Below are 56,128 nucleotides of genomic sequence, written 5' to 3'. Positions count from 1 at the left end.
CTACCGCAAGGTTGAAGTGGGCGACCGCATTGATGGCGGGCGTGTCTCGGCCATTGGTGATTCCGAGCTGCGCTATCAGAAAAGCGGTCGTGCGATCGTGCTCAAGATGCCCCGAGGCTGATCGCAAGCTATTCGGCTGCGATCTCTCCATTGGCAATCTGCTCTTGCTCGATACTTTCAAAAAGTGCTTTGAAATTCCCCTCGCCAAAGCCATCATCGCCTTTGCGCTGAATGAACTCAAAAAAGATCGGCCCGATCACGGTCTTTGAGAAGATCTGGAGCAGAATTTTTGTCTCGCCGCCATCAACGACACCTTCGCCATCAATCAAGATGCCATGTCGCTTCATTCGGTCCAGAGGCTCTTGATGACCCGGGACACGATTCTGGCTGAGCGCGTAGTAGCTTTCCGGCGGACCCGGCATGAATTTCAAGCCCCGGGCGGCGATGTCGTCAGTGCTGTCGTAGATATCGTTTGATCCAACCGCGATATGCTGAATGCCCTCGCCGTTGTATCTCTTGAGATAGGATACAATCTGGCCTGTCTCGCCCCGGTCTTCGTTGATCGGGATGCGAATGCGCCCACAGGGCGAGGTCAGCGCCCGGCTAAAGAGGCCGGTGTATTTGCCTTCGATATCAAAAAACCGGATTTCGCGGAAATTGAACAAATCGCTGTAGAAGGCGAACCATTTGTCCATGTTCCCCTTGTGCACATTGTGCGTCAGGTGATCGAGGTAGTAGAACCCGACACCCGCAGGCTTGGATGGCGCGATCCAGCTGTATTCCTCGTTATAAGGGCTGGTCTCATAATACTGATCCACGAAGTAAAGCAGCGATCCACCGATCCCCACAATCGCAGGCACATCGAGGGCCTTGCCGGTTCCCAGATAAGGCTCCGCCCCTTTGGAGACGGCGTGTTCAAATGCACGCTTTGCATCTGCGACGCGCCACCCCATTGAAGGCGCGCAGGGGCCATGTTTGTCCGTGAACGCTGCGGCATAGCTTTCAGGGTCGGCGTTCAGGATGTAGGTAATGTCGCCCTGTTGCCAAAGCTCGATCCGCTTGGTTTTGTGGGTTGCAACATGGGCGTATCCCATCTGCGCAAAAACGGCGCGCAGTTTCTCGGGCTCGGGATGCGCAAATTCGACAAATTCGAATCCATCGGTCCCCGCCGGATTTTCCGAGGTGATCGCTGATTTCGGAGCGTTATGCGGGAAAGGACCCATTGGCATTCCTCCTGACAGAACATAAGCGCCACGGCGCTGCTTCAGGAAGCACATACAAGAAAAAACGCGCCGAAGGTGCGCGAATTAAAGACGAACGCTGGAAAAATTTGCGGAAATCTCGCACCATAGAGACTAAATCGGACAAGGTTACGCATCTTGCTGGATCAAATTGATACTAAGCTGCTTGCAGCCCTTCAAAAGAACGCACAGCTGACCGCACAGCAACTGGGCGAATTGCTGCATATGTCCCCCAGCCAAGCTGGCAGGCGCCGACAGCGGCTGGAGGCGGAGGGTCATATAAAATGCTATGTTGCCAGGCTGGATGCGCATAAACTGGGCCTGCGCATTCAGGGGTTCGTTCAGGTGCACCTTGCAACGCATGGGGCCGAACACTCGCAAGGCTTTGCACAGCTTGTGGACATCACGCCCGAGATCACGGATGCGTGGACAATGACCGGTGATGCGGATTATCTGTTGCGGGTGTATTGCGCTGACCTGCCCGACCTCAACCGCCTGATCCAGGACGTGCTGCTGAAGCATCCGGCAGTGGCGCGGGTCCACAGTCAGATCGTGATGGACCAGCTCAAGACAGACGGCCCCCTGCCAACGTGACCGGGATGGAGTAAAACACCCTATGGAAGGCTTCCTGTATCAGGCATCCATCTACCTGGCCGCTGCGGTCATCGCTGTGCCCATTGCCGCGCGTCTGGGGCTGGGCTCGGTTCTGGGCTATCTCGCGGCGGGGATCATCATCGGCCCGGTTCTGGGGTTCGTAGGGTCCGAGACCCAGGACCTGCAGCACTTTGCCGAGTTTGGTGTCGTCATGATGCTGTTTCTGATCGGGCTGGAGCTTGAGCCCCGCGCCTTGTGGGATATGCGGCACCGGCTGTTGGGGCTCGGCGGGTTGCAGATCGCCCTCAGCACGCTGGCCCTGATGGCCATTGCGATGGCCTACGACCAGCCCTGGGGGATCGCGCTTGCCATTGGGCTGACGCTGTCGCTGAGCTCGACTGCGATCGTGCTGCAAACCCTGTCTGAGAAAGGTCTGATGCAGACCAACGGGGGGCGAAACATCTTTTCGGTGCTGCTGACGCAGGACATCGCCGTCATCCCGATCCTAGCCTTCTTACCGCTGCTTGTGGTGACCCTTCCGGCGCGGATCACTGAAAACGGCGCCATCGAACGGACCTCTGCCGAGGGGGATCACGGACATGGTCAGCATTCGCTCTCTCTGGTCGAAGGGCTGCCCGCCTGGGGGGTAACACTGGTCACCATCGGCGCGGTGGCCGCGGTGATCATCGCAGGTGTGTTTTTCACCAGACCGGTCTTTCGCTACATCCACGCCGCCCACCTGCGCGAGATGTATACCGCACTTGCGCTGCTGATCGTGGTCGGCATTTCCTTTCTGATGATGCTTGTAGGGCTTTCGCCCGCGCTTGGGGCCTTTCTGGCGGGCGTGGTTCTGGCGAACTCGGAATTCCGGCACGAGTTGGAAACCGACCTGGAACCTTTCAAAGGGTTGTTGCTGGGGTTGTTTTTCATCACTGTCGGGGCAGGTATCAACTTTGCGCTGCTCTTTGAAAACCTGTTCGGTATCGTCGCGATGGCGCTTTTGGTGATCATCGTCAAAGGTTTGATCCTGTTCCTGCTGGGCCGGATGTTCCGGCTCAAGGGGCGCGATCTGTGGCTCTTTTCCCTGGGGCTGGCACAGGCGGGTGAATTCGGTTTTGTTCTGGCCTCCTTTTCGGTGCAGCAAAACGTGATCCCGGTAGATGTTGCTCAAACGCTGTTGCTGGTGATTGCACTGTCGATGCTGATCACCCCGCTGCTGTTCATCATCTACGATGTGGTCTCGCGCCGGACGGAGGAGAACGTGGACGAAATCCCCGACGATGAGATCGACGAAGTCGGCCCGGTGATTATTGCCGGCATCGGTCGTTTCGGGCAGATCGTGAACCGTCTCGTGCAGGCCAGCGGTTTCAAAACCGTGGTGCTGGACCATGATATGGAGACCATCGCGGTCATGCGGCGCTTTGGCTACAAGGGCTTTCTGGGGGACCCCACACGCCCCGATATCCTGCGCGCCGCCGGGATCGAGAAAGCGCAGGTGCTGGTGGTCGCGCTGGACGATCCCGAAGCGGCGATCAAGCTGGTCAAATACGCCCGCAGCCTGCGATCCGATCTGCATATCATCGCCCGCGCCCGTGACCGGACATTTGTCTATCGTCTGTTTCAGGCCGGGGCCAATGACATCGTGCGCGAAATGTTTGACAGTTCGCTGCGGGCAGGCCGTTATGTGCTCGAAAATATTGGCCTGAGCGAGTATGAGGCGGCCGAAGCGGAACGGGTCTTTTACCAACACGACCGTGAGACGGTGCGCCAACTGGCGGAGCTTTGGGATCCGAGCAAACCCGTGAGCGAGAACCCCGAATATGTGGCACGGGCAAAGGAGCTGCAAAAGGAGCTGGAAACAGCCATCCTCAGCCGCCCCTCTGATGGCAAGGACGCGCCACGCAAGATCTGATCTGTGCGGGTCCGACAGCAGAGGTCAGCTGTCGGACACCCCGGCTTCGGCAAAGGTTGCCATACCGCTCAGGCAGGCCACGGCAGCTTTGAGAACCCCGAGAGACAGCACCGCGCCGGAGGCCTCACCAAGCCGCAGGCCCAGCGACAACAGGGGCGTCTTGCCCAATGCGTCGAGCAATCTGGCATGAGCGCCTTCTGCGCTCAGATGACCTGCGACACAATGATCCAGAGCACCCGGAGAGGTCCGCGCAAGGCAACCGGCCGCAGCACAGCAGATGAACCCGTCGAGCATCACAGGGATGCGCAGGCTGCGCGCCCGTACAATTGCCCCCACCATGGCGGCCAGTTCGCGGCCCCCAAGGCAACGCATCATCTCCAGACCGTCGCCCTGCTCGGCATGACGCTCCAGCCCCTCGCGCACAACCCGCGCCTTGTTCTGCAGGCCAGCATCATCCACACCGGTGCCCCGGCCCACCCAGTCTTCGGCAGCGCCCCCGAAACAGGCCGCCGCCAGGGCCGCCGCAGAGGTGGTGTTGCCGATCCCCATCTCTCCGACGACGACGACATCTGCGGCGTCATCAACTGCATTCCATCCGATCCGCAACGCCTCGACCAGCTCGTCTTCGGACATCGCCGGCGTTTTGGTGAAGTCAGCCGTTGGCCGGTCGAGCGAAATGGCATGCACATCCAGCTGTGCCCCGAAGGTTCTGGAAAGCTGATTGATGGCGGCCCCCCCATGCTCGAAGTTCAGCACCATCTGCGCCGTAACTTCCGGCGGGAAGGCGGAAACCCCCTGCGCTGCGACACCGTGATTGCCCGCAAAGACAATCACCTGTGGTGCCTCAACGGTGGGTTTTTCAACACCGCGCCAGCCTGCGTACCAGATCGCCAGCGGTTCCAACTCTCCCAATGCGCCGGGTGGTTTGGTCAACTGGCCGTTCCGGGCCGTAGCACCCGCAACCGCCTCCGCCACAGGACCAACCGGGGTTCTGAGTATTGAACGAAACCCGTCCAGAGTGGAAAAAGCCGCCGTCATCGGAGAACCTCATTGCATGATCTTAGCCTCCTCTTTACCCAAAGCCGAAGCACCAGCAAGACGCGAAAAGGCAACAGGCGCATGAAAACCGACACTTGGCCCCGATTTGTGACGGATATTGTCATCGCATGCCTTCTGCTCACCCGGCTGCCGATGCCCCACCTGCCAAACAGCGCGTTTGATGTCTCCGCGCGCGCGGTTTGGGCCTATCCGATTGCCGGTGCCCTGGTGGGGAGCATTGCCTGCCTGGCCGGGGGTCTCGCGCTCATGGCAGGGCTGCAAAGCACGGTGGCTGCGGTCTTGGTTGTCGGTCTGCTGGTCCTGTCCACCGGTGCCATGCACGAGGACGGGCTTGCAGATACGGCAGATGGCTTCTGGGGCGGCTTTACGGTGCAAAGACGTCTGGAGATCATGAAAGACAGCCAGATCGGCACCTATGGCACCCTCGCCCTGATCCTGGCGCTCGGGCTGCGGTGGAGCTGTTATGCGGCCCTGATCCCCTCGGGGCTTGGGCCGGTCATCGCGGCGGCGGCGCTGTCGCGTGCCATCATGCCGGTGCTGATGCTGGGGTTACCCAACGCCCGGCAAAGCGGTGTCTCACATGGTGTCGGGCAACCTTCCCTGCCTGCGGTGCTCGGCGGTCTTGGTCTCGCCGTGAGCGGATCTTTGATCCTGGCCGGTCCACCTGCGCTGGCCGCTTCGGTGATTGCCGGAGCGACCGGCCTCGGCATGGGGGCACTTGCAAGGCACAAGATCGGCGGCCAGACCGGCGATGTGCTGGGAGCCACGCAGCAACTGACCGAAATCAGCGTGCTTTGCGTCTTTCTGATCGCAACCGCACAGTAAGAACCGCGCCGGTGAAAGGCGCGGTTCTTACGTTCGGCTTCGACAAAGCCTCAGGCTGCGACGCGGCTTTCAAGGACATCGCCAACCTGTTTGGCGGCAGCCAATTCATCGCCCCCGCCCACGGCGGCCACTTCGCGGGTCAGCCGCTCAAGCGCCGCCTCGTAAAGCTGACGTTCGGAATAGCTCTGCTCGCGCTGATCGTCTGTGCGGTGCAGGTCGCGAACCACCTCGGCGATGGCGATGAGATCACCGGAGTTGATCTTTTGCTCGTATTCCTGCGCCCGGCGCGACCACATGGCCCGTTTGACCTTGGCCTTGCCTTTCAGCGTTTTCATCGCGTGCGAGATAACATCCGGGCTGCTGAGCGCCCGCATCCCGATTTCCGTCGCCTTATGCGTCGGCACCCGCAAGGTCATCTTGTCCTTCTCGAAGGAGATCACGAAAAGCTCCAGCGAGATGCCGGCCACTTCCTGTTCTTCGATCGACAGGATCTGCCCGACGCCGTGCGCGGGATAGACCACAAATTCATTGGGGCGGAAATCAAGTTTCTTCGATTTGGTCATTCAGTCTTCCTCGGCTGGCAAAAGTATTCCAAAGTGTTTCACAGTCAAAAAAACACCGAAGCGTGGCGAGAAGACCGCGCAACCAGTGCATTATTGCCGAATTGTCAGAGCTGATGCCCGTCATGAGCACAGCGGAGAGCTTTTTTTTCGATCATTTACCGAAGTAGCGTATCACAAAAATGCATCTTATAAAAGATGCCGTGGCGAAAGCTGCGACTCCGCCTTTGAAATCCGACATTTAAGCAGGGTTTTGAGGGATGACCGCGCCGAATTGCAGCGCGGCGACCTCAACCGCCCTCGCCCGGCGATTCAGAGAAGTACTTTTCCAGTTTGCCTTTTTCCCCATCGCGTTCGTCTGCGTTGGGAAGCGGGTCTTTTTTGGTGATGATAACCGGCCAAAGCTCCGAATACTTGCGGTTGAACTCGACCCATTTCTCCATGTCCGGCTCGGTGTCTGGCCGGATCGCATCGGCCGGGCATTCCGGTTCGCAGACCCCACAATCGATGCATTCGTCGGGATGAATGACCAGCATGTTTTCACCTTCGTAAAAACAGTCGACCGGGCAAACTTCCACACAATCTGTAAACTTGCATTCGATGCAGGCGTCGTTGACGATATAGGTCATGGGACCCTCTTTTCGGAAAATCTCTAAGGGGTAGCTAATTCAGCCGCTTCGATCAATCAAGAGAGCGGGCCCGAGAAAGATCAAGGGTACGGCGATCTCGTTTGGTTGGACGACCTTTTCCCTCGTAAGCCGGGTTTTCCGGAGCAGGTTTCCGGCTTTTGGGCTCAGGCGGGGCAAGATCCGTGTAGAGGCTCTGCGCCTCGGTCGCCGGGCCACGCCGAACGCCCAACCGGTCCACCCGAATGACACGCACCGCATCGCCCTGAGCAAAGGTCAGAACATCCCCGGAAGTGACCAGGGTGCTGCGTTTCTGGGTCGGCGTCCCGTTCACGCGAACGCCGGATGTTGCCACGACAGCTGCGGCCAGTGACCGGGTTTTGAAGAACCGCCCGTGCCAAAGCCATTTGTCCAGACGCAGCTTATCGGCCATTTACTTGTTGTCCTTCAGCCCCATCAGCGCTGCGGCAAACGGGTTGTCAGGGTCGATCTTTTTCTCGGGCCTTGGCGGTTTGGCGGAGAATTTCTGCGTGCCCTTGCCCTTGTCGCCGCGGGGACCGCCCCATTTGCCCTTGGGGCCGGCTTTGCCCTTGCCCGAGGCGTGTTCCTTACCGCGCCGATTCTGAGCGCCGCCCGACCGGGCGGAGCGCCCCCAGGTAAAGGTATAAAAGACCTCTGTTTCTGGCTCTGCGGAGGTCTCAGGCTCTGGTATCTTCGGGGTTTCCGCTTCGGGCTCGGACGGGACATCCGTCGCCGCAGGTGGTGAGGCAACCGCTTCGGCGGGCGCAGCGGATTGATCTTCGACCGGGGCGGACGCGTCATCCGGTGTTTCCACGGCTTTATCAGACGGCGCGGGCGTGGCAGCCTCCTTTGCCGGTGTGCCCCCCGGGACGGCCGTGGCGGGATCGACCGCCTTGACCTTGGGCCGCTCGGCCTTTTGCGCGTTATAGCCCAGCCCCTGCATCAGATCCGCGAATTGGTCGAGCGTCATGCCGGTGATCGACAGCATGTCCGCCTTGGCTTCGAACCCTGCGCGCGAGTTTTCTGCTCGCAACATGTCGGCCAGTCGTTCAAGCATATCGATGCGGATCGCGCGTTCGCCGGAGATACGGTAGCCCGACATCGTATCTGCCCCCGCAGGGGCGTCCGGGTCCCGCGGGATCGTGACCAAACCGGGCGGGGGTGCTTCGGGGAAACGATCAAGCCCCTGCGACAGCGACCACAAAACCAACCGCAAACGCGTTGGCGCCGGTTTCAGCAACAGCGGCAGAAAGATCGTAAACTGACCAAATCTGATCCCATGTTTGCGCAACGCGCCCCGCGCGTCCTGATCGAGCGCTTTGACATCCTCGGCCACCGCCGCACGGGGCAGCACACCCAGGGCTTCGACCATCTGGAACGCAAATCCCCGCGCCAGCCCCGTCAGCGCATCGTCACGGCTGAGGTTCAGCAAGGGCTCGAACAAGGCCGCGATCTTGCGATCGATGAAATGCTGTAGGCGGCGCTGGACCTTCTGCGCCACCTCGGGGCCGGCCACATCATCGACAAAGACTTCGACCTGCGGCTTGAGCGCATCCGCCCCGGCCACAAGCTTGCCCACCGCATCCTTGCCCCAGATGAGCCCGCCCTGTTCGGTGAAATCGATCTCGGTGTCCGGGGCATTGTAAAACCGATCCGCCCGCAGGTGGAACTGCGGGGCAAGCGCCTGCAACGCGGCTGTCTTTATGGTTTTCGCTTCCGCGCCGCCGGCGCCCTTGTCCTGGCTAAAGCGGAACCCTTCCAGCTTGCCTACATATTCGCCTTCGACGGTCACTTCGCCGGTATTGGATACTTCTGCCACCATGGCTTCCTTCTGGCCGAGCCGGCGCAAGAGCACGGATGTGCGCCGGTCTACAAATCTTTGGGTCAGACGCTCGTGCAGCGCATCCGACAACCTGTCTTCTACAGAACGCGCCTCGTCACGCCAATGGCTTTCGTCACCTGTCCAGCCCTTGCGCTGCGCGACATAGGTCCATGTGCGGATAAACGCCAGCCTTTTGGACAGCGCATCGATATCCCCATCGGTGCGGTCGATCCGGTTGATCTGGCGCGCCATCCAGTCGTCCGGAATCTTGCCCAGCTGATGAAGATGGTTGAAAATCTCTTCCAAGAGATTTGCATGTTCGGCATGGCTGATGCCGCGAAAATCAGGGATCCGGCACACATCCCACAACAACCGGACGGACGGCCCGTCGGTGCATCTGGCGGCCACCTCCGTAACATCGCCCAGCGCCTTCAGCGCACTCAGATCGTCTGCCTGCCGCGCGCGGATCAGCATCTCGTTATCGGGCGCTGCCTCAAGGGTCGAAATCAACCGGTCGATGGAACCATATTGCAAGGCATTATTACGCCAGTTCAGCTTTTTCAGCGGCGTAAAGCGGTGCTCCGTGATGGCTTGTGCCACCCCCTCCTCAAGGGGCGAAGCTTCGCCCGTCACGCCGAAGGTTCCGTTTTTCATGCCCCGACCGGCGCGCCCGGCGATCTGGGCCAGTTCATTGGGGGCCAGCGGTCGCATCCTGCGTCCGTCAAATTTACTCAGCGCTGAAAACGCCACGTGATCCACATCGAGGTTGAGCCCCATCCCGATGGCATCCGTGGCCACCAGATAGTCGACCTCGCCGTTCTGGTACATATCGACCTGTGCATTGCGCGTGCGCGGGCTGAGCGCCCCCATCACGACCGCCGCCCCGCCCTTTTGCCGGCGAATGAGCTCGGCAATCGCATAAACGTTCTCAACCGAAAACCCGACAACGGCGCTGCGCGGCTTCATCCTGCTGATCTTTTTGGGACCGATATAGGTTAACGTGGACATCCGGTCACGCTGAACAAATTGCGCCTCGGGCACCAGTGCGCGAATGGACCCGCGCATGGTATCCGCCCCCAGAAACAACGTCTCGTGCAGCCCGCGGGCGCGCAGCAACCTGTCAGTAAAAACATGGCCGCGTTCAGGATCGGCGCAGAGCTGAATTTCGTCCACCGCCAGAAAATCACACCCCATCCCCTCGGGCATCGCCTCGACCGTGCAGACCCAGTATTGCGTGCGCGGGGGCACGATCCGCTCCTCTCCGGTCACCAGCGCCACGACGGAAGGGCCGCGTGCCGCGACGATCCGGTCATAGACCTCGCGCGCAAGCAGCCGCAGCGGCAGACCGATCACGCCGGTGCGATGCCCCAGCATCCGTTCGATTGCATAGGTGGTTTTACCCGTATTGGTCGGGCCCAAAACGGCCACGACCCTCTTTTCACCTGTCACGGAGTGTTCCTTGCTAACGCCAGGTCAGAGCGTCTGACCGATCCCTTCGCCCACCAGTTGTTCCTTGGCCGCCTTGGCGGCTTCGTGATTGGGGTTCAACGCAAGGGCACGATCAAACGCCTCGGCGGCAAGGGGCAGATCGCCGAATTCACGCAGCATCACCCCGAGCCCAAAAATCGCGTTGTAGTTGTTGGGGTTCAGCGCCAGCGCGCGTTCGAGGTCATCGAGGGCCGGGCCATAGAGACCCGCCCGAAAAAACGCCGTTGCCCGCGCATGCCAGCCTTCTGCAAACTCTGGCGCGTGATCCGTCAGGGCCGAAAGATGTTCGATGGCACGGGTGTTGTCTTCTTCCTCCAGCGCCTCGCGGCCCCGCTTGAGCAGCAAATCCATCGCGGCGGAGCCTGACCTGTCCCAGATCAGGCTCAGCTCGCGCTCAAGCCGTTTCGCCTCAACCTCCGGAGCCAACCGCAACTGCTCCAGCAACTCCTCTTCAGAGGTCTGCGCCTGCAACGGTCCCCCAAAAAACGACACAATCAAAAGTGCCGTAACGATCAGTTTGAGAATCTGTGCTTTGATGGTCATAACGTGGTTGAATGTAACAGTCATGTCGGGCAATTCCAGAGCCTGCGTGCAGATCAACCTAAAAGGGTCCGAAATGAGCGAAATTGTGAACGGCGCAGTCGTGGCATTGAACGAAAAACTGGCAGGCGCGGATTTTGGCGGATCGGCCAAATTCGACATCACCGGTGAAGGAACGGTTGTACTTGATGCCGATGGCGCCCGCGCAAGCGACGAGACCACGGATGTCACGCTGACCGCAGATGCGGAAACCTTTCAGGCCATCCTCGCAGGCGAAACCGACCCCACCGCAGCCTTCATGTCCGGCAAGCTGGCAGTAGATGGGGATATGGCGATGGCAATGCAACTCGCCGCCGCCCTGTCCTGATGCCCCTCGGCCCCGCCCCGTATTTTCACGAGATCGCCTACGGTCCGGATGACGGGGCGGCGCATTGGACCACAACCTCAGATGGTATCCGCCTGCGGGTGGGTCACTGGCCGCTTGCTGACGCGAAAGGCACCGTGCTGATCTTTCCGGGTCGCACGGAATTCGTTGAAAAATATGGCCAGATCGCGACAGGCCTGGCGGCACGGGGACTGGCCAGCGCCGCAATCGACTGGCGCGGTCAGGGGCTCGCGCAACGGCTGCTCGACAATCCGCTTGTCGGGCATGTGGAGCATTTTTCGGACTACCAGAAGGACGTGGCCGCGATGATGCGCACAGCGCGCGATCTGGAACTGCCGCGGCCCTACTTCCTGCTGGCCCATTCGATGGGCGGGGCGATCGGGCTGCGCGCTGTGATGGAAGGGCTTGCGGTACGGGCCGTGGTCTTCAGCGGGCCGATGTGGGGGATCAGGCTCGCCCCGCATGTCAAGCCCGCGGCCTGGTTTTTAAGCCATGCTATGCCCCGCGTTGGCCGTGGCCACAGCCTGCCGCCCGGCACACGGCTGGAACATCACGTGCTGACCGACGGGTTTGAGGACAACCTGCTGACCCGCGACCCGCGCCAATTCGAAATCATGCAGGAACAGCTCATCGCGCATCCGGAGCTTTCACTTGGCGGGCCCAGCTTCATTTGGCTGCGCGAGGCACTTTTGGAAACACGGCATCTGATGGGGCGTCCCTCGCCCAACCTGCCGTGCATCACCTTCCTTGGCAGCAATGAACGGATCGTTGATCTGCCGGCAATCCACACCCGCATGAGTGCGTGGAACGGCGGTCATCTTGAGATTGTCCCCGAGGGCGAGCATGAAGTGCTGATGGAAGGCGATGCGGTGACTGCACCGCTCTTTGCGCAGATGGCGCAGCTCTTTCTGCGAGACAGCCGCAGCTAGGCTCTGGGCAATCCCGGCACGCTCGCTAAGTTAGACCGCATGGCGCACACACCGGTTCTGAGCTTCACAGATCATGGCATCTATTGCGCGGCGGGCGATTTCTACATCGATCCGTGGCGACCGGTGGCGCGCGCGCTCATCACCCATGGCCACGCCGATCATGCGCGCTGGGGTCATGGCAGCTATCTGGCGACCCATCAGGCGTTGCCCGTGATACAGCACCGGTTGGGCGAGATCGCCTGCCAGGGCATCTCTTACGGTGAGGTGCTGCGCATCGGCACGGCGGAAGTGTCCTTTCACCCCGCAGGTCATGTGCCCGGCTCGGCGCAGATCAAGGTGGTGGTGGAGGGAGAGATCTGGGTCGCCTCCGGTGACTACAAGATCGAGGACGACGGGTTGTCGGACCCGTTCGAACCTCAAAAGTGTCACCACTTCATCACCGAATCCACCTTTGGCCTGCCAGTGTTCCGCTGGCGACCGCAGGACGCGGTGGCCGATGACCTCAACAACTGGTGGCGCAAATGCGCGGGCGAGGGCAAGACCGCCTTTCTGGGCGCCTATTCTCTTGGCAAGGCACAACGGCTGCTGCGGATGCTCGATCCCGGCATCGGGCCAATCCTGACCCATGGCGCGGTGGAGGCCACAAATGCCGTCCTACGCGGACAAGGCATCGACCTGCCGACAACGGTTCAGCTCACCAAGGACACCGACCCCAAGGCCAACAAAGGGGCGCTGGTTCTGGCCCCGCCCTCGGCTCTCGGCAGCGCTTGGGCCAAACGTTTTGGCCCTGGCGAAAGCGCCTTTGCCAGCGGCTGGATGCAATTGCGCGGGGTACGCAGGCGGCGCGCCGGCGACCGGGGTTTCGTGATCTCAGACCACGCCGACTGGCCGGGCCTGTTGTCGGCCATTCGCGAAACCGGTGCGGAGAACATCTATGTCACGCACGGCTACACCGATGTCTTCAGCCGCTACCTGACCGAAAACGGCTGGCGGGCGGAGGTGGTCCCGACCGAGTTTGGCGGTGAAGACGCGGAAGGCGAGGCGTCATGAAGGACTTCGCAGCGCTCTTTAACGCCATCGACCAGAACACCAAGACAACCGTGAAAACCAACGCGCTGACCGCTTATTTCCAGACGGCCCCAAAGCGGGACCGGCTTTGGACGATCGCGCTTTTCTCCGGTCGCAGACCCAAACGCGCCGTGACCACGACCCGGCTGCGGGAATGGGCCGCCGAGATGGCCGACATCCCGCTATGGCTTTTCGAGGAAAGCTACCCCATCGTCGGGGACCTTGCGGAAACCATCGCGCTTGTCCTGCCCGAGGCGCAGACCACCAGCGACATTGAACTGACGCAATGGATCAACGACCTGCGCGGCCTGGCGCAGGTCGAGGAGCCCGCGCGAAAGGCCTTTGTCCGCAACGCGTGGCAGGTGTTGGGCGGCACGGAACGCTTTGTCTTCAACAAGCTCATCACCGGCGGCTTTCGCATGGGGGTCAGCCAAAAGCTTATGACCCGCGCGCTGGCCAAAGCGACCGACAAACCCGAAGCTGAACTGGCGCACCGGCTGATGGGCAACTGGCATCCTGACCAGACCTCCTGGGATGCTCTCATCAACGCCGAAGACCCGATGGCCGATGCGTCGCGCCCCTACCCCTTTTATCTGTGCCACAGTCTGGAGGGGGAGCCCGCGCGCCTCGGTGCGACCCCTGAGTGGGCCGCAGAATGGAAATGGGACGGCATTCGCGGGCAGCTCATCCTGCGCGACGGGCAGTATTTTGTCTGGTCGCGGGGCGAAGAACTGATGACCGACCGGTTTCCCGAACTGGCGCGGGCGGTTGATTTCCTGCCCCCCGGCACCGTTCTCGACGGCGAGTTGCTGGTCTGGCAGGCGGGGGCTGAAACCCCGTCCAGTTTCAACGCATTGCAAAAACGGATCGGGCGCAAGACCGTCCCCAAAAAGCTGCTGGCAGAGGCCCCGGTCGTCCTGCAGGCCTATGACCTTCTGGAGTGGGAAGGCCAGGATATCCGCACTCACCCTTTTGCAGCGCGCCGCACCCTGCTGGAGCAGGCCTGCGGGCTGCTGCCCGACGACGCGCCTGTTAAACTTGCGCCGGCTTTGCCATTTGACACCTGGGACGCGCTTGCAGCGCACCGCTCCGCCGCGCGGGCCGCCCAGGCCGAGGGCGTGATGGTAAAGCGCACTGACAGCCCCTATCTGGTCGGGCGCAAAAAGGGCGACTGGTGGAAATGGAAGCTCGACCCGCTGACCATCGACGCGGTGATGATCTATGCCCAGGCCGGGCACGGGCGACGGGCCAATCTTTTTACCGATTTCACCTTTGCGGTCTGGAACGGCAATGATCTGGTGCCCTTCACCAAGGCCTATTCCGGGCTGACGGATGCGGAATTCCGCGAGATCACAGCCTGGGTACGCAAGAATACGTTGCAGCGTTTTGGCCCGGTGCGTCAGGTCACCCCGCACCACGTCTTTGAAATCGCTTTCGAAGGCATTCAGGCGAGCCCGCGCCACAAATCGGGTGTTGCCCTGCGGTTCCCGCGCATGTCGCGCTGGCGTCAGGACAAACCGCTGCAAGAAGCCAACACGCTCGACGATCTCAATGAAATGCTCAGGATTTATGGATAGTACCGCCAAACCCGATGCCCAGATGCCCCCCGCCGCCGCCACACCGCGACAACGCGCGCCGGACAGGGCCTGCGACACCCATGTGCATCTGCTGGCGGGCGCGGGTGAGTTTCCGCTCTGGGACGGGCGGGTGGAGAACCCGGCCCCCGGGCCTGATCTGGCGGGCTGGCTGGCGAAGTATCGCGCGCATCTGGAGGGGCTCGGGTGTACGCGCGGGGTCATCGTGCATTCGATCCTCTATGGCAGCGGCAATGCCGTCACGGTTGAGGCCGTGCGCCGCATGGGGACTGGCTTTCGCGGGGTCGGCTTGCTGCCCGATGGGGCCACCGGGGCCGATCTTGACCAATTCGCCGCCTGGAACATGGCGGCGGTGCGGCTCAACTACGTGCACGGCGGTGTGTTAAGCTGGGAAGGGGCCAAGACGATGGCCCCTGCCCTCGCCGCGCGGGGCCTGCATATCCAGATGCTGGCCCACGCGGACCGGCACCTCGCAGATCTTTATGACGACGTGCACAGCCTGCCCGTGGATGTGGTCTTTGACCATATCGGCTGGCCGGCGGAGGATCTGTCGCCCGAGAGCGCGGGGTTTCAGGCGCTCTGCGCCCTGCTTGCAGAGGGCAAGGCCTGGGTCAAGCTCTCGGCCCTCTACCGCATGTGCGATGCCCCCTACAGGCAGACGGATGCACTGGTGGCAAAGCTGGTTGAGGCAAACCCGGAACGATGCCTTTGGGGGTCCGACTGGCCGCACCTGATGCTGGCGGGCGCGCAGATGCCCGTGGCAGCAAGGCTGCTGGATGCCTTCGACCGCGTGGTCAGCGACGCTCCCACCCGCCAGCGCATTCTGGTGGACAATCCTGCCCGGCTCTTTGGCTTTTGAGCGGTTTCGCCGCTTGTACCCTGCACGCCAGCGTCCTAGGTAATGACAGCATTCAAAGCGAGGAACCCCATGTTGACCCTTCCCTTTCCGGTACGTGACGCAAACACACCAGGCGCGGGTGCGCCTTTGGGCGATCTGCCCGAATGGAACCTCGATGATCTCTATACCTCGCAGGACGCCCCGGAACTGAAACGCGATCTGGACTGGCTGGAGCAGGCCTGCGCCAGCTTCGCCAGCGATTTCGAGGGCCAGCTTGCCAGCCTCGACGCGCCCGGATTTCTCGATTGCGTGCTGCGCAACGAAAAGATCAACCAGGTGGCGGGGCGCATCATGTCCTTTGCGGGTCTGCGCTATTACCAACTGACCACCGATGCGGACCGCGCCAAGTTCATGGCGGATCTGCAGGAAAAGATTACCAATTTCACGACCCCGCTGGTTTTCTTCACGCTGGAGGTCAACCGGCTGGATGATGACCACCTTGATGGTCTCTATGCCCAGAACGCGGATCTTGCCCGCTACAAGCCGGTTTTTGACCGCATCCGGGCGATGAAACCCTACCAGCTTTCCGATGAGCTGGAGAAATTCCTGCACGATCTGGGTGTGGTGGGGGACGCCTGGGAGCGGCTTTTCGACGAAACCATCGCTGGCCTTGAATTCGAGGTCGATGGCGAGGCGCTCAACATCGAGGGCACGCTGAACCTTTTGACCGAACCGGATCGCGCCAAGCGCGAGGCGGCCGCCCGCGAACTGGCCAGCGTCTTTTCAGAAAACATCAAAATCTTTGCCCGCGTCCACAACACACAGGCCAAGGAAAAAGAGATCGTCGACCGCTGGCGCGGCATGGAGACCGCCCAGACGGGCCGTCATCTGAGCAATCAGGTGGAACCCGAAGTGGTCGAAGCGCTGCGCAATGCGGTGGTCGAGGCCTACCCCAAGCTCAGCCACCGGTATTACGAGCTCAAGCGCAAATGGCTTGGCCTCGACAAGATGCAGGTCTGGGACCGCAACGCCCCCCTGCCCATGGAAGACACCCGGATCGTCGGCTGGGAACAGGCGGAAAAGACGGTGATGGACGCCTACAATGCCTTTGATCCCCGCATGGGCGAGATTGCCGAGCCCTTCTTTCGCAAGGGCTGGATCGATGCGGGCGTGAAACCGGGCAAGGCACCGGGTGCCTTCGCGCATCCCACCGTCACGAATGTGCACCCCTACGTGATGCTCAACTACCTGGGCAAACCGCGGGACGTGATGACACTGGCGCATGAACTCGGCCACGGCGTGCATCAGGTGCTGGCGGCGGAACAGGGTGAAATGCTGTCCTCAACACCGCTGACGCTGGCGGAGACGGCGAGCGTTTTCGGCGAGATGCTGACCTTCCGCAAGATGCTCGACGGCGCCAAGGACGATGCCGAACGCAAGGTGCTGCTGGCCGGCAAGGTTGAGGATATGATCAACACAGTGGTCCGCCAGATCGCGTTCTACGACTTCGAGTGCAAGCTGCATGACGCGCGGCGCGGCGGGGAGTTGACCCCGGATGACATCAATGCGCTCTGGATGTCGGTGCAGGCCGAAAGCCTTGGACCCGCCTTTGAGTTCATGGAAGGTTACGAGACCTTCTGGGCCTATATCCCGCACTTCGTGCACTCGCCGTTTTACGTCTATGCCTATGCCTTTGGCGACGGGCTGGTGAACGCGCTTTATGCGGTCTACGCCGAGGGGGATGCAGGTTTTGAGGACAAGTATTTCGACATGCTGAAAGCGGGCGGGTCAAAGCACCACAAAGAGCTTCTGGCTCCCTTCGGCCTCGACGCCTCGGACCCCGCCTTCTGGGACAAGGGGCTGAGCATGATCTCTGGCTTCATCGACGAGTTGGAAGCGATGGAGAGGTAATCACCCAAGGTTGGATCAATTCTGCGTAACCTGCCGCAAGGGGGTCTGTACCTGTTGCCCGCGCGCTCTAAATCTTCGATATGGTAAAAATTTATGGAGTGAATTTGATGAAATTGAGTTTTTTCGCAATCGCCGGGCCGTTGGTGCTGAGCGCCTGTGCAACCGTCAGCAACGAGACACGCACCCAAGCCGTTTTACAAGGTGGGCTGAATGACGGTGAGCGGTATGAGATACGACAACGGCTGATCGAAGGCCCGACCGGCAGCTACGAACAAACCAGTGTGGTCTACAAGGGGTTCGCCAGGACCTGCATTTTGGACAGCCCGATGGATTGCGAGGTGAAGGCGCGCCAGTTGATCGATGAATACGACGAGCGCTTCTTTTAATCCGCAGCACCCGGCTTTTGATCTTTGTTGGCCGATCCCTTCGTTCCGAGATCTTCAAAGAACGGGATACCGTTGTGCGGGACGGCGTGCGCCACTGCATCTGTGCTGAGGGCGGCCCTGCTGGGCCAAGCCGCACCGCACGGCCCTTTCAAAATAAGGCGGGCTGCCGGCGTCCTTCATTCGTCTCAACGCCCTTTTCGCATCGCGTGGTGATGATACGTACCGGATTGCACCATCCCTCAAACCTCGCTCTGACCGATATCGAAAACCGCGGCCAGGTGCCCGCGTCAACGACAAAGCCATCCTCACCAGGTTGAACAGACCTCAGGCCCGCACCATTGCCTTGGGCAGGGCGATATCAGCCAAGGTGGTGCGATCCAGATCGGCGAGAAAAGCCCGCTCAGCCTGGCGCAGGCGCGCCTTGAGACCACAGTGCCCGTCCAAAGTGCAAGCGATATGTCCTGATGCGAAACACTCCACGATCGGTTGGTCCTCTTCCAAGACCGCGATCACGCGGCCCAAGGTCAATTGACCAGCCGGGTGCGCCAGAACCGCACCGCCGCCGCCGCCCCGCCGCGTCTCGACGATCCCCGCCCGGGCCAGATGTTGCATGATCTTGCTCAGATGATTTCGGGACAGCCCGAATTCCTTGGCCAGAGCCGTGGTCGAAAACGCGCGATCAGGCATGCTGGCCATACGCATCAGCATCCGTAGCCCATAATCTGTGAATGAGGTCAGGCGCATGACAGGCCCCGCTGTTAATAGGTATTTACAATACCTATTAACAGCAATACCAAATGGTGCAAGACCAAAACCCGGAGAGACGGTGACACCGACCAAGACAAACCTGCCCCGAACCGCTTGCGCCGGCTCCGCAACGACCCCTCCAGTAGGGACGCTGGCCAGAATTTTCGAACAGGTACTCTGGGGGCCCGCAGCCTGCTTTTCCGGCATAATCCGGGCTGGCGCTGCAGCAAACCCACCCCCTCAACAGCATCTCACAAGGCTTGGCTTGCGGCACCGACCCCGCCCTTTCCAGCGCATCAGCAGTGGACACCCCGGCGGCCGTATATGGACCCGAACATGAGCAACACGGCGGAACAACCACAACTCCCGAGAGGACACACGTTGCTGGCCGACGGCTTTCGACCCTTCTTTTTGGGGGCAGCACTTTGGGCCGCTCTCGCGATGGTGCTCTGGATCGCGATGCTGTCCGGCTTTCCGGTTCTGCCCACAGCCTTTGATCCAGTCTCATGGCACGCGCATGAATTCCTCTATGGTTATCTCATGGCGGTTGTGGCGGGCTTCGTGCTCACGGCAATCCCGAACTGGACCGGGCGCCCGGCCCTGATCGGTTGGCCACTCGGCGGCCTCTTTGCGCTCTGGATAGTGGGCCGGGCGGTTGTGTCGATCTCTGCGTATCTGCCCTGGCTGACGGTGGCTCTGATCGACCTTGCAATGCCAACCGCGCTGACCGCTATCGTCGCACGTGAGATCGTGGCGGGCAGGAACTGGCGCAACCTCATCATCCTGGGCATTCTGATTGCCCTGATCGGCGGTAACGCGGTTTTTCACTGGGAACACGCCCGCCAAGACCAGGCCGCAGGCGGCTACGGTCTGCGGATCGGGCTGGCGGCGGCGGTGATGATGATTGCAGTCATCGGCGGGCGGATTGTGCCGTCTTTCACCCGGAACTGGTTGGTCAAGAGAGGCCCCGGACGATTGCCAGCCCCACCGATGCAGAGCTTCGACAAGATCGCACTCCTGGTGCTGTTGGTCGCTCTCACGCTCTGGGTCGCGGCCCCGCTTGACCGCACGACGGCCACGGCATTGCTCATCGGCGGCGCGTTGCATCTCATCCGCCTCACCCGCTGGGCGGGACACCGAACATGGGCCGAGCCGCTCGTTCTGGTGCTGCATCTCGGCTATCTTTTCCTACCCCTCGGCGCGATCTGCCTTGCGGTGGAACTGGTGTTGCCCGGCGCCTTTGGCATGGCGGCAGCGCAGCATCTGTGGCTGGCCGGTGCAATCGGGTTGATGACACTGGGCGTAATGACACGCGCGACCCTTGGTCATTCAGGGCGCGCGCTGAGCGCGGGGGTAGGCACCACCATTCTCTATCTGGCCCTGATCGGTGCCGTCAGCGCCCGGGTCTTGGCCGGGGTCTGGCCTGCCCAAAGCGAATGGCTTCACAGTATATCAGGCCTTTGCTGGCTCACTGCTTTTGGCGGCTTTGCCCTTCTCTACGGGCCGCTTCTGCTGCGCCCCAAACCGGAAAGCTAGGCCATGGCATGGATCGAATTCACCGCAGCCTTTGGCGTCTTCCTGCTCTCGCACGCCGTGCCGGTGCGCGCGCCGGTGCGCCCTGCAGCAGAGCGGCTTCTGGGCGCGCGCGGCTTCACGCTGGTTTATTCGGCACTGTCACTGATGGCGCTGACCTGGCTCATCAGTGCAGCGGGGCGGGCGCCCTTCGTGCCGCTTTGGCCCTGGACACCTTGGCAAAATCACATGGCGCTTTTGGCCATGTTGTTGACCTGCCTGATTTTTGCACTGGCCATAGGCCGCCCGAACCCCTTTTCCTTCGGAGGCACCCGCAACGACCGCTTTGAGCCCGCCCATCCCGGCATCATACGCTGGACACGCCATCCATTGCTGATTGCGCTTGCACTCTGGGCTGCGGCGCATTTGCTCCCGAACGGCGATCTGGCCCATGTACTGCTGTTCGGCATATTTGCGCTTTTTGCTCTGCTGGGAACAAAGCTCGTTGATCGTCGCAAACGGCAACACCTTGGCGCAGAGCGCTGGAGTACCCTCCGCCAAGAGGTGCAAAGCGGCCCCATCCTGCCCCGGCCGGTCTCCTGGTTTGGCGCGATCCTGCGTTTACTGGCCGCCATCGCCCTTTACGGGACACTTGTCGTGGCGCATCCCGTTGTCTTCGGTGTCTCTCCCGTTCCTTGATCCGCGAATGCCAGATCCTGGTGAGCGCTGCCTCAGAGGTAATCAATCTGTCGAAATAGAGGGGTGAACATCGTGCTTTCATGCCATGCGCGCGCCCGGCGCCCGTTTCTGACCAGAGGATCGCGCACTGCTTTCGCCAACCCGACACAGATCTCTTCACAGCTCGGCTTCAAGGTCAGGACGCCTTCCCGGAGGAAAGGTTGCGGATCAAGTCCAGCAGGACAGGAAAATGCCATCTGTATCACCGCTGAGAGGAAAAACCTCCTGTCTCCCAGTGATTTCCGCTTCCAAAGCGTCGCCTAAACGACATCCAGACCGCGGAGGACCATTGACAGCCTGTGTTCTTGTCCAATCCGCCCCGCGTAAACAGGGCCGCTGTCTGTCATGCCAAAGCTTCGATACACCGCAAGCGCTGTCGTATTATCCGCATCAACAGCAAGAACCAGTTGTTCAGCTTCGGGCCATCTCAGGGCCGCCGCCTGAACCGCAAGCCCGAATGCCTTGCCTCCAAGACCCTGCCCCTGCCATCTCATGTCGATCTTGAACCCGTGCAGAGATACGGCGTTCGCAGGCACCCAATCCGCCGTGGAAGGGGGCCTTTTAAGGGTCACGATGCCGATAGGTTCGCCATCTCTCAGAAAACAGTAGCCTTGAACCGTCTCGCTGTTGTCCGCCAGATCGCCATCCAGGGACTCCGAGAATGTTCCGCCAAATTCCACCTGGTTTTCCGAAACCACAAGCGTGCGGACATTTTCCAGCTGGGATCGGCTCATCTCTGAGCAGCTGACGATTTCAAGGGTTTTGTTCATTGCGAGGCTTTCCGTTTGATTGCGTAGGGGGGTGTTTAAGGAGAACCAGACCCGAGACAATGATCAGCACCGCACCACCAACTGTCGTGACCGTCGGGATCTCGGAAAAAATCAGAAACCCTATGATCGCGCTGCCGACAAGTTCGAGATAGACCAAAGGTGCAAGGGTTGACGCATCCGAAAGGCGAAAAGCCAGTATGGTCAACAGGTGCGCGATGGCGGAAACGGCACCCAAGCCTGCAAATAGCCACAAAACATCTGCCTGGGGAACTTCAAACGTAAAGGCCGCCTGTGGGCTCAGTAAAACAGTCCCGATTACACACTGAAATGCCAGCGTCTTTATCGGGTCACTGTTCTGGGATGCCTGACGCGTCGCAATTAAATAGAGCGCAAAGAAAAGACCGGCCCCAAAGGCCATGATCAGACCGATTTCAATGTCCCCTGACGGTTGGAGCACAACAACGGATCCCACAAATCCCAGCACCAGGCTCAGCAGTTTTGGCCCTGTGAAAGTTTCTTTCAGAAACAGAACGGAAAGCGCCACCGCAACAACCGGGCCAACGAAATAGGCGCTGACGGCGAGAGATATGGGAATCCGTGCAATCGCGAGGAAATAGAGCGTCATCGCGGTCACCAGAAAGGCAGTGCGCACCAGATGTGCAAACCGCTGCTCATCCGGGAACATCCGCACCCCATGGAGCCTGTATGCCAGCGGTATGACGATCAGGCAGGCGACCGCATAGCGCGCCCACCCGATAAACAAGGGCGAATACTCTGAACTGAGGTATTTCGCGATACCATCCACCATTGGGACGCCAAGCATCGCGATGGACATAAGGACGATCCCGCGAGTGTTCGACTGCCTGGTTGCCAAAGCCTGTAACCCATCTGCTATCGCGCACCGGACGGCGGTGAGCTCAAGAACAGATCTTGGCTGCAGCGCGGGAAAATGACAATCGGAACTCTTTCCAGATCCAGGCCGCAGGATTGACCAATGACAGGAAAGCGGGATGGGACCAACGTTCATATTACCGTTTCGAAGACCTGATTTGGTTGAGCAGTGCAGAAAAATTCTACTTTCACGATGCGTATTCGTTAAGGTTGATGAACACCCAAGGAGAATTGAGAATGAAACAGATCGCTCTGACAGCGGCCATGATCGCCGCGACGACCGCCACGCCGCTTGCGGCGCAGAACAGGATCGACGGGCAATCACCTGACGCGCCCGAACTGTCCGCTTATGGCGCGCTGCCTGTAGGTGTGCGCCAGATTGAATTGTTGAACAAGGATCAGATCGACATTCTGGCCATTGACCCCGCGGGTGAAGAGCCCACGACATTTCCGAGATACGACCGCCCCTTGACGGTCGAAATGTGGTATCCGGCAGCAGAGGGGGCGACGGGCGACACATCCTTCAACACCTACCTGCGGGATGGAACCACAGAAGTGACCCTGGAAGGCCGTGCAATACGCGATGCCACCCCGGCGGACACCACGGATCCCTTTCCGCTGCTCCTGATGAGCCACGGATACCCCGGCAATCGTTTCTTGATGTCGCACCTGGCGGAAAACCTCGCGTCCAAAGGATATATCGTGGCCTCGATCGATCATACCGATTCGACCTACCGCACACAGGCGGCGTTTGGTTCGACGCTGGTGAACCGGTCGCTGGATCAACTGTTTGTCTTGGATCAGATGGCCAGGCTGAACGAGGATGCGTCTTCGGATCTGGCAGGGCTGATTGACGCCGACAATACCGGGCTGCTCGGTTATTCGATGGGCGGTTACGGGGCGATCATAACTGCCGGGGGTGGCGTTACCGAAACATCCGTTGGCTACCCCTGGGGCGGGCCACAGGGCACGCTGGGCATCCATCAGGCGGGCAGTGAAACACATGAAGCGCTTCCCGATCCCCGTATCAAGACCGCGGTCGCGATCGGACCTTGGGGAATGAACACCGGATTCTGGGACGCCGACGGGCTGGCAGGCATCGAGATCCCGATTCTGTTCATAGCCGGTTCGGAGGATGCGACATCGCTTTATGACGACGGTGTGCGCGCGATCTGGGAGGGGGCAACCGGCACAGACCGCGCCTTGCTAACATTTGATGGTGGCGGTCACAACACGGCGGCCCCGATCCCCGCGCCGGAGGAGAGCTTCTACTTCAACGAAAGACTGGGGTTCAATGTGTCGGAACACTACTCTGATCCGGTCTGGGACTCGGTGTTCATGAACAATGTCGCACAGCATTTCGTGACATCCTGGATGGACAGCGAGCTCAAAGGCGACGCGGATAAGGGCGCATATCTCGATCTGACGGACATCGGCAGCGACGGCATCTGGTCGGTCAACGAGGACGGTACCTTCAGGGACGATCACACCTATTGGGCCGGGTTCGCGGAAGGCACAGCCGAAGGGCTGCGGTACGAGGTTCTATCCGGAAACGCACCGGCCCCGGTGCCCTTGCCTGCATCCGCTTGGCTGCTTGGGCTGGCTCTTGGCGGACTTGGCCTCATGCGCCGCAGACAGGGTCAGACCGGCTGACCGCGACCGCCTTACCGCGCCAAGGCCCAAATTGCCGGCTGGGACGCGTGAACGGCCTGCAAAGTCTTTGCGCGGCGCCGAGGGGCTGTGACAAACTGCTAGTCTTGGCCTTGGTGCACCCCTTGGGAGGTCCGGCTCGCAATCTGATTTCTGGATTGATGGCGCAGGACCGTGGTCAGTTCTATGCAGCGTGCCGCGTACCATAAATACAGAGACAGAAATCATATGAAAGAGTGACGCGCTGGCCAGCAGATGCGTTGAAGCCGCCCGTTCCTTAATTTGCGGTCGGTGACAGTATGGGCTAATCGGCGGCGCGCAGCGGGCACTGCACCCGAACGCACTTCCCCCGACTTCAAAGAGACGAAGACATAGTCCAGCACGGCTTCTCGTCCGGCCCGCGCGGCCGTTCGGCGCGATGCAAAGTTCAATCCGTCAATCGTCCCCACGAGCAGGCGACCGGGATTAAACTCAGACCGGGCGGCCCAGGCTCTTTGAGCGGAAGCCGCGAACCCATGGTCATTGTAAGCCGCCATGACGATCTCCTCGCACACCTCGTCCCCTTCAATCCAGACCACTGCGCCGGGTGCTGCGGCGAACAGGCCAAATCCGTTCACAACGGATTGGAGAAGGCGGATGCCAGACACATGCCACCGGACGGCGGCAAAGGCCGGTTGCCGCTGGTCGCTTTACCAACCAGCTTATCAGAGCAGTTTTTCTCCCGATACTCTCGGCAGGCCGGGACGCACTGCCTCCGAAGACGGGAACACTGGAACGGTCCGGGTCTGCAAACATCCACTCAAGGTCTTTTGGCTTTGCGGCCAGCTCAACCGCCAATATCTGCTTGACCCAATCCTGCAGATATCAGAACGCCCTACTCTGATCCGGCCCCCTGCCGTCGGAATTGGCGGATGGCTTTGTAAGGCTCATGCCGTTGGAGACAGTTTCCGCTCTTGCAGCCGTGCCCAGGAAGTTGTTCATGACCGCTTTGTACTGACCCATATGGTCGCTGAGCCGCGGTGCGATACGTTGGCCCGTGACCCGCGTATCACCCTCACCAACTCAGCAAGGACCGCGACCCAAGCCGTCAAAATACCCCGACGTGGGCGTATGCGCACCTGTCAGCCCGTTCTCAACTGGTGTGGAGCGGTTGAGGCGCACATGCCTCAAAGCTTTTGCAATGGCACGGCATGGCCCACCAGAAGCTTCAGGAACAGTGCGGGCACAAACCATTCCAGTCCCGGTGTCAAACCAACCCCGTAAAGAGTGGTCGCAATCCCGGCTATGTACAAAAGGATAGCAACGGGACTTTTCAGCATCTCTGGCACCCGGATCACAAGCGCCGCAGAGATCAGGAGCCAGGCGGAAATGGCAAGGAAATAGACCCAATCGACCCCACTGCCCCGAAAGAGCGCGGCGACGAGAAAGATATGCAGGATATGCAGCGCGATGAAGCTGAAGTGATCTTTGGCCGTTGTACCCGGCCGGTGATACCAGCGTTTCGTCGTGTCCGTGGCGTTGCACACAGCGCCACCGATCACATCAAAGGCGACAAGAGCAGCCACCAGTGCGAGCGGCCAGCCGCCGCCAAGACCCCAAACATGCAGGCCCGCGAGAACAGCCGCCATGACGCTTGCCGACAGGACAAGCCACAACTCACCCTTTGTCATGCCGGGACCGACAAATCTGTCCCAGACGCCCGCGAGGCCCCTGCGGGGGGCGGGCAGAATCCGCTGCATGTGGGGTCTCCCTTTGCTGCGCGAAAACCGTGCCTTTACGGCATCATCCTAACCGAACCCCAGCCTTCGGACAATGCGCGGGCATGAAGCGGCATGCCTTCAGTAATGGGTCGCAATGCGCGACGCTTTCGCTGGAACGGAACCGGGGTTGCCGTCCCCCGATGACCCGGTGGTCTGAGCTTGCGCAAAACCGCCCGGCCGTCACACGCCCTTTTTACAGTTTAACAAGACCGATTCATCGCACCGGAAGTGTTCATGAGATTATGCGCTCATGCATTTCGCATCTGATACTTCTGTGCAACGATAGAGTATGGCCCCAAAAATACCCCCTACATTGCCCGCTTTTGGAAAACGCTTGAAGCGACAGCGTCTATCCGTCGGCATGAAACAGGCCGCCCTTGCGGATCTTCTCGGCGTCAATCAGACGACCGTTTCAAGATGGGAAAGTGGCCTGCAGACGCCCGACGATCTGACCCAACAGGCAGGTCTTGACGTTCTGACATCGGCCCGGATCGAGGATGCCGCTTTGAAGCGTCTGGTACAGCAATCAACCGGCTGCGTTCATCTCGTGGAGGAAGCAAACCACGTCTGCCTTGCCTATTCAGAAAGCAGAGCGAAAGACTGGGACACAACACGCGGCGCCCTGCTTGGAACGTCACTGTGGCAATTCGCTTCCGACGAAATCCGACAGGCCGAAAGTGAGTTGGAGGCAATGGGTTGGTGGGACACTTATTTGCCCGCTCCCAAGGCGTTTGACACCTCCGAAGTCTTGCATGACAGGATCAGGATCAGCGCTGGCACCATTCTTTGGGAGCGCGTTTACCTGTCGGACGGGACACCGGCGCGATTGGTCAGTGGTTTGCCCTCAAACGCATAATTTATGCGTGGTCTGACCGGTTCGCGCAGGTTAACACCACCGCATGACTAAATCGCTACGCCAAATTCTGTCGGTGTTTCTGCTTTGGCTTGCAGGGCTTGGGGCCGCCGCACAATTCGCAAAGATTGTGGTGCCGTTCTCCTACATCAAGGAGACCTACCCGCATATCGGCAATGAACTGGGCTGGATGCTGTCCTTTGTGAGCCTTGTCGGCGCAATCCTTGGCATTGCCGCAGGGGGGCTGGTCGCAAAGGTGGGCACCAAGCGGATGCTGCTTTTTGGTATGGGGCTGGGAGCTGCGGTATCCCTGTGGCAAGCAAGTTTTCCCAGTTTCCCCGTCATGCTTTTCAGCCGCGTCATTGAAGGTATCTCGCATCTTGCCATCGTTGTTGCGGCCCCGACATTGATCGCCCAGATCAGTTCGGACCGATATCGCGGGGCCGCGATGGCGCTCTGGAGCACGTTTTTCGGAGTGTCCTTCGCGCTCCTGGCCTGGCTCGGGCTGCCGCTCATCGAATCGAACGGGCTCAGCGCGTTGTTCGTCCTGCACGGTGTTTTCATGTTCATGATCGCAACAGTGCTGCTGATCGATCTCAGGCAGGTTGCGGCAGCCGGGCCCGTGGCGTGCGGCCTCAGTTTCAGGGATATGGTTGAGAACCATCTGCGTGCCTACCAGTCCCCCACGATCTCTGCACCGGGTATTGGCTGGCTTTTTTACACGCTCACTTTCGTGTCCCTGCTGGCCATTCTTCCCCCTCTGCTGCCCGACGCCATCCGAACGGGCGTCACAGGGCTGATGCCCTTGGCCAGCATTGCAAGCTCGCTTCTTCTGGTTCCCCTCCTGCTGCGATCCCTGTCGAGCGTCCGCATCGTCATCATCGGCTTTTTTGGCGCAATTCTGCTGGTCTTTCTGGCACTGTTGGGCGCGCCGCTGGCCGTCGTCAGCGTCGCCCTGTTCTGTGTTCTCGGCCTTGTTCAGGGGGCCAGTTTCTCTGCCGTGCCGGAGCTGAACAAATCGGTTGAAACCCAGGCGCTTGCCTATGGCGTGATGGCGCAGACCGGGAATATCGGCAACCTGTTGGGGACACCGCTGCTGCTGGCGTTTCTGAGCATGGCGGGAAACAGTGCGGTATTCGCACTGGTCGCGGCGCTATACGCCGTCGGCATTCTGGCGCATCTGCTGACCAGTCGGCGGCGCGCCCGGCAGGGTGTGTAGCCTGACAGGGAGCTTCTGCCCGTATCCGCGCCTCAGACCGCTTGATGAAATCGCAAATGTGGAGACCTTGGCCCCTTTGGCTCCGGGGTCCGCAGAGTTCGTCGGCGTACAGGAACCCTGTTTTGGCCTCAACCGACCTGGCCTTAGTCCCTGCCCCGTCTCGCGGATCCGTAGCGTTCGGAGGCATCATAGTAGGCGTCAAATCCGATCCGCTGGCGCAGCTCGGCGAAATCCATTTGCCCGGGGCGCGTATCGCCCCGCATGGCGCGAAGCGTCGTGACCATGGCCTGCATCGCAGACGCCATCAGCGACAGCGGATAGGCTGCAATCGCATAGCCGATGTCATGCAGCACCGCGTTTGGCAGATCGGGGGTTTCCCCCCCTTCCACGATATTGGCCATTTTCGGACCCGGCAATGTATCGCAAACTTGGCGCATTTCAGCCTCGGACTGCGGGGCTTCGACAAAGAGAATGTCCGCACCCAGTTCGGCAAAGGTCGCCGCGCGCGCGATGGCCTCGGTCAGCCCATGCTCATGGCGCGCGTCGGTGCGGGCCAGGATCAGGATATCGCCGCCTTGTGCGCGCAGGGCCTCGCGCGCATCCACGGCGGCGCGGATGCGGTCATAGGCCTCGTCGCGCGACACCACCGCTTTGCCGGGCGTGTGACCGCAGCGTTTCGGGGCAAGCTGGTCCTCGATCATCACCGCTGCGCAGCCCGCCTTGGCGAAGCCCGCCACCGTGCGCTGCACGTTCATCGCGTTGCCGTAGCCGGTGTCGCCATCGCCGATCAGCGGAATGTCGATGGCGTCAGTGATATTGCGCGCCTGGTCGACCACTTCACCGTAGCTCATCAACCCCAGATCCGGCGCGCCGATCCGGCTTGCCGAGGCCGCAAAGCCCGACATGAAGGTCAAGTCATATCCCTCCTGCGCGATCAACTTGGCGGATAGCGCATCGAAACAGCACGGCATGACGTGGCATTTGTCCTGCTCCAGCAGGGCGCGAAGGGTCCGGGCGTGGGTCATGGCATCACCATTTGAAGGGGATATAGAGGGCGAGATCCGGGAAGATATAGAGGATCGCGACCGTAAAGAGCATCAGCAGGAGGAATGGCCAGACCCCGCGCGCCACATTGGCAAGGGTCGCCCTGGCCACGGATTGGATCACGTAGAGGTTCAGCCCAACCGGCGGTGTGATCAGCGCACATTCCACCATGATGACCATGTAGATCCCGAACCAGATCGGATCAAAGCCCAGACCCAGAGCCGCCGGCAGCAGCACCGGCGTCATGATCAGGATCATCGACAGCGCCTCGAACACCAGCCCCATCAACAACAGCACCACCGAGACCACGAGTATGAACATGATCGGCCCGTCGATGGCCTGTGCCAGAAAGGCCGAGATATCCTGCGGGATACGGTAAAGGGCGATGGCTTTGCCGAACACCTTGGCACCCGCCACGATGAGCAGGATGGCGGCGGTCGTGATCGCGGATTCGCGCACGGCTTCCCACAAAGTGCGCCATGTCAGGGTGCGCAGCCAGAAGGTGGTGATCAAGAGCGCCGCCGCCGCACCGATGGCAGCGGCTTCGGTCGGTGTGAAGGCGCCTGAATAGAGCCCCACAATCACCAAAGCGGCCAGCGCAACAGAAGGCAGCGCGCGTTTGGAGGCGGTGAGGCGCTCTGCCAAAGTAGCCTTAGGCACCGGGGTGAAGTTCCCGGAGAGACGCGCATGCAACATGGCGAACAGGATAAAGAGCGTGACAAGGAGCAAACCCGGCCCGATACCCGCAAGAAAGAGCGCAATGACAGACTGTTCTGTGACGAACCCGTAGACAATCATCGGGATCGACGGCGGGATCAGGATGCCGAGCGTGCCACCCGCGGCCAGCAGCCCATAGACAAAGCGTTTTTCGTAGCCCCGGTTGATCATCTCCGGGATCGCAACGGTGCCGATGGTGGCCGCGGTCGCCACGGAAGAGCCGGAGATGGCCGCAAAAAGCCCGCAACTGATGATCGTGGCGACCGCCAGCCCCCCCGGCCAATGACCGACCCAGGCCTGTACGGCGGCAAAAAGATCCCGCCCGACGCCGCCCTTGAGCAGCAGGTTGGACATCAACAGGAAAAGCGGGACCGCCAGCAGGATGAACCCGTCCAGCGTTGACAGGATCGATTGCGGCGCCATCAGGGGAGAGAACCCGCCCAGATAGAGCATTGCCAGCCCCATCCCGCCCAGCGCAAAAGCCACGGGCACGCCCAGAAGCAGCAGCCCGAAAAGCGCGCCCAAGATCAGCAGAATGGTCATTCGTGGGTCGCTCCCAGGCTGGTCATGTCAGAGCCGCGCAGACGGATCAGTTCCACGATGCCCTGTACCGCCAGAAGGCCAAAGCCAACCGGCACCGAGGCTTCCGCGATCCAGACCGGCAGGTTGAGCAGCGAGCCGGTTGTCCGGCCGCGTATAAAGCTTTCGTAGAAGATATCGTAGCCCCAGAAAGCGACAATCGCTGAAAAGGCAATCACGACGACCAGCGCGATGAACGCACAGGCTTTTTGCGCCCCATGCGGCAGCAGGGTCGTGATCGCGTTGACCGTAATGTGACGGCGCAGGGTCAAAAGATGCGCCATCGCCAGCAGGCAGCCCCAGATCAGACACAGCTGGCTCAGCTCAGCCGCCCAGATCGTGGGGCGGACGAAAAAGTATCGCGCCACGACCTCATAGGTCAGCATGACGCCGGTGGCGGCCATCAGTACGGCACCGATGGCGCAGGCAAGCCGCGAAAGGGCGCTGACAAAAGACATCAGCAATCCAGACGGACGGCCCACAGACCGTCCGCTTTCAGGTGTTGTGACATTGGCTTCAGGAGCCGGAGTTCACGCCAAGAGCATCAAGGATCTTGCGACCCGCATCCCCTGTCGCTTCGATGTAGCTGTCGTAGACTGGCTGTGCCACGGCCTGCCAGGACGCAAGCTCTTCATCGTTCAGCTCCACGATGGTCATCCCGTTTTCCTCGGCCGCCGCAAAGGCCTGCGCCTCGATCTGGCTCATGCGGTCACGCACATCGTTCTGAGCGACATTGGCAGCATCGCGGATATGACCCTGCAGTTCAGGATCGAGGCCGTCCCACCAATCGCTGTTGACCACGACGACAAACTCGATGTTTGCGTGATTGGTCTTGGTGATCGTATCCATCACCTCCCAGAGCTTACGGGATTTCACGCCGGATATGCCGGTCATGCCGACATCGACCGTGCCCCGCTGGTAGGCCAGATACTGCTCCGAGCCGGAGATCAGCGTGGGCGCGCCCCCTGCAGCCGACACGAAATCGCCCAGCGTCTTGCCAAAGACCCGCGCCTTCTTGCCCTTCATGTCTTCCGGCGTCCGGATGGGAGTGTCCTGAGACAGCAAGATCGCCCCGCCATAGGCCTGCCAGTAAAGAACCTCACCGCCGGTCTTGGCAATCTCGGTCTCCAGTATCTCCCGTACGGGTGAGCCCTCGGCCACTGCAGCGCGCACTTTCTCTTCGGTGTTGAAGAGGAACGGCATGTAGAAGACATCGACCACGGGCGCGTCACCGACATAGCGCGTCAACGAAGCAACACCGGCCTCAATTGCACCGGAGCCGACAGCAGCCGGAACTTCCTTGTCCTTATAGAGGGTCGCGCTGTCGTAGATTTCCACATCAATCGCGCCCCCTGTGCGCTCTTCGACTTCCTTTTCGAACAGCACAAGGTTCTCGCCAAGATGGCTGGTGAGCGGCAATTGCAGCGAAATCCGCATCTTTTCTTCCGCAACCGCAACGGTCCCCAAAACGGATGCACATATCGCCGTCAGTAAAGTACCTTTAAGCATTCATTCCTCCCATTTCCTTTATGAGCTCAGAATACGCCTCGATGTCGATTTGGCAACTACTGCTATGCTTTATGAGCCCGCATTCCGTTTGCTGGCACCCTCGCGCATAGCCCTTTGGGAAGTCAGCAGAGAGGGCTCTGTTGGCTCAATGGTCGCGCCAGCGGTGTTCATTCAGGTCATCCGCCCTGCCGCCCCCCGATAGTGGGCCAGGCGCCGGCTGCTGAATGGGTGTTTCGACAGGGCTTCATTCCTATTTGTCCCTCGAAACTCAAGGCAACGCCGCTTTGCAGGGTGCAATATAGCGCCAATCGGCCCTGTATTGATCGTCGCACTTCAAGGCCGTGATGCCGGTACATTCCGATGCCATTGTCGCTCCCCGGCAGGCAAGAATACCCGCGCTTTCGCAAATGCAACCCAAGTCTTGGGCGGGTTTTGGTTTTGACCCCTGAAATTGGTTCGAGCTGAGCGTGAATTCTCTTGGCGCTTGAGATGCTTCAGAGGGTCGGCTCCCCACCACACGGGTTGCGCCATCAGCCCTGGGTCTGCTCCGGGGGGCGCAGCGCGCGGATTGCACCCAGCTGCGCCATTTACTGGCTGGCAAGCCTCCTGCTCCTGCCGCCTTTCAGGAGCTTGAGCAATCGCACCGGGCCAAGGTTTCCTTTGCCCGCGACAGTATTCTCGGACTTGTACCGCATATTTCGCATGTTGATCTTGCGTCTTGCTGATCTTGGCTGGCGGCGAAGCCCTCAGTGGCCGAGGATCAGGCGGGGTGACAAATGTCCGTCACGTTACGCTGCAGTAATGGCATCCAGAACGATGACAATCATGCGGATGTTGCAGTCCTGCCGAGAGACGCGGAGCCCTGCTCTTCGGATCACTCGGGGTCCGTGCTAAAGATCAGACGTTCGTCACAGGGTGCCACACGCAGGATATTGGTGGAGCCCGGCACGTTGAACGGCACACCGGCCGTCACGACGATCATATCGTCCTTTTCCGCATAGCCTTGCCGCAAGGCCGCGCGGGCAGAGTTCACGACGGCCTGTTTGAACCGCTTCAGCTCATCCACCATGACGCAATTGGTCCCCCAGGAAAGCGTCAGACGCCGCGCGGTCCGCACCCGTGATGTCATCACAAGGATCGGCACACGCGGGCGCTCGCGGGCGGTCAGCAGGGCTGTGGTACCGCTCTGGCTGAAACAGCAAATGGCCTTGATATCCGTGGTCTCGGCAATCTCGCGCGCCGCTGACACGATGCCATCTGCGATTGAGGCCCCCTTGGTCTCGCGCGAGGATTCGATGATCTGGGTATAGGTCGGGTCCTGCTCTACCTCGATGGCCACGTTGTTCATCGTCGTGACCGCCTCAACCGGATACGCACCCGCCGCCGACTCCGCTGAAAGCATCACCGCATCCGCCCCTTCATAAATCGCAGTGGCGACATCAGAGACCTCTGCCCGGGTGGGCATCGGGCTTTCGATCATGCTTTCCATCATCTGCGTGGCAACGATCACGGGCTTGCCAGCCTTGCGGCACTTGCGAACAAGACGTTTCTGGATCGGCGGCACATTCTGCACGGGGAGCTCAACGCCCAGGTCGCCGCGCGCGACCATGATGCCATCGCTTTCCTCCAGGATTTCGTCAAAATTGTTCACCCCGGCAGGCTTTTCGATCTTGGACAGGATCGCCGCGCGACCGTTGGCCAGATCAGAGGCTTCGATCACATCGGCGGCACGCTGCACAAAGCTGAGTGCCAACCAGTCGACACCGAGCTCGCAAACAAACTCCAGATCTTTGCGATCTTTGTCTGAGAGCGCTGCCAGCGGCAGCACCACATCGGGCACATTCACGCCCTTGCGGTTCGAAATCACACCGCCCGCGATGACTGTGCAATTGGCATGGCTTTCGCTGCAGTCTTCGACCTTCAGACGGATCTTGCCGTCGTTCACGAGCAGCGCGGCACCGGGCTCCAGCGCTTCGAAAATCTCGGGATGGGGCAGGTTCACGCGGGTGGCGTCACCGGGGACATCGTCAAGGTCCATCCGAAAGGCGGCCCCCTCCTCCAGCATCTCGCCCTCCTCATTGGCAAAGACACCAACGCGCAGCTTGGGGCCCTGCAAATCGGCGAGAATGCAAATGCTGCCGCCGGTGTCCTGCTCGATCTGGCGGATGATCCCGTGGCGTTCGCGGATCTCCTCATGGCTGCCATGGCTCATGTTCAGACGAAAAACGTCCGCGCCCGCCTCGTGCAAAGTCCGGATCATATCGTAGTCACTTGACGCTGGGCCCAAGGTGGCCACGATCTTCACATTACGATGGCGTCTCATTCTCGGTATGCCCTCTTTCGTCTTGGTCTGCACGTGTTATCGCTAACGGCTCGTGCGCAGTTATGATCCAACCTGAACCGCAGAGCAACAGCCCAGACCATACCCTCCGCATATTAACCGCTTGATGACACACGCAGTGCGGGTCCGGCAACGTCTTTGCCCGATTGGCAGGCGGTTGACACAAGGCAGCGCAGCCCCAATCTGTCTTACCAAGCACATAAAAGGAACCATACCAATGCCCACGCAAACAGAGATTGAACTGCAGGCCGCCGCGTTTCGTCGGTTGCAAAAGCACCTGATGGAAGACCGCACCGACGTGCAGAACATCGACATGATGAACCTTGCAGGTTTTTGCCGCAACTGCCTGAGCCGCTGGTATCAGGAAGCGGCATCCGAAAAAGGCATCGACATCAGCAAGGAAGAAGCGCGCGAGATTTTCTACGGCATGAGCATGGACAGATGGAAATCCGAATTCCAGACGGAAGCGAGCAGCGCGCAGCAAGACGCTTTCAAGGTTGCTTTCGAGGAGAACGTCGGCAAGACCTGATCTGAACGCTTTGGAGGTCATCAGGTCGGGTTGCTCGGATACTGGGCATCGCGGCCGACAAACTAAGGGGTTTTCGGCAGATAGGCGCCGCAGCTTTGCCCGGAAAGCGGAGCCTCGCCTGCCTGCCCGCTGCTTTGTTGACAGCATGACATCGTGTTCGCACGGTATCCTCCTAATCGGAGGTTTCCATATGCACGCCATCAAATCCTTTTTCGTATCCGCAGTTTTTCTCTTTCCATTTCAGGTACTTGCGTCTGCGGTCGATATTCGTTTCGAAACGCTGCAACCTGCGACGGACAGTCAGGCGCTTTTGTTGTCTGAAGCCGAAGCCTTTTGGGAGAATACCCTGCCCGGCTATCAACCCGGTATCGATATCGACCAGGTGACCATCAGTGTCGGTGCCTTCGACATTGACGGGCCAAGCGGTCGCCTCGCCCAGGCTGGTCCGAGGGACCTCGTTGAGGCCTCAGGATTCACGCTGCCCACCGCTGGGGTTGTCGATTTTGATACCGCCGATCTGGATCGCCTGGAAGCAGAAGGGTCGCTCTTTGGTTTGCTGCTGCATGAGGTGGCCCATGTGCTGGGGTTTGGCACGCTTTGGACGGAAAACGATGTCTACACCGATGGGAGCGGGCAATATACGGGTCGAGGCGCCCTTGAGGCCTACCGGGCGGAGTTTGACCCGCTGGCAACCTTCGTGCCTGCAGAGCTGGATGGCGCGCGGGGCACCCGGGATGCACATTGGGACGAAAACTGGGCCGGCGGACCGCAAGAGCTGATGACCGGTTTCCTCGACAGCCCGCTTTTCCTCAGCGAGACCACAATCGCGTCCTTTCGGGACCTTGGGTATGAAACACGCGCTTCGGTGGTGCCGGTTCCGCTGCCTGCGGGTCTGGGAGTGACGCTCACAGCGCTCGGGATGCTGGGGCTTGTCGGCAGCAGGCGCCGGCGGCAGCGCCCATGCCAAGTGGCCGTTCAGGCCGCTCTCAGATCGCCGCTTTGAGGCTTTCTTCGAGATAGATTTCGCGCAGACGCGGGGCCACACGTCCTGGCACGCCCTCACCAACGGCAACCCCGTCGATCTCCACCACCGGCATAACAAAGGTGCTGGCGGAGGTGATGAAAGCCTCATCCGCCTTCTTGGCTTCCTCGATGGTAAAGTTGCGCTCTTCCACCTCCATCTGCGCCTCTTGCGCAAACCGCAGCACCGCCGCCCGCGTGATCCCGTGCAGGATGTCGTTGCTCAGCGCACGCGTGACGATCTTGTTGCCCTTGACGATATAGGCGTTGTTCGAGGTGCCCTCGGTCACGTAGCCGTCCTCGATCATCCAGGCATCGTCCGCGCCTGCCTTCTTGGCCATCATCTTGCCCATCGACGGATAGAGCAGCTGCACCGTCTTGATATCCCGACGGCCCCAGCGGATGTCTTCGATGCTGATGACCTTCATGCCCTTTTGGGCCGCGGGGCTGTTGGCCAGGCCGGGTTTATCCTGCGTAAAAAGGACAATCGTGGGCGCTGTCGTCTCCGGATCGGGAAAGACGAAATCACGATCCCCCGGCGCACCGCGCGTGACCTGCAGATAGATCATCCCTTCATCAATTCCGTTGAGACGCACCAGCTCGCGGTGTACCTCCAGCAGCGCCTCCTTGGAGATCGGGTTGCGCATCTCCAGCGCGTCCAGTGAGCGTTGCAGCCGCACCGCGTGGCCTTCGAAATCAACCAGCTTGCCCCCCAGCACCGAGGTCACCTCGTAGACGCCATCCGCCATCAGGAACCCGCGATCAAAGATGGAGACATTGGCCTCATTCTCCGGCATATACTCGCCATTCAGATAAACCGTCCGCATCGTGCTACCCCCAGAGTGCCTGTTCGGGCGGGTGAACGCCCCTTTCGTCGAATTTCAGCGGCGTCTCGCGATCTTCGGCCAGCAAAAGTGGCCCATCAAGGTCAACAACCGATGCCCCTTGCGCCAACAGCGTCGCCGGCGCCATGGCGAGGCTTGATCCTACCATGCAGCCGACCATCACATCATAGCCAAGGGCTATCCCCTCGCTACGCAAGGCAAGCGCCTCGGTCAAGCCACCGGTCTTGTCGAGCTTGATATTGATGACGTCGTATTTGCCTTTGAGCGATGGCAGGCTTTGCCGGTCATGGCAGCTTTCATCCGCACAGACGGGCACCGGCCGCGCCATCCCAATGAGCGCTTCATCCTGACCCGCAGGCAGCGGCTGCTCGACCAGTTCCACGCCCAGCCGCACCAGATGCGGCGCCAGATCGGCATAGACTTCCGCCGACCAGCCTTCATTGGCATCGACGATGATCCGCGCCGCCGGGGCGCCCGCCCGCACGGCCTCCAGCCGGGCCATGTCGTCCGGTGTGCCCAGCTTGATCTTCAACAAGGGCCGGTGGGCGTGGTGCTGCGCCTGGCTGCGCATCTTTTCGGGGGTGTCCAGTGAGAGCGTATAGGCTGTGATCTCGGGGCCGGGGGCGGCCAGCCCGGCAAGCTCCCAGACCGGTTTTCCGGTGCGCTTGGCCTCAAGGTCCCAGAGCGCGCAATCCACCGCATTGCGCGCCGCCCCCGCGGGCAACAGATCGTAAAGAGCCGCGCGCGAAATCCCGGGCGGCAGCCCTTCGATCTGCGCGGTCACGCTGTCCAGCGTTTCGTCATAGCGGGCGTAGGGCACGCATTCGCCCCATCCCTTGGCGGTGTCGTCGCTCAGTCGCACGGTCAGAACCTGCGCCTCGGTACGAGAGCCGCGACTGATGGTAAATACCTGCGCGAGGCGGAACACATCGCGCGAAACAACTATTTGCATGGCCGGTCCCTCGTGAACGCTACGCGATGATACCAGATCATCCCTTACAAGGCTTCCAGCGCATCTGCCAGCCGCTCCGCCCCGTGACGGAAGGGATCGACCGTCGGCAGGCCAAGACGCGCTTCAACCTCTTCGCAATAGGCCGTGGCTTCGGCTTCGCCCAGATGCTGGGTGTTGATCGATACGCCCACCACTTTGCAGGCCGGGTTGGCAACCTTGGCCAACTGCAGGGTGATATCGCGCACCGATTCGATGCTTGGCACCGCATAATCGGGAAGGCCGCGCATATGCTTGCGCGTCGGCTCATGGCACAGGATCAGCGCGTCAGGCTGCCCGCCATGGATCAGCGCCAGTGTGACACCGGAGTAGGACACGTGAAAGATACTGCCCTGCCCTTCGATAACGTCCCAGTGGTCGTCTTCGTTATCCGGCGTCAGATACTCAACCGATCCTGCCATGAAATCCGCGATCACCGCATCAAGCGGCACGCCGGAGCCGGTGATCAGAATGCCGGTCTGACCGGTGGCGCGAAACGTGCTTTTCATGCCCCGTTCCCGCATCGCCGCATCAAGCGCCAGTGCGGTGTACATCTTGCCCGCGGAACAATCGGTCCCGACCGCCAGCACCCGCTTGCCCGTGCGTTTGACGCCGGTTGCAATCGGATAGGCATCCGTGGGCACACGCACGTCATGCAAGGTACACCCATGCACCTGCGCTGCCGCCAGCAGCTCGCCCTCATCCCGCAACAGGTTGTGCAACCCGCTGGCAAGGTCAAAGCCCGCCTCGATCGCCTGCACCAGAACCGCGCGCCATTGCTTGCTGATGTATCCGCCACGGTTGGCAACGCCGATGACGACCGTCTTGGCCCCTGCCGCTTTGGCTTCTTCAAAGCTCATGTCCTTCAGACCGACATCTGCCTTGCAGCCCTCCATCCGGTACTGTCCCACGGCATTCTCCGGCCGCCAGTCCTTGATCCCCTGCGCCACTTTCGCAGAGAGCTGATCAGGCGCGTCGCCCAGGAACAAAAGATATGGCGTCTCGATCATCTGTAGCTCTCCTGTGGTATGCTGCCGGTGCACTCTTGCCGAAATTTGCCGCAAAGACCTCTCAATTTCGAGCACCCTGATAGAAACCATGCAAATATCTTCTGCCCAGGCACCAGTTCGCAGGAAAATTGTGCGTTGAAAAGATCAATATCTCTGTCACTGGTAGCAATGCTGCATCTGCGAAATAGGCTTGCAGGCATTTGCGCAATTTAATACCAGCTTGGCAACGCATGTCGTAATAATATTACCCAAGAGGATCTCCATGAGCTTTCGCATCCAGCCCACAGCCCCCGCACGCCCCAATCGCTGCCAGCTCTTTGGGCCCGGATCGCGCCCGGCGATCTTTGAAAAGATGGCAGCCTCGGCCGCGGATGTCATCAACCTCGACCTCGAAGACAGCGTGGCCCCCAGTGACAAGGACAGCGCGCGGGCGAATATCATTACAGCGATCTCGGATATCGACTGGGGCAGTAAAACCCTATCGGTGCGCATCAACGGGCTGGATACGCCCTATTGGTACAAGGATGTCGTTGATCTGCTGGAACAGGCAGGCGACCGTCTCGATCAGATCATGATCCCCAAAGTGGGATGTGCAGGTGACATCTATGCCGTGGACGCGCTGGTCACCGCGATCGAAACGGCCAAGGGGCGCGCCAAAAAGATCACCTTCGAGGTGATCATCGAATCCGCAGCGGGCATCGCCCACGTCGAGGAAATTGCCGCCTCTCCCCGTATGGCAGCGATGAGCCTCGGTGCGGCGGATTTTGCCGCCTCCATGGGCATGCAGACCACCGGCATCGGTGGCACGCAGGAGAATTACTACATGCTGCGGGAAGGACAGAAATACTGGTCCGACCCTTGGCACTGGGCGCAGACCGCCATCGTCGCAGCCTGCCGGACCCATGGCGTTTTGCCGGTGGACGGGCCGTTTGGGGATTTCTCCGATGATGAGGGTTTTCGCGCGCAGGCGCGACGTTCCACCACGCTGGGGATGGTGGGCAAATGGGCCATCCACCCCAAGCAGGTTGCCATCGCCAACGAAGTCTTTACACCCTCTGACGAGGCCGTGGCCGAGGCCCGCGAAATCCTCGCCGCGATGGAAGAGGCCAAGGCCAAGGGCGAGGGGGCGACCGTTTACAAGGGCCGTCTGGTTGATATCGCCTCGATCAAACAGGCAGAAGTCATCGTGCGGCAATCAGAGATGATTGCCGGTTAACGCATCCTTGACCTGGCATTGCGACGCTGCCGCGGCCAAGCTGTATCGGACCACAAAAGGACAACACACTTGCGCTTTCCCTCTCTCGCCTTTGCCTTCGTTTTGAGCATCAGCGCCGCCGCGGCGCAAGATATGGCCCCCCGCACGGGATGGGCTGTCATTCCGACCGACAAGCCCCACGAGGTGTTGCTGGCCGATCTGAAAACAGCCGTAGCGGCCAATAAGATGGGTGTCGTGACGCAGGCCGGCCCCACGTCAACCGCCCGCAATCGTGGTATTGAGATCCCGGAAAACAGAGTGGTCGGTGTGTTCAACAACGACTTCGCTGTAAAGGTGCTGGCCACCTCGACCGCCGCAATGATTGAGGCGCCAATTCGCTTTTATGTCACGGAAAATCAGGACCAAACGGCAACACTGTCCTACAAAACACCCAGCCACGTCTTTGCGCCGTACTTCCAGGAGGGTGGCGATGCGCTGAAAGATCTGGCGGGTCAACTGGACGATGTGTTTGCGCGCATCGCTGCCCAGGCGACAGATTAATCTCAGCCCTTGCTCAGGGTGCAGGTTGAGCTGGCACATACCACTGGAAACCCCGCGTTGGGCCGGCGGTCGCACCCTGCACCGATCTGCAAGTACCTCCCGATCTAAGAGGCGCGCTCAAGCCTGCCGGTTGCACCCCGGCGCGACGGTTTCAGCGGACGCAGAACACGCGGTATCAGCCCGTTTTCTGCAATCCAGGCAGCGTACTGCCGGTAGTCCGGATCCGCCATCAAGTGCTTTTCCTCGGTCTTTGCCCGCATGAAGTAGACCACATTCACCAAAGCCAGCAATGCGCAATTCCGAACTGCATCGACTGGATCCTCCGAGGTTGTCAGGAACGGCATGGCCGCGAACCACCAATAGATGTTCTTTGACAGATACGCAGGATGTTTAAAGTAACGGTAGGGGCCCACCGTGATGATCCCGCGGTTGGTCAGGTTCGAAAAACGGATGCCAAAAATGACTGTTGCGGCAGCATAGAGTGCCGTCAGGACCGACATGGCAATGCCCCAGATCACCAAAAGAACCGGCATGTCAGCGAGCCAGACGCTCCAGCTTTGGCCGTCAATATAGCAATTCAGCGGACCGTTTCCCGAAACGACGATGAAAGGCGGATAGCAGATCAAAGCAAAGACCCAGGCTGACAGATAAGGGTTGGCAGATCGGATATGGCTGTCGAGCGGGCGGAATGTCATGACATAGCCAAACGTTCCAAAAACAGACATCGACGCAGGGCTGCCCAGAAGTAAAGCGGTGCGACGGGTCCTTCTCCGGAGCGTCGCCGCTTTGTTCCAACCGCGGCTAGATCGTGAACTTTAGAACCGCACGATTTCCAGGCCAGGGCCTCCAAACTGCGGGAGGTAAGATTGTCAAGCGGTTCACGCCCGCTCGTCCTTGGGCGATCCCATAACCACATAAGATGTGATCGAACTTACCTGCGGCATCGCCCCCAGGGTGTCTGTGTGAAAAGACTTGTAAGCAGGCAGATCAGCGCATTCGACCCTGAGCAGATATTCGATGGTGCCGGTAATGTTGTGACACTCTCGCACCTCCGGGGCGCGAGAGATTGAGCGCTCAAACGCTTCCTGACTGGCTTTGGAATGGTCGCGCAGACCGACGCCAATATAGGCGACAAAGCCGCTGCCAAGTGCGGCGCGATCCAGCACCGCCCGGTACCCCTTTATAAGCCCGCTGCGCTCCATCTCTTGCACCCGGCGCAAACAGGCCGACGCAGACAGACCGACGCGATCCGCAAGCTCGATGTTGCTGATCCGCCCATTGGCTGTCAGTTCACGCAATATATGCTCTGACTTTTGGTCAATCTTGGACATATATTGCGAATATATCTGGCATAAGAACTGACTTTGCAACCTCATGCCGTGAAATACAAGGCATTTATTGCGCCATGACCTATGACGCCCTAACTGCCCTTGCGGTATTTGCCTTTGTCAGCTCGGCCACGCCAGGCCCAAACAACCTGATGCTGATGGCCTCTGGCGCGAACTTCGGCTTCACCCGGTCTGTGCCGCATATGCTGGGGATCTCCTTGGGGTTTGCGCTGATGATCCTTCTGGTGGGGACCGGTCTGGTACGCCTGTTTGACGCCTGGCCGCCGAGCTATACCGTGCTCAAGGTCCTGTCCGTGGCTTATATGTCGTGGCTGGCTTGGAAAATCGCGCAGGCGGCTCCGGCAAAAGAACAGGCGGCAACCGGCATACCGATGACCTTTCTGCAGGCGGCCGCCTTTCAGTGGGTCAACCCCAAGGCCTGGGCGATGGCGCTGACGGCGCTCTCGGTCTATGCTACCGACGCAACACTTCTGGCGTTTGGCAGTGTGGCTGTTGTCTTTGGCCTTGTGAACCTGCCTGCCATCACCATGTGGACCGTTCTGGGCCAGCAGATAGCGCGATTGCTGACCAGCCCCCTGCGCTTGCGCGTTTTCAACTGGAGCATGGCCAGCCTGCTGATGGCGTCTCTCATCCCCGTCCTGTGGCCTGCGTGATCCCGTTGCATTGCCCCGCGATGCCCGCCATATAGAAACCAGTCAAGCGGAGTGCCTTATGACGCAATACATGGATTTCGAAAAACCCCTCGCGGAGATTGAGGGCAAGGCGGAAGAGCTGCGCGCTCTGGCACGAACCAATGAAGAGATGGATGTGACCGAGGAGGCCTCCGCCCTCGACACCAAGGCCCGCGCGATCCTCGAAGAGCTCTACAAATCCCTGAGCCCCTGGCGCAAATGCCAGGTCGCCCGTCACCCCGAACGCCCCCACTGCAAAGACTATATCGATGCGCTGTTTACCGAATACACGCCCCTTGCAGGCGACCGGAACTTTGCCGATGACCATGCGGTCATGGGCGGGTTGGCGCGGATCAAGGATACGCCGGTCATGGTCATCGGTCACGAAAAGGGCCACGACACGAAATCCCGCATTGAGCGCAATTTTGGCATGGCCCGCCCCGAGGGCTACCGCAAGGCGATCCGTCTGATGGATATCGCCCACCGCTTCGGGCTGCCTGTTGTCACGCTGGTTGACACCCCGGGCGCCTATCCCGGCAAAGGCGCGGAAGAGCGCGGACAATCCGAAGCTATCGCACGCGCGACCGAAAAATGCCTGCAAATCGGGGTGCCGCTGGTGTCCGTTGTGATTGGCGAGGGAGGTTCGGGCGGGGCCGTGGCCTTTGCCACCGCCAACCGGGTCGCGATGCTTGAACATTCGGTCTATTCAGTGATCAGCCCCGAAGGATGTGCGTCAATCCTCTGGAAGGATGCGGAAAAGATGCGCGAGGCCGCCGAAGCCCTGCGGCTGACTGCGCAGGACCTCAAAAAGCTCGGCGTGATCGACCGGATCATTCCCGAACCTCTGGGCGGGGCTCACCGCGATGCGGAGACGTCAATTGCGGCGGTGGGACGCGCCATCAACGACATGCTGTCGGAGTTGAGCAGCAAGGACCCCGACGCGCTGATTGCAGACCGCCGCACCAAGTTTCTCAACCTCGGATCGCAGGGTCTCGCAGCCTGAGTGGGCAGTCAGCTTGCCAGCATCCGCAACCCCTGCGTCACGTCAGAGCGCACCGCCAGCCGCAGACCGGGTTCGTCCCCCGCCCGCAGCGCGGCAATGATGAGCCGGTGGTACTGCGGCGGCTCCTTGCGCCGCAGCCTGCCATAAAGCGCCCGCATGGTTGGGCCCATTTGCAGCCAGACCGTCTCTGCCATGGCAAGCATCGCCGGGGCCTGTGCGCGCAGGTAAAGCGTGCGGTGAAACTCCAGATTGGTGCGGATGTAGCTGACCGCATCACGATGCGCGACCGCCTCGGCCACGGTGGAGTTGATGGTTTGCAGCCGCTCGATCAGCGCCATATGCGCCCGCGGCAAAGCCCGGCTGGCCAGTTCCACCTCGATCAACGCACGCAGAGCTGCCAATTCCTCGATCCGCTCGTTGCTGAGTTCCGGCGTTGATATGCGCCCCGAGGACGACAGGGTCAGCGCCCCCTCGGCCACCAGACGACGCACGGCTTCCCGCGCCGGCGTCATGGAGACGCCATAGGATTTTCCAATGCCGCGCAGCGTGAGCGCTTCGCCCGGCGGAATGGCCCCCTGCATGATGCGGGACCGCAACGCGCGATAAACGCGGTCATGCGCCGGCGGCGTCACATCGGGGGGACGTTGGTTCAAGATCATTTAGCAAGTGTGATCACATAATGCGCCGCGTCAACCCATCCCCACGGCTCAGGTCCCGAAGCGGTAACGATGCAAAGCGTTTCCCTCCCGGCGTAACCACGCACGGGAAGCGGTGTAGTCACCGTAGAGACGTTCCACCTCGGCCCAGAAGGCCGGCGAGTGGTTCATCTGCGCCAGATGCGCCACCTCATGGGCCACGACATAGTCCAGCACCTCCGGCGGCGCGAGGATGAGACGCCAGGAATACATCAACCGTCCCTGCGCGGTGCACGACCCCCAGCGTGACCGGGTGTCGCGCAAGGTGATGGCATGATAGGGCTTGCCCAGTTTCGCCGCATAGTGATCCGACGCCTCGGCCAGCCGGGCGCGCGCCACGGTCTTCAGATGCGCCCCCAAGCGTTTGCCCAAGCGGTCAGCTGCCCCCGGCACGCAGACCTGGCCAGGTTCAAAAACCACACGCCGCCCTGCCCGCTGAACCACCCGGTGCATCTTTCCACCAATCGGGATCGTCACGCCTACAACAACCTCGACATCTTCTGAGCGCGCTGCAAGATGCTTGCGAATCCAGGCCTCTTTCTCCCGCGCAAAGGCGAGCGCCTCGCGCTCAGGGACGCGTTTTGGCAACGTCAGCGTCACCCGCCCATCAAGCTGCGAAATTCGCAAAGAGATTCGCTTGGCGCGCCCTGAACGGCGCAACACCAAGGGGATCGGTGGATCACCGGGCAGGTGCGGATCGGTCATATGGTCCCTCCTGATGCGCTATTCGCAGGATGTGATGGCAGCCCGAGCGCGGCAGCCCTTTACAGACACCGCCTCATATGGCACTTGGCCTGAATCATCTACACCTGAACAGCAAATTCGAAGGGGGTTTTCATGCCCAAGGAAGAATGGGGAACGAAGCGCCTCTGCCCAACCACTGGCAAACGTTTCTATGATCTGAACGCAAACCCGATTGTGAGCCCCTACACCGGCGAAACAGTCGAAGTTGACCTGTCGAAATCGCGCATGATTGCCGCCGATGCCGAAGACGCGGCCTCTGCCAAGGCCAAGGCCAAAACGGACGAGGAAGACACGGTTCTCGAGGATGAGGACGTCGATGTCGATCTGGGTGATGATATCCTCGATGATGACGACGATGATGATGATAACGTCCCGCTCGAAGAGATTGCGGATGTCGCAGCAAACGACGACGACAGCTAATTCTATCTTGGGGCACGAGCGGTTCGATTTTCCTCTTGATCCCGCCCGGCGCTGCCGCTATCCAGCGGCGCATTGGATCTGATGATCCAACCCGTGCCGGTCCCGACCGGCACTCATGGGGCCTTAGCTCAGCTGGGAGAGCGCCTGCATGGCATGCAGGAGGTCAGCGGTTCGATCCCGCTAGGCTCCACCATACCGCACTTCGATGCGGAAAAGCTCCCTAACACATTGAAAGGTAAGGTCGTTTTCGCGGTTCGAAGACCTGTTTTTCGGCAGCAGGTAACGGGCTCTGCAAATACCATACACAGCACCGTGCGGCGCAAGCCGAGATGACAAATTTCCCATATTTTCCAATGTTTTGCGAGAAATCTTAGCGCGTGTTCGAACGTGTCCTCGAAGGAGGTCGCTGGAACACTCGCAGTTTTGAGACGATCCTCAGCCAGACGCTTGTCATGCTGGAGACGCTGAATGCGCGCCTCGTATGCCGAGACAATGCTAGATTGGTCAGCCTCTAACCATGCGCGGTTTCGATTCCGCCATCTTGTCGAAGATGGATAGCTCTCCGATGCGAATGCGTAGAAACTCACGTCACTGGTGTATACATCTTCAACAGCTTTCACTTGCTGCAACTAATACCATACAATATATTGAAGGCTGCCGAGGTGGCAACGCAACATATTGAAAAGGTACCGTTCGTTGAGTTGGGGGGCATAACGAGCATCAAGTTTCAAAAATTACAAGAGGCTACGAAACTTCTCGGTACGTGCTCAACGAGATAATATTTTTGTTGGCCCCAACAACTCTGGAAAATCCTCCATTCTCGACGCCCTTCGACTCTTGGAAGCCGGTTTCCGCTACACAGTGAACAAAAGGCCTATCCTACTCGATTCCGCGGAAGTGACCTGTCCACTTTGAGTCCTCTATTTTACGCTAGCTCTGTTCAGGTTTTGGCCCTCTTTTAACCGATTAACATATTCTGCTGGTGTCATGCCAGCGAGGCTGGAATGAGGGCGGTGGTGGTTGAAGTCGTCGCGCCATGCCGCCACTAAATTGCGGGCATGGCGCAGGCTGTCGAACAGGTGTTCGTTCAGGCATTCGTCGCGCATTCGGCCATTGAAGCTTTCGACCAGACCGTTCTGCATGGGCTTGCCCGGCGCGATGTAATGCCAACCGACTTTGCGATCTTCCTGCCATTTTAGCATCGCGTTGCTGGTTCCTTCAGGATGCCAATGATCTTGTTTCCATGGGCTTACGCGGCCCCACTGGGGCCACGGTCCCATTCCAACTCACTGAAGGCTTCTCTTCATCGTCTGTCTCCTCAGTTGGAGAACAGGCTAACCTCAAATCGAGAACTTTTCAGGGGAGCAGGTCAATCTTTTTGATCTTGGCAAGCTTTAATCCAAGCTTCCCGTAGTCCATGACTACAAAGATGCCGTAGTTGGTTCGGGAAGCATCCTTGTATATCTCAAGCTGCTTCTCGTAGCCGTGCACCACAGTGCCAGTCGAACGCTTCATCTCGACGAGTACCCGCGCGTTGTAACCTTTGGAGAATTTGAAATCGATGGGGCCGCCGCCCATGTTCGCCTCGGGTGAAACATCGACATTGTTTGCCATGCAAAAGCAGTCTGCTAGCGCACAGTAAATGAGCTGAGCAGCACATTCCTTCTTCGGCTCATTACCGACCCAAAGTTCTTCCAAAAGATTTCCCTTCTCAACGTGATGCTGGAACATAGCCACGGTAGCTAGAACAAAGTCCCGCAATGCTTCTGGTCCGCCGTCGATGTCGTAGTCTTTGCCGGTCTTAAGCGCAGTTGTATCACCCGACAGAATCGCCTTGATCTTGTAGTAGCCAAGAGCATCTAGCGATGGATCATAGCTTGCCGTATGCTCTTTAGCGGCCTCTAAGAAATTCTCAAAGGTATCGGACGACTCTAGCGCGGCGCGCTTCAGCGCCAACTTGCGATCACTGACCGTGGGTTGGTGATCCCACTCAGCGTTGCGTTAACGCGGTCCCTGATCTTCTGGTTTTCTTAGGCGGCCTTTTCGATATCGGACCAATCGTTCGCAACAGGAATATCGCGCATAATATCACGCGGAACCAACATGATCTATTTGTCCTTGCCGTTCGGAGTAGTGTATTTCGGCAACTCGATGCCGTTGCCATCGGGTACTTTATGAACCGTTACCCTATGAGCTTTGCAGAAATCTATGGTAATCCGCACCAGTTGCGGTGTGATTACCCGTGTCGTGAAATCGCTGATAATATTAGGGCCTACTTCTTCCTCAAAGAAGCCCGTCAGCGAGATCATTTCCGGGTCCGTTGTCCCCAGATCGATGATCGCTCGAGCGGTACGCATCATCGCGGCGCGTATGCGGTCAGGTCTTGAACTGCCAGACGTACCGCTGCCACCATATCCAAGTCCGTTCTCCGGGGGTTCCTGTAGATCAAGAAGTTTCCATGCCGCTTTCCAGGCCGGATCATTTTCTCGTTTGCAGATACTTAGCAGACGCACAAAATCTGAGAAGTGTTTACAAAATGCAGCGATGCCATCTTTCGCAATGACCTTTTTTGAGGATTTTTCCAACAAGACCGGATTGATAAAAAGCTGCGTATCGACAGTAAGGAACGGATCGATCAGCCCAGCACCATCCAGCGCCTTTGGGTCGATTGCAAATTGCTTAGAAAACAAGACCGGATTCGCGATGCGTGCCATGAAAAATCCTCTAACTATCAAAGAAGTAGAGCACAAAAACGGCTTAGTTGCGAAGGGGCGGGTTTCTCAAAGACTAGTCGCCTGGTATTAGAATTGTAGACCGCCTGAAGTCAGCTCGTGCTCGATGATAGTGGTCGAAGCCATCGAATTGTACCTGTCCTCCGTGGCGCGTCAGCCAGCCTTTACGGGCTGACGTTTTTTTTCATTTTTTGGGGCTTGCAGCCCCCTGGCGTTCAAGACCAAGCCTTACGCCTTCGTCTCCAGACGCACAGGCGGGTGAGACCTTTTCCGTCTCAGGCGGACTGATGCTCAGCGAGAACAAATATTGTCGGCATTTCGTCCCTTTGGAGACCGCATCGGCTTCCTGGAAAGCACCGCGCAGGCTCTCAGCCGTGAAGCCGCGAAGCTCATGCACTGCCACATGGTCATTGTCGTGGTCGTTCATCAGGTGAGCAGCCAGCTTGAGGCCGTTGCCGCGTTGGTTACCTACCATGATCATGAGCGCTCCTCGCTTTCATAGCCAATCGCCTTCATCAGTTCCATACGGATTGCCAGCACCGCTGCGCAGGTGGCAATCAGTTCGTCTTCGGCATCGAGCGACAGGGGCAGCGCACCCTTGTTTGCTGCTTTGGCAAGCTGATTGAGATTGTTCGCTAGACGAAGATTGTTTGTCGAGGTCGAAGACCCTGTGAAAGCCACGGGGGCAACAAAAGAGCTTGGCTCGTTCCTTTCAATAAATGCGCGCGGGCGGAAACCCAAGTATGCTGACGAGGGCCTGTTCGTGGTTAACTCAAAGCACGTGCGCACCAACCGGGTCATTCTGTCAGGAAACCGAACAGCGACCGAGTTGTCATCAAGAATGGCGACGTCCTAGTCAACGGAACCGGCGAAGGCACCATTGGTCGCGCCGCGCCCTATATTCACCGCCAACGAGCTTTGCCCGATAACCATGTCACCGTATTGCGCACGGCTGCCGTAGCCTGCCTTTCCGCCAAGACCGTTGATGCCGCAGTGCAGCTTTCGTTAAGCAGGCAAGGCCAAATGGCTCGTTTCTGCCTCATACAACAATACTACACCTTGCTCTCACGCGACTGACGGGCCGCCAATTGATGCCGGATCAGCGGGAACAGCAGTGCTACCACCGCTATCATGCCAAGAACCAGCGCAATGGGATGGCCCACGAAAAATGCCGCAAAGCTACCGTCAGTCAGGATCAGACCCTGTCGCAATGTTATTTCCAAGGTCGGCCCCAACACCATGCCGATCACAAGCGGTGCCATGGGGAAACCTTGGCGGCGCAGAATAAATCCAATCACACCGGCAGCCCCCATCACCAATAGATCAAACGGGTTGCCGCGCACGAAATACACGCCAACCGCGCACAACAGGACGATGGCAGTCATCATATAGGCCTCTCTTACGCGCAAGATCGGAGCGGCGACACGCGACAAGATGAGACCCAGCGGCAACAACAGAAGGTTAATCACGAAAAATCCTGTGAAAATCGCAGCGATCAGGGTGGGGTTGTCTTCCACCAGTTTTGGCCCCGGTGTGATACCATGCAAGGTCAGCGTGGCCAGCATAACGGCCGTGATGGCATCGCCCGGAATGCCCAAGGCCATTGTGGGGACCAACGCGCCCCCGGTGACGGCGTTATTGGCAGCCTCCGACGATACGATACCGTCGGGTTCACCTGTGCCATAGTGGCTGCCGTTCGGCGATGACCGCCTGCCTTCCGCGTAGGAAATAAAGGCCGCCGTCGCCGCGCCGGTACCGGGCAAAACCCCGATGAGATTGCCAATCAGGACGGACTTTCCAAGGTTCTTGAGCCGTCCTTTCCACATCGCGAATTTCGGCAGGACGATGCCCTTGAAGTCAATCAGCTCGGACGTCTGCGACAGCGTCACACTTGCCCTCATCAACACTTCGGACAAGGCAAAAACGCCGATGACAACTGCCAGCAGGTTGAACCCTGCGAAAAGCTGCCATTGCCCAAAGGTAAACCGCATCTCTCCGATGATGGGGTCACCCCCTACAGTGGACAAAAAGATGCCGATCATCCCGGCCAGCAATCCCTTGATCACGGACCCGGTGGACACCGACACGATGCATGTCATCCCCAGCAGGATCAGAGCGAAGGTTTCAATCGGGCCGAACTCCAGCGCGAAAGCGGCCAGTTGTGGCGCGGCAAAGATCAGGACAACAGCCGAAACAAGACCCCCCGCGACGGACGCAATGGTCGCCCATCCCAAGGCCAAACCAGCCTCCCCCCGCTGCGCCATTGGATAGCCATCCAGACAGGTGGCTGCGGATTGCGGTGTTCCGGGTGTATTGATCAGGATCGCCGCAATCGATCCGCCATAGACCGAACCCGCATAGACGGCCAGCAACAAGAGTATGGCAGGTGCTTGGCCCATCGTGAGCGTGAACGGCAACACCATTGCGACAGCGACCGTCGACCCAATACCCGGCATCGCCCCCAGCACGATCCCAAGAACAGTGCCCATGACAAGAACCAACAAACCCTCGACCGTGAGTAGGATCGCAATAGCATCGGGCAGCGAAGACAACATAAGCGGGTCCTAAAACAGGTGCGTAAAGCGTGACACCGGCAGCGGCATGCTCAGCAAATAATTGAAAAACAGCACAAGCGCGCCGGGTACGGTAATCGCGTATAAACCGACGGCCACCGGATTGCGGATCCCGAAAATCGGCAGGCTGATCGCGGCAAAGGCGACGGATGGCAGGAAAAACCCCTCGCGTCCGATCAGGTTGGTGTAAATCACCGCCGCCACCAACAACAGACCCAGTCGCAACCAACTTGCCACCGGTGCCGCATCTGACTGCGTGCGGATGGCCTGCACCAATGCGATCAACGCCAACCCCATCCAAAGTGTCAGAACAATGCGCGGAAAAAAGACCGGCGATTGTGCGGTATCCACACTGGAGTAATTCTGACCGAAGGTTGCGGCGTAGAGCCCTCCGCCAACAAGAAACAGGGCCAGCAGGACCATCACCCGCTCATTAAGAATGCGTGTCATGCTATGATAAGTGGCATGGGGCGCAGGCCACTCTGGCACCGCCCCTTAGGCCTATCCCATTAAAGACCGGCGGCTTCGATCAGCGCGCCGTTCGCTTCGTATTGCTGACGGAAGAACGCATCGAACTCTTCTGCACCACGGAATTTTATGACCGTACCGGAATTCGCGGCAAACTCCTGAAACCCTTCGGAGGCCACGGCCGTCTCACAGGCCGCTTCAAGCTTTGCCGTGACAGCCGGTTCCAGACCTGCTGGCGCAAACAACCCTCCCCAAAGATAGAGTTCGTTCAGCGGGGCTGCAATGCCGGCCTCTGTCGCTGTCGGCACGTCCGGATATGTCTCAAGACGTTCTGAATTGAACACCATCAGCGGACGAAAATCGCCACGGCTCATCAGAATTTCGGTATCCCCAAAGAACTGAATTGTGCCGGATGTCAGTTCTTTCACCGCAGGACCGGACCCCTGAAATGGCAGATGCTTGAGCTTGTCCATGATGCCAAGACCGGCAAAAGCGGCCACGGTCGTCAAATGTGTCATAGCCCCCGGACCAGAGGACCCATAGACGAGCTCGCCCGGGTTGGCGTTTGCCGCCTCTACGACATCCGCAGCGGTCATGTAGGGCGTATCGGCATTGGTAAACAACAGGGTCGGTGATGCGGCAACGGAACAAATTGGCGTCCAGCTGTCGACATCATATGGCACATTCTTGATCTGTGGCTGAATCGTCGAAACCGTGATCGAAAAATAGCCCAGCTGATAGCCGTCAGGTCTCTGGCCTTGCAAGGCAGAGGCCGCAACGGTGCCCGATCCGCCAGCCATGTTTGATACGAAGGCGTCCCCCCCAATGGCTTCAGCGAAATGCGGGGCAAAACCGCGCAACAACAGATCTGTGCCACCACCGGCGTTAAAGGGCGCGATCAGGTTGATCGGGCGCTCTGGAAACCCTTCTTCTGCACCTGCTGAGGTTGCAATAATTGCACTGGCTACGATGCCTGAAAACGCCTTGACAGTCATATCTTATCCTCCCCTGTGAAAGCGCCAATGCCCCCACTGTTTCGCTTCTTAAGCGATAAGGATAGCGTGCTTTGGAGAAATGCAACATAGACAAGGTTTTGCAGCACCACTGATACTGGTTTTCTATGGATGGCAATGAATAACTCTGACGCGTTCACACCCGGCGGCCTGCTCAATGGCGGGCGGCGCATCCCCTGCTGTCGTGGTAAGATAGCTTTTCGACGCATTCAAGACATGGGAGCGGGCAAAACCTGGGGATGAGCAAGGTGGCGGCAAGCTTGTACGACATGAGGGTGCGACGACATCGGGAACCCACGCATGAAGAACGGCGATCGGTGAGATTGGCACCAAAGGAAGCGCCCCAGATCGCTGTCACAAGAACCGTTATCCCCGATCAGCGATTTACGATCTCACGATTGGCAGTCTGATCTCCCAAGTGTGGCCAACGCACGCTCATCAGCCGCTTGCTCGCCGCTTTCTGGGTTTCAGTACAACACTGTGACGGTCGCCGTCCAAGTCGGCGCGCGCAAACGGCCCTCTGCGGAGGGTCGTTACGCCTCCAGGGCGTTGCTGCCTTAGCGTCCTGATACCTATATTTGTTAGAGGTCCCAGCGCTTTGACAGCAATAGTGTCCGCTGCAAGGGGCCCACCGGCCGTCAGGCCTTGGCTTCAGGTTCTTGCCGAAGGATTGACATGTTGCCATGTTATCAAGTGAATCCCGGGAGCGAAACGATGCGTATCGTACGACCTCTTGCATTGACCTTGATTGCGGTTTTTCCGGACGCAAGTGCCGCCGACATGGACGCGGCGACTGATCGCGCCAAATCGAAAGACTTTAACGCAATCGGCGAGGTCCTCTGCGCGCAGGACGTTGGGCAGTCGCTTGGGACGTGCAGCGCTGCAGTCGCACGTGTTGGTGGATGCGCCGCAGTCGTTGTGACATTCACAAACGGCTTCGCACGAACGCTACAGTTCTCGGACGGGGAGTTCTTGCGCGGCAACGCGACCATGTCGGGCGCGGGGACCGACACGGAATGGCGGCTGTCCCACGGCCTCTACCACGTTAGGGTGGATGACCAGCGCTTCGAAATTCCCGCGGCACTGGTCATCGGAGACTAACCTGCGCGACGCCGCCGCGTGCTCACCCTCACAATCAGCCGCCGGGGGTAAGCTTGTAGATCGTGCCTTCGTCGATGGACGTGTAAAGGCTGCCATCAGGACCCATAACCACCGAACGGAAACGCCCCGTATCCATGGGAAGTGTCATCTCTGTCACGTCTTCGACATCCGTATTGTCATCATTGAACTGGATCACATCAATCCGCTGGCCAATCGGCGTTCCGCCGAAACCGATGCCCATAATCCCGACAACCATCGCACCGTCCCAATCCCCCCAAGCTTCGCCGTCCAGAAACGCGGCCGATGAGATGCCCTGCGACCAGCCGTTGTTGTTCCAGATCGGCGGCATGGCGTCCGGATAGGTGTCGAAATCGGTCATCGGCATAAAGGCCGCCCGCTCGTAGCGATTCATGCCATCTTCCTGGTTCGGACTGTAACCGCAATAGTCATCCGGGCAGTCACCGCGCCCGGCCATGTTCGGGCGCGGGTCCCAGCCTGCGTTGCCGCCATTCTGAAGGATCGTGATTTCATCGGAGTGCCAGGGTCCGTGTTCCGCAGTGATCGCCGCCCCCGTCTCGGGGTGAAAGGCAATCCCCTGCACGTTGCGATGGCCGTAGGTGTAGGTTCTGGTGTCGAAACCTTCCGGCGGGCTGTTTTCGGTGATCGCGTTACCGTCAGTGTCGATCCGAAGCACTTTTGAGCCCATCATCGTCGGGCTCTGCGGGACCTCGCCATTGTGTGTATCACCCGTGGTCAGGAACAGATGGCCGTTCGCGTCAAAACGCACGCGCCCCCCGTTATGGGCACCTGGGCCGCCGAAGGGATGGTCTGATGCGGCCATCTTATAGGGTACGTCATCGACGATATCCACCCGATCAGAAACTGCGCTGAAATCCTCACTCAGCGTAAAACGCATCAGCCGGTTGGTGTGCGGATCCGACAGATTGGATGTCGCATAAACATAGATGCGGCGGTTGTTCCCAAAGTCCGGATCAAAGGCGACACCCATCATGCCCGCCTGACCCTCACAAAACAAATCCGAGCCGTTCGACGCATAGCCCTCGACATCACCAACACCGTAAAGCGCATTGACCGTGCCGTCTGGCAAGCGCACGGACAGACCTGAGCATTTCTCGGTGAACAGCATTGTGCCATCCTCCAGAAAAGCCATGTCCCACGGATTGTCCAAACCGTCGAGCACAACCTCATGCTGCAGGCTGGTGGTATTCATTCCATTTTGTGCGAAAGCCGGCGATGACAAGACAGCCGTACCAGCAAGTAGTGCAGCCGCAAGCGGCAGCGCCGAAAAAGACGTGACGTGACCCATGTTTTCCTCCCATTAGTCGATTCAAAGTCCGACCGGGAAGGCCTCACGGCTCATTCTCCATCCCGGCTGACCAAGGCATTAACCATAGTTCTCGCTTTATCGACCGGTCAACGAATTTCTCGTTTTGTTAGAATCTCTTGCTGCGGCGGGGCTTTAAGATTGTCGTGTCAGTCGAAGGCCGTGGCCACGTAGACAGAGATATTGGCGATATCCTCGTCGGACAGCTTTTTTGCATGGCTGATCATGAGAATGGAATTCGGACCGATCTTTTCTCCAGACCTGTATATTCTTAGTTTCTCTGCAATGTATTCCGGCGTCTTGTCGGAAAGCTTTGGGTAGCTGGCCACACCCTGGGCTTGGTTGCCGTGGCAGGCCCGGCACGATTTGTGAAAGATATTCTCAGCCGCTTCCAGATCCACTTCTTGTGCAATTGCTGCCGTTTCGGGTTTTTCGTTTGCCTTGGCGTCAGCTGCAAGACTGTCCGCCCGCGCGGCAAAACTGCATATGATTATAAATGCAACCAGAGAATAGACTTTCGACATCGGCGCAGGTTCCTTTGCTCGGGCGGCCACCGTCTTTCTAAACGGTCTTGGCGGCAAGTCCAATGCCCTGAAATGTTCAGATATCAAGTCGGGTTGATCGTAATCACGAGGTCACGCGGTACAAGGCTGCGATTGGCATCCTGCGGCTCGTTGCAATCTTATGCTGCGACAGTCTCGACGCCGTGCAATTGGCACTCGAGGCCACTCTCAGAGGCTGCAGGGCGTCAACCGCATACCTTGTTGCCTGCCAGAGTGCGGTCTCAGCGAGCTCCCGAATGTCGTAATGTTCACGAACCACAGGGAGATAGTGGCACAGGGTATTCAGTTGCTTCTGTGGCCCGTCACGTAATTCGATGAATGGCGAAACAGTATCCCAGCCCAGTTCCAGCGTGGGCTGGAAATCGTGGTTGCCAGTGATCAGGTGCTTGCGCGCTCCGGGTAGTTGGTTGAAGACCTCGTTCAGAAACGGGACATCCTTTGCCTTTCGACCAAAGGCGAAGTCGCCGATGATCCACAGATCGTCATCTGGTCCCACACGGTCCGCAAGGTTCTTGAGCATGGTGGCATCCATGTCGTCGGTATTGGCGAAAGGCCTATTGCAGAACGTGATAATATTTTCATGCCCAAAGTGGGTATCCGCCGTATACCAATGCGCCATTCTGTTCGTGTACAACTCTGAGTACCCAAGCCCCTTCGGGCTAGGAAAGAAATTGCGTTCCAGCAAGCTAAAATGGACGATGGCAGTTTTCAGGGTCAAAATGGCAAGACTATGGGGGCATCCACAGTTATGTAGATTGCCCCATAGTATTGCCATTTCACTTTTGTAAGCCTTTGAATTCATTCAACCCAGATTTCGGCATTGTATATGGTTTTGCCATTCATGACCCCATAAAACTGCCATTCAAGCGCAAAATCCGAAATTTTGGTCAATTCCCTGTTCTGATCGGGTGTCCCTGCTCTTGAAGCGTACCAATTGCCTGCAGCATGGTTTCAAGTTCCGTTCTGACCACATCGAGGCTGGCAAACACATGCGCCTCGCTGCGTCCCGCAAGAGAGAGCACCGCCAAAAATACGGCATCAGAGTTTCTCATCAGCTCGATCAGATGTTCGGCTGTCGGACCATATGAACCGGATATCCAGTTCTTGGCCGTTCGTTCACTTGCGCCGGTCCACCGCATTGTTGCTTTTGCCGCCTGCCCCGCACCGCCGAGT

General features: G+C 59.4%; 58 protein-coding genes, 1 tRNA gene and 2 pseudogenes (1 of these 61 cut by a window edge). 26 read left to right on the top strand and 35 right to left on the bottom strand.

What is annotated here, in order from left to right; all coding sequences use genetic code 11:
• Positions 1–121: the 3' portion of a hypothetical protein gene (locus H7847_RS21980; protein ID WP_227271639.1), read on the top strand. It extends 2,114 nt beyond the left edge of the window; only the last 121 of its 2,235 coding nucleotides appear in the window; its start codon lies off the left edge, out of view; its stop codon occupies positions 119–121.
• Between the two features lie 7 nt (positions 122–128).
• On the opposite strand, the gene hppD is transcribed toward H7847_RS21980, so the two are convergent.
• Positions 129–1,223 (bottom strand): 4-hydroxyphenylpyruvate dioxygenase, encoded by a 1,095-nt coding sequence (gene hppD, locus H7847_RS21975; protein ID WP_227271638.1) that lies wholly within the window; start codon positions 1,221–1,223, stop codon positions 129–131.
• A 156-nt stretch (positions 1,224–1,379) separates the two neighbouring features.
• Between hppD and H7847_RS21970 the strand changes: the two genes are divergently transcribed.
• Complete coding sequence (locus H7847_RS21970) at positions 1,380–1,835, top strand: Lrp/AsnC family transcriptional regulator (protein WP_227271637.1); 456 nt, start codon at positions 1,380–1,382, stop codon at positions 1,833–1,835.
• Positions 1,836–1,857: 22 nt separating this feature from the next.
• A complete protein-coding gene (locus H7847_RS21965) occupies positions 1,858–3,747 on the top strand; it encodes a monovalent cation:proton antiporter-2 (CPA2) family protein (protein WP_227271636.1) in 1,890 nt (629 codons plus the stop codon).
• A 24-nt stretch (positions 3,748–3,771) separates the two neighbouring features.
• Here the strand turns inward: H7847_RS21965 and cobT are convergent, their stop codons facing one another.
• Complete coding sequence (gene cobT / locus H7847_RS21960) at positions 3,772–4,785, bottom strand: nicotinate-nucleotide--dimethylbenzimidazole phosphoribosyltransferase (RefSeq protein WP_227271635.1); 1,014 nt, start codon at positions 4,783–4,785, stop codon at positions 3,772–3,774.
• Positions 4,786–4,866: 81 nt separating this feature from the next.
• Between cobT and cobS the strand changes: the two genes are divergently transcribed.
• Entirely contained in the window at positions 4,867–5,631 is a 765-nt protein-coding gene (gene cobS / locus H7847_RS21955; RefSeq protein WP_227271634.1) for an adenosylcobinamide-GDP ribazoletransferase, read from the top strand.
• A gap of 50 nt (positions 5,632–5,681) precedes the next feature.
• Here the strand turns inward: cobS and H7847_RS21950 are convergent, their stop codons facing one another.
• The 5 genes from H7847_RS21950 to H7847_RS21930 form a co-directional block, all read right to left on the bottom strand.
• Positions 5,682–6,194 carry a CarD family transcriptional regulator gene (locus H7847_RS21950; RefSeq protein WP_159980242.1) on the bottom strand — a complete coding sequence of 171 codons (513 nt, stop codon included), beginning with the start codon at positions 6,192–6,194 and terminating at the stop codon, positions 5,682–5,684.
• A gap of 287 nt (positions 6,195–6,481) precedes the next feature.
• Positions 6,482–6,820, bottom strand: coding sequence for a ferredoxin FdxA (gene fdxA, locus H7847_RS21945; protein WP_227271633.1), 339 nt, complete (start codon positions 6,818–6,820; stop codon positions 6,482–6,484).
• A gap of 52 nt (positions 6,821–6,872) precedes the next feature.
• Entirely contained in the window at positions 6,873–7,250 is a 378-nt protein-coding gene (locus H7847_RS21940) for an RNA-binding S4 domain-containing protein (RefSeq protein WP_227271632.1), read from the bottom strand.
• The gene (locus H7847_RS21935) at positions 7,251–10,109 is read right to left on the bottom strand and encodes a helicase-related protein (protein ID WP_227271631.1); all 2,859 of its coding nucleotides are present in this window, start codon (positions 10,107–10,109) and stop codon (positions 7,251–7,253) included.
• Between the two features lie 24 nt (positions 10,110–10,133).
• Positions 10,134–10,715: a tetratricopeptide repeat protein gene (locus H7847_RS21930; RefSeq protein ID WP_227271630.1), complete on the bottom strand. Its 582-nt coding sequence runs from the start codon at positions 10,713–10,715 to the stop codon at positions 10,134–10,136.
• 49 nt (positions 10,716–10,764) lie between these two features.
• Between H7847_RS21930 and H7847_RS21925 the strand changes: the two genes are divergently transcribed.
• From H7847_RS21925 to H7847_RS21895, 7 genes are all read left to right on the top strand, one after another.
• Positions 10,765–11,055 carry an SCP2 sterol-binding domain-containing protein gene (locus H7847_RS21925; RefSeq protein ID WP_227271629.1) on the top strand — a complete coding sequence of 97 codons (291 nt, stop codon included), beginning with the start codon at positions 10,765–10,767 and terminating at the stop codon, positions 11,053–11,055.
• Positions 11,055–12,002 carry an alpha/beta fold hydrolase gene (locus H7847_RS21920; RefSeq protein WP_227271628.1) on the top strand — a complete coding sequence of 316 codons (948 nt, stop codon included), beginning with the start codon at positions 11,055–11,057 and terminating at the stop codon, positions 12,000–12,002. Before H7847_RS21925 ends, H7847_RS21920 begins: the two co-directional genes overlap by 1 nt.
• Before the next feature lie 39 nt (positions 12,003–12,041).
• A complete protein-coding gene (locus tag H7847_RS21915) occupies positions 12,042–13,052 on the top strand; it encodes a ligase-associated DNA damage response exonuclease (RefSeq protein WP_227271627.1) in 1,011 nt (336 codons plus the stop codon).
• A complete protein-coding gene (locus H7847_RS21910; protein WP_227271626.1) occupies positions 13,049–14,647 on the top strand; it encodes an ATP-dependent DNA ligase in 1,599 nt (532 codons plus the stop codon). Before H7847_RS21915 ends, H7847_RS21910 begins: the two co-directional genes overlap by 4 nt.
• The gene (locus H7847_RS21905; protein ID WP_227271625.1) at positions 14,640–15,524 is read left to right on the top strand and encodes an amidohydrolase family protein; all 885 of its coding nucleotides are present in this window, start codon (positions 14,640–14,642) and stop codon (positions 15,522–15,524) included. The genes H7847_RS21910 and H7847_RS21905 overlap by 8 nt, the downstream gene beginning before the upstream one ends.
• A gap of 69 nt (positions 15,525–15,593) precedes the next feature.
• Positions 15,594–17,414, top strand: coding sequence for a M3 family oligoendopeptidase (locus tag H7847_RS21900; protein ID WP_227271624.1), 1,821 nt, complete (start codon positions 15,594–15,596; stop codon positions 17,412–17,414).
• A 107-nt stretch (positions 17,415–17,521) separates the two neighbouring features.
• Positions 17,522–17,800 carry a hypothetical protein gene (locus H7847_RS21895; protein WP_227271623.1) on the top strand — a complete coding sequence of 93 codons (279 nt, stop codon included), beginning with the start codon at positions 17,522–17,524 and terminating at the stop codon, positions 17,798–17,800.
• Between the two features lie 324 nt (positions 17,801–18,124).
• Here the strand turns inward: H7847_RS21895 and H7847_RS21890 are convergent, their stop codons facing one another.
• Positions 18,125–18,544, bottom strand: coding sequence for an RrF2 family transcriptional regulator (locus tag H7847_RS21890; RefSeq protein WP_227271622.1), 420 nt, complete (start codon positions 18,542–18,544; stop codon positions 18,125–18,127).
• 339 nt (positions 18,545–18,883) lie between these two features.
• Here H7847_RS21890 and H7847_RS21885 point away from each other — a divergent pair, with 339 nt between their 5' ends.
• Complete coding sequence (locus tag H7847_RS21885; protein WP_227271621.1) at positions 18,884–20,083, top strand: NnrS family protein; 1,200 nt, start codon at positions 18,884–18,886, stop codon at positions 20,081–20,083.
• Between the two features lie 3 nt (positions 20,084–20,086).
• Positions 20,087–20,758 carry an NnrU family protein gene (locus H7847_RS21880; protein ID WP_227271620.1) on the top strand — a complete coding sequence of 224 codons (672 nt, stop codon included), beginning with the start codon at positions 20,087–20,089 and terminating at the stop codon, positions 20,756–20,758.
• A gap of 299 nt (positions 20,759–21,057) precedes the next feature.
• On the opposite strand, the gene H7847_RS21875 is transcribed toward H7847_RS21880, so the two are convergent.
• Positions 21,058–21,567: a GNAT family N-acetyltransferase gene (locus H7847_RS21875; protein ID WP_227271619.1), complete on the bottom strand. Its 510-nt coding sequence runs from the start codon at positions 21,565–21,567 to the stop codon at positions 21,058–21,060.
• A complete protein-coding gene (locus H7847_RS21870) occupies positions 21,551–22,594 on the bottom strand; it encodes a DMT family transporter (RefSeq protein ID WP_264479676.1) in 1,044 nt (347 codons plus the stop codon). Before H7847_RS21870 ends, H7847_RS21875 begins: the two co-directional genes overlap by 17 nt.
• A gap of 101 nt (positions 22,595–22,695) precedes the next feature.
• On the opposite strand from H7847_RS21870, the gene H7847_RS21865 reads away from it, so the two are divergent.
• Positions 22,696–24,111: an alpha/beta hydrolase family protein gene (locus H7847_RS21865; protein WP_227271617.1), complete on the top strand. Its 1,416-nt coding sequence runs from the start codon at positions 22,696–22,698 to the stop codon at positions 24,109–24,111.
• Positions 24,112–25,274: 1,163 nt separating this feature from the next.
• Here the strand turns inward: H7847_RS21865 and H7847_RS21860 are convergent.
• Positions 25,275–25,847, bottom strand: coding sequence for a hypothetical protein (locus H7847_RS21860; RefSeq protein WP_227271616.1), 573 nt, complete (start codon positions 25,845–25,847; stop codon positions 25,275–25,277).
• 310 nt (positions 25,848–26,157) lie between these two features.
• Between H7847_RS21860 and H7847_RS21855 the strand changes: the two genes are divergently transcribed.
• Positions 26,158–26,724, top strand: coding sequence for a helix-turn-helix domain-containing protein (locus tag H7847_RS21855; RefSeq protein WP_227271615.1), 567 nt, complete (start codon positions 26,158–26,160; stop codon positions 26,722–26,724).
• Between the two features lie 43 nt (positions 26,725–26,767).
• A complete protein-coding gene (locus H7847_RS21850; protein WP_227271614.1) occupies positions 26,768–27,940 on the top strand; it encodes an MFS transporter in 1,173 nt (390 codons plus the stop codon).
• A gap of 143 nt (positions 27,941–28,083) precedes the next feature.
• Here H7847_RS21850 and H7847_RS21845 read toward each other — a convergent pair whose 3' ends face one another.
• The 5 genes from H7847_RS21845 to pyk form a co-directional block, all read right to left on the bottom strand.
• Positions 28,084–28,965, bottom strand: a complete 882-nt coding sequence (locus H7847_RS21845; protein ID WP_227271613.1) for an isocitrate lyase/PEP mutase family protein — start codon at positions 28,963–28,965, stop codon at positions 28,084–28,086.
• A gap of 4 nt (positions 28,966–28,969) precedes the next feature.
• Entirely contained in the window at positions 28,970–30,244 is a 1,275-nt protein-coding gene (locus H7847_RS21840) for a TRAP transporter large permease (RefSeq protein WP_227271612.1), read from the bottom strand.
• The gene (locus tag H7847_RS21835; protein WP_227271611.1) at positions 30,241–30,738 is read right to left on the bottom strand and encodes a TRAP transporter small permease; all 498 of its coding nucleotides are present in this window, start codon (positions 30,736–30,738) and stop codon (positions 30,241–30,243) included. Before H7847_RS21835 ends, H7847_RS21840 begins: the two co-directional genes overlap by 4 nt.
• A 58-nt stretch (positions 30,739–30,796) precedes the next feature.
• Positions 30,797–31,789, bottom strand: a complete 993-nt coding sequence (locus H7847_RS21830) for a TRAP transporter substrate-binding protein (protein WP_227271610.1) — start codon at positions 31,787–31,789, stop codon at positions 30,797–30,799.
• An 874-nt stretch (positions 31,790–32,663) separates the two neighbouring features.
• A complete protein-coding gene (pyk, locus tag H7847_RS21825; protein WP_227271609.1) occupies positions 32,664–34,112 on the bottom strand; it encodes a pyruvate kinase in 1,449 nt (482 codons plus the stop codon).
• Positions 34,113–34,347: 235 nt separating this feature from the next.
• On the opposite strand from pyk, the gene H7847_RS21820 reads away from it, so the two are divergent.
• Positions 34,348–34,659, top strand: coding sequence for a DUF1244 domain-containing protein (locus H7847_RS21820; RefSeq protein ID WP_227271608.1), 312 nt, complete (start codon positions 34,348–34,350; stop codon positions 34,657–34,659).
• Positions 34,660–34,849: 190 nt separating this feature from the next.
• Positions 34,850–35,662 carry a M8 family metallopeptidase gene (locus H7847_RS21815; protein WP_227271607.1) on the top strand — a complete coding sequence of 271 codons (813 nt, stop codon included), beginning with the start codon at positions 34,850–34,852 and terminating at the stop codon, positions 35,660–35,662.
• On the opposite strand, the gene H7847_RS21810 is transcribed toward H7847_RS21815, so the two are convergent.
• From H7847_RS21810 to dgcN, 3 genes are read right to left on the bottom strand one after another with little or no spacing between them, the layout of a single operon-like run.
• Positions 35,646–36,506 (bottom strand): D-amino-acid transaminase, encoded by an 861-nt coding sequence (locus tag H7847_RS21810; protein WP_227271606.1) that lies wholly within the window; start codon positions 36,504–36,506, stop codon positions 35,646–35,648. The two genes, H7847_RS21815 and H7847_RS21810, sit on opposite strands and share 17 nt — an antisense overlap.
• A gap of 4 nt (positions 36,507–36,510) precedes the next feature.
• The gene (dgcA, locus tag H7847_RS21805) at positions 36,511–37,476 is read right to left on the bottom strand and encodes an N-acetyl-D-Glu racemase DgcA (RefSeq protein WP_227271605.1); all 966 of its coding nucleotides are present in this window, start codon (positions 37,474–37,476) and stop codon (positions 36,511–36,513) included.
• A gap of 44 nt (positions 37,477–37,520) precedes the next feature.
• Positions 37,521–38,522: an N-acetyltransferase DgcN gene (gene dgcN / locus H7847_RS21800; RefSeq protein WP_227271604.1), complete on the bottom strand. Its 1,002-nt coding sequence runs from the start codon at positions 38,520–38,522 to the stop codon at positions 37,521–37,523.
• A gap of 262 nt (positions 38,523–38,784) precedes the next feature.
• Between dgcN and H7847_RS21795 the strand changes: the two genes are divergently transcribed.
• Positions 38,785–39,738: an L-malyl-CoA/beta-methylmalyl-CoA lyase gene (locus H7847_RS21795; RefSeq protein WP_227271603.1), complete on the top strand. Its 954-nt coding sequence runs from the start codon at positions 38,785–38,787 to the stop codon at positions 39,736–39,738.
• A gap of 69 nt (positions 39,739–39,807) precedes the next feature.
• Complete coding sequence (locus tag H7847_RS21790) at positions 39,808–40,278, top strand: DUF302 domain-containing protein (RefSeq protein ID WP_406676031.1); 471 nt, start codon at positions 39,808–39,810, stop codon at positions 40,276–40,278.
• Between the two features lie 104 nt (positions 40,279–40,382).
• On the opposite strand, the gene H7847_RS21785 is transcribed toward H7847_RS21790, so the two are convergent.
• Together H7847_RS21785 and H7847_RS21780 are read right to left on the bottom strand one after the other, a co-directional pair.
• On the bottom strand, positions 40,383–41,003 hold the full coding sequence (locus H7847_RS21785) for a methyltransferase family protein (protein WP_227271602.1): 621 nt from the start codon (positions 41,001–41,003) through the stop codon (positions 40,383–40,385).
• A 153-nt stretch (positions 41,004–41,156) separates the two neighbouring features.
• Positions 41,157–41,609: an Lrp/AsnC family transcriptional regulator gene (locus H7847_RS21780; protein ID WP_227271601.1), complete on the bottom strand. Its 453-nt coding sequence runs from the start codon at positions 41,607–41,609 to the stop codon at positions 41,157–41,159.
• Between the two features lie 74 nt (positions 41,610–41,683).
• Between H7847_RS21780 and H7847_RS21775 the strand changes: the two genes are divergently transcribed.
• Both H7847_RS21775 and H7847_RS21770 read left to right on the top strand, forming a co-directional pair.
• Positions 41,684–42,280, top strand: coding sequence for a LysE family translocator (locus H7847_RS21775; RefSeq protein WP_227271600.1), 597 nt, complete (start codon positions 41,684–41,686; stop codon positions 42,278–42,280).
• A 58-nt stretch (positions 42,281–42,338) separates the two neighbouring features.
• Positions 42,339–43,301, top strand: a complete 963-nt coding sequence (locus tag H7847_RS21770; protein ID WP_227271599.1) for an acetyl-CoA carboxylase carboxyltransferase subunit alpha — start codon at positions 42,339–42,341, stop codon at positions 43,299–43,301.
• Positions 43,302–43,309: 8 nt separating this feature from the next.
• Here H7847_RS21770 and H7847_RS21765 read toward each other — a convergent pair whose 3' ends face one another.
• On the bottom strand, positions 43,310–43,960 hold the full coding sequence (locus tag H7847_RS21765) for a GntR family transcriptional regulator (RefSeq protein WP_227271598.1): 651 nt from the start codon (positions 43,958–43,960) through the stop codon (positions 43,310–43,312).
• A gap of 48 nt (positions 43,961–44,008) precedes the next feature.
• A complete protein-coding gene (locus H7847_RS21760) occupies positions 44,009–44,701 on the bottom strand; it encodes a M48 family metallopeptidase (protein WP_227271597.1) in 693 nt (230 codons plus the stop codon).
• A 132-nt stretch (positions 44,702–44,833) separates the two neighbouring features.
• Between H7847_RS21760 and H7847_RS21755 the strand changes: the two genes are divergently transcribed.
• The 3 genes and pseudogenes from H7847_RS21755 to H7847_RS27265 all read left to right on the top strand — a co-directional run.
• Entirely contained in the window at positions 44,834–45,160 is a 327-nt protein-coding gene (locus tag H7847_RS21755) for a TIGR02300 family protein (protein WP_227271596.1), read from the top strand.
• 117 nt (positions 45,161–45,277) lie between these two features.
• Positions 45,278–45,353, top strand: a tRNA-Ala gene (locus H7847_RS21750).
• A 548-nt stretch (positions 45,354–45,901) separates the two neighbouring features.
• Positions 45,902–46,075, top strand: a pseudogene (locus tag H7847_RS27265) (AAA family ATPase); the annotation flags it as partial.
• A gap of 5 nt (positions 46,076–46,080) precedes the next feature.
• On the opposite strand, the pseudogene H7847_RS21740 reads toward H7847_RS27265, so the two are convergent.
• From H7847_RS21740 to H7847_RS21705, 8 genes and pseudogenes are all read right to left on the bottom strand, one after another.
• Positions 46,081–46,380 (bottom strand): annotated as a pseudogene (locus H7847_RS21740) (integrase core domain-containing protein); the annotation flags it as partial.
• A 136-nt stretch (positions 46,381–46,516) separates the two neighbouring features.
• Positions 46,517–47,116, bottom strand: coding sequence for a hypothetical protein (locus H7847_RS21735; RefSeq protein WP_227271595.1), 600 nt, complete (start codon positions 47,114–47,116; stop codon positions 46,517–46,519).
• Positions 47,117–47,268: 152 nt separating this feature from the next.
• Positions 47,269–47,874, bottom strand: coding sequence for a hypothetical protein (locus tag H7847_RS21730; RefSeq protein ID WP_227271594.1), 606 nt, complete (start codon positions 47,872–47,874; stop codon positions 47,269–47,271).
• A gap of 202 nt (positions 47,875–48,076) precedes the next feature.
• Entirely contained in the window at positions 48,077–48,373 is a 297-nt protein-coding gene (locus H7847_RS21725; RefSeq protein WP_227271593.1) for a hypothetical protein, read from the bottom strand.
• Positions 48,370–48,633, bottom strand: a complete 264-nt coding sequence (locus H7847_RS21720; protein WP_227271592.1) for a hypothetical protein — start codon at positions 48,631–48,633, stop codon at positions 48,370–48,372. The genes H7847_RS21725 and H7847_RS21720 overlap by 4 nt, the downstream gene beginning before the upstream one ends.
• A 311-nt stretch (positions 48,634–48,944) precedes the next feature.
• Positions 48,945–50,447 (bottom strand): tripartite tricarboxylate transporter permease, encoded by a 1,503-nt coding sequence (locus H7847_RS21715; RefSeq protein WP_227271591.1) that lies wholly within the window; start codon positions 50,445–50,447, stop codon positions 48,945–48,947.
• A gap of 9 nt (positions 50,448–50,456) precedes the next feature.
• Positions 50,457–50,915, bottom strand: coding sequence for a tripartite tricarboxylate transporter TctB family protein (locus H7847_RS21710; RefSeq protein WP_227271590.1), 459 nt, complete (start codon positions 50,913–50,915; stop codon positions 50,457–50,459).
• Positions 50,916–50,974: 59 nt separating this feature from the next.
• Complete coding sequence (locus tag H7847_RS21705; RefSeq protein WP_227271589.1) at positions 50,975–51,928, bottom strand: tripartite tricarboxylate transporter substrate binding protein; 954 nt, start codon at positions 51,926–51,928, stop codon at positions 50,975–50,977.
• A 732-nt stretch (positions 51,929–52,660) separates the two neighbouring features.
• Here H7847_RS21705 and H7847_RS21700 point away from each other — a divergent pair.
• Complete coding sequence (locus tag H7847_RS21700) at positions 52,661–53,047, top strand: hypothetical protein (protein ID WP_227271588.1); 387 nt, start codon at positions 52,661–52,663, stop codon at positions 53,045–53,047.
• Between the two features lie 34 nt (positions 53,048–53,081).
• Here H7847_RS21700 and H7847_RS21695 read toward each other — a convergent pair whose 3' ends face one another.
• From H7847_RS21695 to H7847_RS21680, 4 genes are all read right to left on the bottom strand, one after another.
• Positions 53,082–54,278, bottom strand: a complete 1,197-nt coding sequence (locus H7847_RS21695; RefSeq protein ID WP_227271587.1) for a PQQ-dependent sugar dehydrogenase — start codon at positions 54,276–54,278, stop codon at positions 53,082–53,084.
• A 263-nt stretch (positions 54,279–54,541) separates the two neighbouring features.
• A complete protein-coding gene (locus H7847_RS21690; RefSeq protein ID WP_227271586.1) occupies positions 54,542–54,916 on the bottom strand; it encodes a c-type cytochrome in 375 nt (124 codons plus the stop codon).
• A 103-nt stretch (positions 54,917–55,019) separates the two neighbouring features.
• Positions 55,020–55,574, bottom strand: coding sequence for a hypothetical protein (locus tag H7847_RS21685; RefSeq protein ID WP_227271585.1), 555 nt, complete (start codon positions 55,572–55,574; stop codon positions 55,020–55,022).
• Positions 55,575–55,842: 268 nt separating this feature from the next.
• Positions 55,843–56,128, bottom strand: a 286-nt coding sequence (locus tag H7847_RS21680; protein ID WP_227271584.1) for a hypothetical protein, incomplete at its 5' end; no start/stop codon positions are given.

Origin of the sequence: Roseobacter weihaiensis, assembly GCF_020622345.1 — a bacterium.
Taxonomy (GTDB): Bacteria; Pseudomonadota; Alphaproteobacteria; order Rhodobacterales; family Rhodobacteraceae; genus Roseobacter; species Roseobacter weihaiensis.
The sequence above is the reverse complement of the archived record's forward strand: the minus strand, read 5'-3'. Positions and strand labels throughout refer to the sequence as shown.

Bases quoted from the DNA above. Each gene is read 5' to 3' on its own strand.
- hppD (WP_227271638.1), bottom strand. From the start codon at position 1,223: ATGGGTCCTTTCCCGCATAACGCTCCGAAATCAGCGATCACCTCGGAA.
- H7847_RS21965 (WP_227271636.1), top strand. From the start codon at position 1,858: ATGGAAGGCTTCCTGTATCAGGCATCCATCTACCTGGCCGCTGCGGTC.
- cobT (WP_227271635.1), bottom strand. From the start codon at position 4,785: ATGACGGCGGCTTTTTCCACTCTGGACGGGTTTCGTTCAATACTCAGA.
- cobS (WP_227271634.1), top strand. From the start codon at position 4,867: ATGAAAACCGACACTTGGCCCCGATTTGTGACGGATATTGTCATCGCA.
- H7847_RS21950 (WP_159980242.1), bottom strand. From the start codon at position 6,194: ATGACCAAATCGAAGAAACTTGATTTCCGCCCCAATGAATTTGTGGTC.
- fdxA (WP_227271633.1), bottom strand. From the start codon at position 6,820: ATGACCTATATCGTCAACGACGCCTGCATCGAATGCAAGTTTACAGAT.
- H7847_RS21940 (WP_227271632.1), bottom strand. From the start codon at position 7,250: ATGGCCGATAAGCTGCGTCTGGACAAATGGCTTTGGCACGGGCGGTTC.
- H7847_RS21930 (WP_227271630.1), bottom strand. From the start codon at position 10,715: ATGACTGTTACATTCAACCACGTTATGACCATCAAAGCACAGATTCTC.
- H7847_RS21925 (WP_227271629.1), top strand. From the start codon at position 10,765: ATGAGCGAAATTGTGAACGGCGCAGTCGTGGCATTGAACGAAAAACTG.
- H7847_RS21920 (WP_227271628.1), top strand. From the start codon at position 11,055: ATGCCCCTCGGCCCCGCCCCGTATTTTCACGAGATCGCCTACGGTCCG.
- H7847_RS21915 (WP_227271627.1), top strand. From the start codon at position 12,042: ATGGCGCACACACCGGTTCTGAGCTTCACAGATCATGGCATCTATTGC.
- H7847_RS21910 (WP_227271626.1), top strand. From the start codon at position 13,049: ATGAAGGACTTCGCAGCGCTCTTTAACGCCATCGACCAGAACACCAAG.
- H7847_RS21905 (WP_227271625.1), top strand. From the start codon at position 14,640: ATGGATAGTACCGCCAAACCCGATGCCCAGATGCCCCCCGCCGCCGCC.
- H7847_RS21900 (WP_227271624.1), top strand. From the start codon at position 15,594: ATGTTGACCCTTCCCTTTCCGGTACGTGACGCAAACACACCAGGCGCG.
- H7847_RS21895 (WP_227271623.1), top strand. From the start codon at position 17,522: ATGAAATTGAGTTTTTTCGCAATCGCCGGGCCGTTGGTGCTGAGCGCC.
- H7847_RS21890 (WP_227271622.1), bottom strand. From the start codon at position 18,544: ATGCGCCTGACCTCATTCACAGATTATGGGCTACGGATGCTGATGCGT.
- H7847_RS21885 (WP_227271621.1), top strand. From the start codon at position 18,884: ATGAGCAACACGGCGGAACAACCACAACTCCCGAGAGGACACACGTTG.
- H7847_RS21880 (WP_227271620.1), top strand. From the start codon at position 20,087: ATGGCATGGATCGAATTCACCGCAGCCTTTGGCGTCTTCCTGCTCTCG.
- H7847_RS21875 (WP_227271619.1), bottom strand. From the start codon at position 21,567: ATGAACAAAACCCTTGAAATCGTCAGCTGCTCAGAGATGAGCCGATCC.
- H7847_RS21870 (WP_264479676.1), bottom strand. From the start codon at position 22,594: ATGAACGTTGGTCCCATCCCGCTTTCCTGTCATTGGTCAATCCTGCGG.
- H7847_RS21865 (WP_227271617.1), top strand. From the start codon at position 22,696: ATGAAACAGATCGCTCTGACAGCGGCCATGATCGCCGCGACGACCGCC.
- H7847_RS21860 (WP_227271616.1), bottom strand. From the start codon at position 25,847: ATGCAGCGGATTCTGCCCGCCCCCCGCAGGGGCCTCGCGGGCGTCTGG.
- H7847_RS21855 (WP_227271615.1), top strand. From the start codon at position 26,158: ATGGCCCCAAAAATACCCCCTACATTGCCCGCTTTTGGAAAACGCTTG.
- H7847_RS21850 (WP_227271614.1), top strand. From the start codon at position 26,768: ATGACTAAATCGCTACGCCAAATTCTGTCGGTGTTTCTGCTTTGGCTT.
- H7847_RS21845 (WP_227271613.1), bottom strand. From the start codon at position 28,965: ATGACCCACGCCCGGACCCTTCGCGCCCTGCTGGAGCAGGACAAATGC.
- H7847_RS21840 (WP_227271612.1), bottom strand. From the start codon at position 30,244: ATGACCATTCTGCTGATCTTGGGCGCGCTTTTCGGGCTGCTGCTTCTG.
- H7847_RS21835 (WP_227271611.1), bottom strand. From the start codon at position 30,738: ATGTCTTTTGTCAGCGCCCTTTCGCGGCTTGCCTGCGCCATCGGTGCC.
- H7847_RS21830 (WP_227271610.1), bottom strand. From the start codon at position 31,789: ATGCTTAAAGGTACTTTACTGACGGCGATATGTGCATCCGTTTTGGGG.
- pyk (WP_227271609.1), bottom strand. From the start codon at position 34,112: ATGAGACGCCATCGTAATGTGAAGATCGTGGCCACCTTGGGCCCAGCG.
- H7847_RS21820 (WP_227271608.1), top strand. From the start codon at position 34,348: ATGCCCACGCAAACAGAGATTGAACTGCAGGCCGCCGCGTTTCGTCGG.
- H7847_RS21815 (WP_227271607.1), top strand. From the start codon at position 34,850: ATGCACGCCATCAAATCCTTTTTCGTATCCGCAGTTTTTCTCTTTCCA.
- H7847_RS21810 (WP_227271606.1), bottom strand. From the start codon at position 36,506: ATGCGGACGGTTTATCTGAATGGCGAGTATATGCCGGAGAATGAGGCC.
- dgcA (WP_227271605.1), bottom strand. From the start codon at position 37,476: ATGCAAATAGTTGTTTCGCGCGATGTGTTCCGCCTCGCGCAGGTATTT.
- dgcN (WP_227271604.1), bottom strand. From the start codon at position 38,522: ATGATCGAGACGCCATATCTTTTGTTCCTGGGCGACGCGCCTGATCAG.
- H7847_RS21795 (WP_227271603.1), top strand. From the start codon at position 38,785: ATGAGCTTTCGCATCCAGCCCACAGCCCCCGCACGCCCCAATCGCTGC.
- H7847_RS21785 (WP_227271602.1), bottom strand. From the start codon at position 41,003: ATGTCTGTTTTTGGAACGTTTGGCTATGTCATGACATTCCGCCCGCTC.
- H7847_RS21780 (WP_227271601.1), bottom strand. From the start codon at position 41,609: ATGTCCAAGATTGACCAAAAGTCAGAGCATATATTGCGTGAACTGACA.
- H7847_RS21775 (WP_227271600.1), top strand. From the start codon at position 41,684: ATGACCTATGACGCCCTAACTGCCCTTGCGGTATTTGCCTTTGTCAGC.
- H7847_RS21770 (WP_227271599.1), top strand. From the start codon at position 42,339: ATGACGCAATACATGGATTTCGAAAAACCCCTCGCGGAGATTGAGGGC.
- H7847_RS21765 (WP_227271598.1), bottom strand. From the start codon at position 43,960: ATGATCTTGAACCAACGTCCCCCCGATGTGACGCCGCCGGCGCATGAC.
- H7847_RS21760 (WP_227271597.1), bottom strand. From the start codon at position 44,701: ATGACCGATCCGCACCTGCCCGGTGATCCACCGATCCCCTTGGTGTTG.
- H7847_RS21755 (WP_227271596.1), top strand. From the start codon at position 44,834: ATGCCCAAGGAAGAATGGGGAACGAAGCGCCTCTGCCCAACCACTGGC.
- H7847_RS21730 (WP_227271594.1), bottom strand. From the start codon at position 47,874: ATGGCACGCATCGCGAATCCGGTCTTGTTTTCTAAGCAATTTGCAATC.
- H7847_RS21725 (WP_227271593.1), bottom strand. From the start codon at position 48,373: ATGATCATGGTAGGTAACCAACGCGGCAACGGCCTCAAGCTGGCTGCT.
- H7847_RS21715 (WP_227271591.1), bottom strand. From the start codon at position 50,447: ATGTTGTCTTCGCTGCCCGATGCTATTGCGATCCTACTCACGGTCGAG.
- H7847_RS21710 (WP_227271590.1), bottom strand. From the start codon at position 50,915: ATGACACGCATTCTTAATGAGCGGGTGATGGTCCTGCTGGCCCTGTTT.
- H7847_RS21705 (WP_227271589.1), bottom strand. From the start codon at position 51,928: ATGACTGTCAAGGCGTTTTCAGGCATCGTAGCCAGTGCAATTATTGCA.
- H7847_RS21700 (WP_227271588.1), top strand. From the start codon at position 52,661: ATGCGTATCGTACGACCTCTTGCATTGACCTTGATTGCGGTTTTTCCG.
- H7847_RS21695 (WP_227271587.1), bottom strand. From the start codon at position 54,278: ATGAATACCACCAGCCTGCAGCATGAGGTTGTGCTCGACGGTTTGGAC.
- H7847_RS21690 (WP_227271586.1), bottom strand. From the start codon at position 54,916: ATGTCGAAAGTCTATTCTCTGGTTGCATTTATAATCATATGCAGTTTT.
- H7847_RS21685 (WP_227271585.1), bottom strand. From the start codon at position 55,574: ATGGCGCATTGGTATACGGCGGATACCCACTTTGGGCATGAAAATATT.